The sequence below is a fragment of the Dictyobacter formicarum genome (genome assembly GCF_016587435.1).
Window position 1 is genome coordinate 115,343 of the sequence record NZ_BNJJ01000017.1, and the last position, 57,671, is coordinate 173,013.

At 51.5% G+C, this 57,671-nt stretch carries 46 protein-coding genes and 1 pseudogene (1 of these 47 cut by a window edge); 22 read left to right on the plus strand and 25 right to left on the minus strand.

The annotated features are described in order from the left end of the window. Both JMI88_RS26760 and JMI88_RS26765 read left to right on the plus strand, forming a co-directional pair. Nucleotides 1-25: the end of a YqhA family protein gene (locus JMI88_RS26760; protein ID WP_201365022.1), read on the plus strand. The gene continues 503 nt to the left of window position 1, outside the view; the window shows 25 of its 528 coding nt (coding positions 504-528); the start codon falls outside the window, past its left edge; the stop codon is at nt 23-25. Between the two features lie 553 nt (nt 26-578). Continuing rightward, nucleotides 579-2,462, plus strand: coding sequence for a serine/threonine-protein kinase (locus JMI88_RS26765; RefSeq protein WP_201365023.1), 1,884 nt, complete (start codon nt 579-581; stop codon nt 2,460-2,462). A gap of 195 nt (nt 2,463-2,657) precedes the next feature. On the opposite strand, the gene JMI88_RS26770 is transcribed toward JMI88_RS26765, so the two are convergent. The 7 genes from JMI88_RS26770 to JMI88_RS26800 form a co-directional block, all read right to left on the minus strand. Continuing rightward, nucleotides 2,658-3,149, minus strand: coding sequence for a methylglyoxal synthase (locus JMI88_RS26770; protein ID WP_236023078.1), 492 nt, complete (start codon nt 3,147-3,149; stop codon nt 2,658-2,660). Nucleotides 3,150-3,692: 543 nt separating this feature from the next. Further along, on the minus strand, nt 3,693-4,145 hold the full coding sequence (locus JMI88_RS26775; protein WP_201365024.1) for an FAS1-like dehydratase domain-containing protein: 453 nt from the start codon (nt 4,143-4,145) through the stop codon (nt 3,693-3,695). Between the two features lie 21 nt (nt 4,146-4,166). Beyond that, a complete protein-coding gene (locus tag JMI88_RS26780; protein ID WP_201365025.1) occupies nt 4,167-4,925 on the minus strand; it encodes an SDR family NAD(P)-dependent oxidoreductase in 759 nt (252 codons plus the stop codon). A gap of 94 nt (nt 4,926-5,019) precedes the next feature. Beyond that, nucleotides 5,020-7,161, minus strand: a complete 2,142-nt coding sequence (locus JMI88_RS26785; protein WP_201365026.1) for an acetate--CoA ligase family protein — start codon at nt 7,159-7,161, stop codon at nt 5,020-5,022. A gap of 47 nt (nt 7,162-7,208) precedes the next feature. Continuing rightward, complete coding sequence (locus JMI88_RS26790) at nt 7,209-7,619, minus strand: Zn-ribbon domain-containing OB-fold protein (protein ID WP_201365027.1); 411 nt, start codon at nt 7,617-7,619, stop codon at nt 7,209-7,211. A 9-nt stretch (nt 7,620-7,628) separates the two neighbouring features. Then, nucleotides 7,629-8,777, minus strand: coding sequence for an acetyl-CoA acetyltransferase (locus tag JMI88_RS26795; RefSeq protein ID WP_201365028.1), 1,149 nt, complete (start codon nt 8,775-8,777; stop codon nt 7,629-7,631). Continuing rightward, on the minus strand, nt 8,777-9,943 hold the full coding sequence (locus tag JMI88_RS26800) for an acyl-CoA dehydrogenase family protein (RefSeq protein WP_201365029.1): 1,167 nt from the start codon (nt 9,941-9,943) through the stop codon (nt 8,777-8,779). Before JMI88_RS26800 ends, JMI88_RS26795 begins: the two co-directional genes overlap by 1 nt. A gap of 440 nt (nt 9,944-10,383) precedes the next feature. Between JMI88_RS26800 and JMI88_RS26805 the strand changes: the two genes are divergently transcribed. Beyond that, the gene (locus tag JMI88_RS26805) at nt 10,384-11,265 is read left to right on the plus strand and encodes a R2-like ligand-binding oxidase (protein WP_201365030.1); all 882 of its coding nucleotides are present in this window, start codon (nt 10,384-10,386) and stop codon (nt 11,263-11,265) included. 87 nt (nt 11,266-11,352) lie between these two features. Beyond that, nucleotides 11,353-12,492, plus strand: coding sequence for a zinc-binding dehydrogenase (locus JMI88_RS26810; protein WP_201365031.1), 1,140 nt, complete (start codon nt 11,353-11,355; stop codon nt 12,490-12,492). Between the two features lie 97 nt (nt 12,493-12,589). Here the strand turns inward: JMI88_RS26810 and JMI88_RS26815 are convergent, their stop codons facing one another. Both JMI88_RS26815 and JMI88_RS26820 read right to left on the minus strand, forming a co-directional pair. Beyond that, nucleotides 12,590-13,750: a GntR family transcriptional regulator gene (locus JMI88_RS26815; protein WP_201365032.1), complete on the minus strand. Its 1,161-nt coding sequence runs from the start codon at nt 13,748-13,750 to the stop codon at nt 12,590-12,592. A 249-nt stretch (nt 13,751-13,999) separates the two neighbouring features. Then, nucleotides 14,000-15,331, minus strand: coding sequence for a WD40 repeat domain-containing protein (locus tag JMI88_RS26820; RefSeq protein WP_201365033.1), 1,332 nt, complete (start codon nt 15,329-15,331; stop codon nt 14,000-14,002). 752 nt (nt 15,332-16,083) lie between these two features. On the opposite strand from JMI88_RS26820, the gene JMI88_RS26825 reads away from it, so the two are divergent. The 5 genes from JMI88_RS26825 to JMI88_RS26845 all read left to right on the plus strand — a co-directional run bounded on the left by JMI88_RS26825 (nt 16,084) and on the right by JMI88_RS26845 (nt 21,959). Further along, entirely contained in the window at nt 16,084-17,883 is a 1,800-nt protein-coding gene (locus tag JMI88_RS26825) for an ABC transporter substrate-binding protein (protein WP_201365034.1), read from the plus strand. Between the two features lie 103 nt (nt 17,884-17,986). Beyond that, nucleotides 17,987-19,069, plus strand: a complete 1,083-nt coding sequence (locus JMI88_RS26830; RefSeq protein WP_201365035.1) for an ABC transporter permease — start codon at nt 17,987-17,989, stop codon at nt 19,067-19,069. A gap of 19 nt (nt 19,070-19,088) precedes the next feature. Further along, the gene (locus tag JMI88_RS26835; protein ID WP_201365036.1) at nt 19,089-19,967 is read left to right on the plus strand and encodes an ABC transporter permease; all 879 of its coding nucleotides are present in this window, start codon (nt 19,089-19,091) and stop codon (nt 19,965-19,967) included. Between the two features lie 17 nt (nt 19,968-19,984). Then, entirely contained in the window at nt 19,985-21,076 is a 1,092-nt protein-coding gene (locus JMI88_RS26840; RefSeq protein WP_201365037.1) for an ABC transporter ATP-binding protein, read from the plus strand. Beyond that, nucleotides 21,066-21,959: an ABC transporter ATP-binding protein gene (locus JMI88_RS26845; protein ID WP_201365038.1), complete on the plus strand. Its 894-nt coding sequence runs from the start codon at nt 21,066-21,068 to the stop codon at nt 21,957-21,959. The genes JMI88_RS26840 and JMI88_RS26845 overlap by 11 nt, the downstream gene beginning before the upstream one ends. A gap of 99 nt (nt 21,960-22,058) precedes the next feature. On the opposite strand, the gene JMI88_RS26850 is transcribed toward JMI88_RS26845, so the two are convergent. From JMI88_RS26850 to JMI88_RS40250, 3 genes are all read right to left on the minus strand, one after another. Further along, nucleotides 22,059-22,805, minus strand: a complete 747-nt coding sequence (locus JMI88_RS26850; protein ID WP_201365039.1) for a class I SAM-dependent methyltransferase — start codon at nt 22,803-22,805, stop codon at nt 22,059-22,061. Nucleotides 22,806-23,115: 310 nt separating this feature from the next. Then, nucleotides 23,116-24,324, minus strand: a complete 1,209-nt coding sequence (locus tag JMI88_RS26855; RefSeq protein WP_201365040.1) for a DUF2330 domain-containing protein — start codon at nt 24,322-24,324, stop codon at nt 23,116-23,118. A gap of 25 nt (nt 24,325-24,349) precedes the next feature. Next, nucleotides 24,350-24,475 carry a hypothetical protein gene (locus JMI88_RS40250; RefSeq protein ID WP_268906027.1) on the minus strand — a complete coding sequence of 42 codons (126 nt, stop codon included), beginning with the start codon at nt 24,473-24,475 and terminating at the stop codon, nt 24,350-24,352. Between the two features lie 185 nt (nt 24,476-24,660). Between JMI88_RS40250 and mshB the strand changes: the two genes are divergently transcribed. Both mshB and JMI88_RS26865 read left to right on the plus strand, forming a co-directional pair. After that, nucleotides 24,661-25,548: an N-acetyl-1-D-myo-inositol-2-amino-2-deoxy-alpha-D-glucopyranoside deacetylase gene (mshB, locus tag JMI88_RS26860; RefSeq protein WP_201365041.1), complete on the plus strand. Its 888-nt coding sequence runs from the start codon at nt 24,661-24,663 to the stop codon at nt 25,546-25,548. Nucleotides 25,549-25,671: 123 nt separating this feature from the next. Further along, the gene (locus tag JMI88_RS26865; RefSeq protein WP_201365042.1) at nt 25,672-26,382 is read left to right on the plus strand and encodes a cyanophycinase; all 711 of its coding nucleotides are present in this window, start codon (nt 25,672-25,674) and stop codon (nt 26,380-26,382) included. On the opposite strand, the gene JMI88_RS26870 is transcribed toward JMI88_RS26865, so the two are convergent. Continuing rightward, nucleotides 26,379-27,752 carry a cytochrome P450 gene (locus JMI88_RS26870; RefSeq protein WP_201365043.1) on the minus strand — a complete coding sequence of 458 codons (1,374 nt, stop codon included), beginning with the start codon at nt 27,750-27,752 and terminating at the stop codon, nt 26,379-26,381. The two genes, JMI88_RS26865 and JMI88_RS26870, sit on opposite strands and share 4 nt — an antisense overlap. A gap of 527 nt (nt 27,753-28,279) precedes the next feature. On the opposite strand from JMI88_RS26870, the gene JMI88_RS26875 reads away from it, so the two are divergent. Continuing rightward, nucleotides 28,280-28,495 carry a hypothetical protein gene (locus tag JMI88_RS26875; RefSeq protein ID WP_236023079.1) on the plus strand — a complete coding sequence of 72 codons (216 nt, stop codon included), beginning with the start codon at nt 28,280-28,282 and terminating at the stop codon, nt 28,493-28,495. A gap of 64 nt (nt 28,496-28,559) precedes the next feature. Beyond that, a complete protein-coding gene (locus tag JMI88_RS26880; protein ID WP_201365044.1) occupies nt 28,560-30,179 on the plus strand; it encodes an alpha/beta hydrolase in 1,620 nt (539 codons plus the stop codon). 16 nt (nt 30,180-30,195) lie between these two features. Here JMI88_RS26880 and JMI88_RS26885 read toward each other — a convergent pair whose 3' ends face one another. After that, nucleotides 30,196-33,483, minus strand: a complete 3,288-nt coding sequence (locus JMI88_RS26885) for an ATP-binding protein (protein ID WP_201365045.1) — start codon at nt 33,481-33,483, stop codon at nt 30,196-30,198. A 366-nt stretch (nt 33,484-33,849) separates the two neighbouring features. Here JMI88_RS26885 and JMI88_RS26890 point away from each other — a divergent pair, with 366 nt between their 5' ends. Further along, on the plus strand, nt 33,850-35,307 hold the full coding sequence (locus tag JMI88_RS26890; protein WP_236023080.1) for an MFS transporter: 1,458 nt from the start codon (nt 33,850-33,852) through the stop codon (nt 35,305-35,307). 174 nt (nt 35,308-35,481) lie between these two features. Here the strand turns inward: JMI88_RS26890 and JMI88_RS26895 are convergent, their stop codons facing one another. Genes JMI88_RS26895 through hppD form a run of 3 tightly spaced genes read right to left on the minus strand, consistent with a single transcriptional unit; the run spans nt 35,482 to nt 38,687 of the window. Next, nucleotides 35,482-36,648 carry a homogentisate 1,2-dioxygenase gene (locus JMI88_RS26895; RefSeq protein ID WP_201365046.1) on the minus strand — a complete coding sequence of 389 codons (1,167 nt, stop codon included), beginning with the start codon at nt 36,646-36,648 and terminating at the stop codon, nt 35,482-35,484. 41 nt (nt 36,649-36,689) lie between these two features. Then, complete coding sequence (locus JMI88_RS26900; RefSeq protein WP_201365047.1) at nt 36,690-37,583, minus strand: fumarylacetoacetate hydrolase family protein; 894 nt, start codon at nt 37,581-37,583, stop codon at nt 36,690-36,692. Beyond that, on the minus strand, nt 37,584-38,687 hold the full coding sequence (gene hppD, locus JMI88_RS26905) for a 4-hydroxyphenylpyruvate dioxygenase (protein ID WP_201365048.1): 1,104 nt from the start codon (nt 38,685-38,687) through the stop codon (nt 37,584-37,586). It abuts the gene before it with no gap. Nucleotides 38,688-38,941: 254 nt separating this feature from the next. Here hppD and JMI88_RS26910 point away from each other — a divergent pair, with 254 nt between their 5' ends. After that, on the plus strand, nt 38,942-39,646 hold the full coding sequence (locus JMI88_RS26910; RefSeq protein ID WP_201365049.1) for an IclR family transcriptional regulator: 705 nt from the start codon (nt 38,942-38,944) through the stop codon (nt 39,644-39,646). A 133-nt stretch (nt 39,647-39,779) separates the two neighbouring features. Here JMI88_RS26910 and JMI88_RS26915 read toward each other — a convergent pair whose 3' ends face one another. After that, a complete protein-coding gene (locus JMI88_RS26915; RefSeq protein WP_201365050.1) occupies nt 39,780-40,112 on the minus strand; it encodes a mersacidin/lichenicidin family type 2 lantibiotic in 333 nt (110 codons plus the stop codon). 646 nt (nt 40,113-40,758) lie between these two features. Between JMI88_RS26915 and JMI88_RS26920 the strand changes: the two genes are divergently transcribed. Next, on the plus strand, nt 40,759-42,282 hold the full coding sequence (locus JMI88_RS26920) for an amino acid permease (RefSeq protein ID WP_201365051.1): 1,524 nt from the start codon (nt 40,759-40,761) through the stop codon (nt 42,280-42,282). Nucleotides 42,283-42,401: 119 nt separating this feature from the next. Here JMI88_RS26920 and JMI88_RS26925 read toward each other — a convergent pair whose 3' ends face one another. Then, on the minus strand, nt 42,402-42,740 hold the full coding sequence (locus JMI88_RS26925; RefSeq protein ID WP_201365052.1) for a mersacidin/lichenicidin family type 2 lantibiotic: 339 nt from the start codon (nt 42,738-42,740) through the stop codon (nt 42,402-42,404). A 1,091-nt stretch (nt 42,741-43,831) separates the two neighbouring features. Between JMI88_RS26925 and JMI88_RS26930 the strand changes: the two genes are divergently transcribed. Beyond that, complete coding sequence (locus tag JMI88_RS26930; RefSeq protein WP_201365053.1) at nt 43,832-44,110, plus strand: GNAT family N-acetyltransferase; 279 nt, start codon at nt 43,832-43,834, stop codon at nt 44,108-44,110. A gap of 44 nt (nt 44,111-44,154) precedes the next feature. Here the strand turns inward: JMI88_RS26930 and JMI88_RS26935 are convergent, their stop codons facing one another. The 5 genes from JMI88_RS26935 to JMI88_RS26950 form a co-directional block, all read right to left on the minus strand. After that, nucleotides 44,155-45,570 (minus strand): zinc ribbon domain-containing protein, encoded by a 1,416-nt coding sequence (locus JMI88_RS26935; RefSeq protein WP_201365054.1) that lies wholly within the window; start codon nt 45,568-45,570, stop codon nt 44,155-44,157. Further along, nucleotides 45,536-46,147 (minus strand): IS607 family transposase, encoded by a 612-nt coding sequence (locus tag JMI88_RS26940; protein WP_201365055.1) that lies wholly within the window; start codon nt 46,145-46,147, stop codon nt 45,536-45,538. The genes JMI88_RS26935 and JMI88_RS26940 overlap by 35 nt, the downstream gene beginning before the upstream one ends. Before the next feature lie 104 nt (nt 46,148-46,251). Further along, a complete protein-coding gene (locus JMI88_RS26945) occupies nt 46,252-47,199 on the minus strand; it encodes an MBL fold metallo-hydrolase (RefSeq protein ID WP_201365056.1) in 948 nt (315 codons plus the stop codon). A 181-nt stretch (nt 47,200-47,380) separates the two neighbouring features. Beyond that, nucleotides 47,381-47,719: an aromatic-ring hydroxylase C-terminal domain-containing protein gene (locus JMI88_RS40895; protein WP_373323983.1), complete on the minus strand. Its 339-nt coding sequence runs from the start codon at nt 47,717-47,719 to the stop codon at nt 47,381-47,383. Nucleotides 47,720-47,755: 36 nt separating this feature from the next. Beyond that, nucleotides 47,756-50,767 carry a winged helix-turn-helix domain-containing protein gene (locus JMI88_RS26950; RefSeq protein WP_201365057.1) on the minus strand — a complete coding sequence of 1,004 codons (3,012 nt, stop codon included), beginning with the start codon at nt 50,765-50,767 and terminating at the stop codon, nt 47,756-47,758. A gap of 623 nt (nt 50,768-51,390) precedes the next feature. Here JMI88_RS26950 and JMI88_RS26955 point away from each other — a divergent pair. The 3 genes from JMI88_RS26955 to JMI88_RS26965 all read left to right on the plus strand — a co-directional run bounded on the left by JMI88_RS26955 (nt 51,391) and on the right by JMI88_RS26965 (nt 54,494). Then, nucleotides 51,391-52,695 carry an MFS transporter gene (locus tag JMI88_RS26955; protein ID WP_201365058.1) on the plus strand — a complete coding sequence of 435 codons (1,305 nt, stop codon included), beginning with the start codon at nt 51,391-51,393 and terminating at the stop codon, nt 52,693-52,695. A gap of 245 nt (nt 52,696-52,940) precedes the next feature. Further along, nucleotides 52,941-53,192 carry a hypothetical protein gene (locus JMI88_RS26960; protein WP_201365059.1) on the plus strand — a complete coding sequence of 84 codons (252 nt, stop codon included), beginning with the start codon at nt 52,941-52,943 and terminating at the stop codon, nt 53,190-53,192. Between the two features lie 390 nt (nt 53,193-53,582). Then, the gene (locus tag JMI88_RS26965) at nt 53,583-54,494 is read left to right on the plus strand and encodes an aminoglycoside phosphotransferase family protein (protein ID WP_201365060.1); all 912 of its coding nucleotides are present in this window, start codon (nt 53,583-53,585) and stop codon (nt 54,492-54,494) included. A 76-nt stretch (nt 54,495-54,570) separates the two neighbouring features. Here JMI88_RS26965 and JMI88_RS26970 read toward each other — a convergent pair whose 3' ends face one another. Continuing rightward, entirely contained in the window at nt 54,571-55,680 is a 1,110-nt protein-coding gene (locus JMI88_RS26970) for a hypothetical protein (RefSeq protein WP_201365061.1), read from the minus strand. A gap of 436 nt (nt 55,681-56,116) precedes the next feature. On the opposite strand from JMI88_RS26970, the pseudogene JMI88_RS26975 reads away from it, so the two are divergent. Both JMI88_RS26975 and JMI88_RS26980 read left to right on the plus strand, forming a co-directional pair. Continuing rightward, nucleotides 56,117-56,386: pseudogene (locus JMI88_RS26975) on the plus strand (cysteine hydrolase family protein); the annotation flags it as partial. A 283-nt stretch (nt 56,387-56,669) separates the two neighbouring features. Then, the gene (locus JMI88_RS26980; RefSeq protein WP_201365063.1) at nt 56,670-57,458 is read left to right on the plus strand and encodes an aminoglycoside adenylyltransferase domain-containing protein; all 789 of its coding nucleotides are present in this window, start codon (nt 56,670-56,672) and stop codon (nt 57,456-57,458) included. Nucleotides 57,459-57,671 lie beyond the last annotated feature (213 nt).

Genomic DNA, 57,671 nt, shown 5'->3' on the forward strand with positions numbered 1-57,671 from the left:
TGAGCCAATAAGGGTCCCTGAGTAGCACGCTACAAGCGTAGCTGCTGAATGGAAAAGCTGGACCCGAGACCTGCACTGATCCCCCTTCCGTAGTTAACGCTAAAGCTGGATAAACAGTATTATCGCGTTTGATTAATGCTGTAACCAGGCCTATATCCTGGGTGCATCAGGGCTCAATTCCAAACTAGCGGAACTGATAGTGTCAGCATTGGTCCTGCTGAACACAACGACATGCTGATTCATTTTGATTATGCGGGATAATACATCTTGCAAGAGCATATAGATGAGAATGTACCATCCAGTGTTCCTAATATTGGATGAGAATTTGACCACTATTACTGCTAAGTAATGCTATAATTATAGATATGCTTTCAGGCAATCATTGCGTTTATGCTGTTAGCAGACCTGCAATGGTTGCTTTTTTGTGCGAGCGTGCAGAAACGGATATAAAAAATTCAGCATAAGCAAGCGGCAAACACTATATTTTACAAGCTAAATAAAATAGTTGACGTTATCATATTATTTACGTAAAATAGGTGATCGGAAAACCTATTACTATACTTTTGGAGGCCCTCTGTATGGTAGATCAATCACTTATTATTGGGCGACAATTAGGCAATTATCGTGTGGAAGGCCTTATTGGACAAAATAGTATTAGTGAAGTATATCGAGGAACACACGTACAACTGCGCAGGCAGGCGACGATCAAAATCTGGCATTTGCAGCTAAACGATAGCGAGTGGCAAATGTTTTGGCGTGAGGTGCAAGCACTTTCCCAACTCGACCATGAACATATTTTACGGATCCGGGATGTCGGCAGGGAGCATGGTGTGCCATTGTTGGTGATGGAAGATATCGCTAATAGTACACTGAGACAGCGCTTAAGAGATGGGCAGCACTTACCTCTCTCCATTGTTATTACTTATATCAAACAGCTTGCTGAGGCCCTCCAATACATTCACGACCATCGCCTGGCCCATTTGAACATCAAGCCAGAAAATATTTTGCTGGACGGCCAGAACAACGTGATCTTAAGTGACATCCGTATTGGCACCATCGTGCGCCACCTGGCTGCCAAAAATAATCCTATGCCCTTGAGCAACATCCAGTATATGGCACCTGAGCAGGTAATGAATCAACCCCATATTACCAGCGACCAGTATGCATTGGCTGCTGTGGCCTATGAGTGGTTGTGTGGACGTCCACCATTTCAAGGATCATATAGTGCAATCATCGAAAAACACCGCACGCTACCCCCACCATCTTTGCTTGATCAGTTGCAGGCACTGCCAGAAGAAGTAGAGCGCACTTTGTTTAGGGCTCTGGCCAAAGATCCTGCTCAGCGCTTCCCGCGCATCACAGATTTTGCTAATGCCCTGGAGCAAGCCAGTTATCAGAAGCCAAAAGCGCGTAACACCGCATATATGACCAACGAAATAAGTCCGATGGCCGATCAAGCGCAGCGAACAGCGCCCCCTCATCCACAATTTGTGCGTTCCTTTCCATCTTCGTTGCGTCCAAAAATGAATCTTACCTCATCGGCACTGAGCACCGGACCCTTCTGTACGCTACGCGAGCCCGTATTGAGCCTGGACTGGTCCGCGGATGGCAAGCACATAGTCACCGCAGCCGATGGTAGAAATATTTCTATCTGGGATATCGCAACCAGGAAAGTCGTCAAAACCTATCAGAGGCATCGAGGCAAAGTGCAGATGGTCGCCTGGGGACCGCAAGAGATGCGCCCCATGGTCGCCTCGGCCAGTAGCGAAGGGAACATCCAGGTCTGGAATGTCAACTCAGGTATGCAACAGGCATCCTGGCTCGAAGATGCACCTATCCGCTATTTTGCCTGGTCACCGGATGGTCAATTTATTGTCTCGATCAACATGGCGGGCAACAACATCAAGATCTGGGATGTCAAAACCGGACGACTCGTGATCCAGTACAAAAGTAAAATCCAGCAACTTCAGGCCCTGGATTGGTCGACGGATGGAGCCTACATAGTCGCCGCCAGTAAAGAAGGCTCGATGCAAATGTGGTTTGTCGGAACCGGAATGGATGGAGATCGAGACTCACTGAAGCGCGAGCAAACTCGCGTATACCAGAGAACGGCGGTCAGCAATATTAACGCCCTCGATTGGTCACCAAACAAAAAACTGCTAGCCTATGGGGGTGGCAACAACAGCGTCGACATCTGGAACCCGATTACTGGTATCTCGCCAGTTCATTACGGTCAGCACAAAGGACCTATTCACGCTATCCAGTGGTCGCCCGACGGCTCGATTATTGCCTCCGCCAGTGCCGACAAATCGGTACAGGTCTGGGATGCCAACAACGGCAAAACGATTTATAGCTATCAGCATCATTCTGACGCAGTCAATGCCGTCAAGTGGTCGCCGGACGGCAAACTGCTCGCCTCTGGCAGCAGTGATAGGACCATTCATATCTGGAGTCCCAGCTAACGCAACGAGGACCAGGCAAGCCATCGAACGCAACAAGAAACACGAACTCGTGGGTGCGCCCTTTGCGGGCGCTTTTTAACCTTCAATCTCGAGAAATAAACAATAATAACGTTATGCGTCGAGTCAAACCGCTCCCGATCGTTTTTCAGGAGCGGTTTCGAGCGAGAAGCAAGGAAGCGCCCGCAAGGGGCGCACCTACGAAGCTGTCCCTAATGGGAACGGTAGTTTTGTTTTCACCTCGATAGCCTGTTCCTGGAAGTTGTGTTCCAGGTAATGCTGGTAGTCAGGGAGGTATGGCTGGTACTCATTGTACATGAGAGTAGACGAAATCAAGAAATCAGCTGACGCACGGTTACAGGCAACAGGAATATTCCAGACGACCGCGATGCGCAGGAGAGCCTTTACATCTGGATCATGTGGTTGCTGCTCAAGGGGGTCCCAAAAGAAGATCAGTACATCAATCTCCTGCATCGAAATCTTCGCTCCGATTTGCTGGTCCCCACCGAGCGGTCCACTTTGCAATTTGTGAATAGGATAACCAAGTTCTTGCTCTAACAATTTGCCTGTTGTACCAGTGGCATACAACTCATGCTGGGCCAGAAAATGTCGGTTAAATCTAGCCCAATCCAGGATATCGCGTTTCTTATTGTTATGCGCGATGATAGCAATGCGTTTAGTCTGTTGCAATGGAAATCTCCTTTATGCATACCAGAAGGTGTGCCTCTTTATTCATCTCCGACCGACGTCCCCGCATAATTCGACCAGAAAAACAGTCAATACAGACATGATCTAGCGAAGGGAACATGTAACAGTCATGTGTACGTCGGCACGTTGAATTGGGCACATATAAGCTATTTGCTATCTTGCTGCCGTGCAAGTATCAAAGAGAACAGAATCAAGGAGGTATCGTTACCAGGAAGGAGCGTTCCAGCGAAAGGTAGTAATCTCGCTACAATACAAGACGCGAGAATATGAATACCTGCTGCGTTAGCCATTTTAGCTATTGAAAAACCAACTATGGTTATTCACATTCAATTTGTATCATATAGGCCGGGTATTTGTCAAGCAAGCACAGCCGTAGGTTGTTCTCTTTTCGTGGTGTGTTCTCTTCGTGTTGTCATCTCTAAATGAAATGCATTGCCCCTTACTGTCACTTTTAACCTTAAAGATCGAAAAATATTTTAGAAGTATTATCGAGTGGGAAGCAAGTGAGCGCCCGTAAGGGCGCATCTATTCGCGTACCACGAGGGTTGTTCTGGTATTCAGCACTGGTTGGTTATGTTGGTTGACATAACGCGTCTCTAGCGTCAGGATATCCAGCGAATGGCCGCCACTGCCTGGGCGGGTCTTGCCATCAACCAGGGTAGTAGTGCCGGTCAGTACATCGTTGGGATAGATCGGGGCCAGGTATTCATACTCCTCTTCGCCATGCAGGATACGAGCCACATTTATGCCCAGTTCCGCCATGCTGGTTCCGCGCTGCTGATTGCCCCAGAAGCTAAACATGGTCGGCGTCGTCGGCGAAATGGGAACATCGGGATAGCCCGCAGCCTGCGCGGCTTCATGGCTATGGTAGATAGGATTCATATCGCCGATCGCCGTGGTCAATTCATGAATTTTGTTCGGTTGCACTTCATAGGTGAAGGGAGCGAACCTATAGCCAATCTTTCTGGTATCAAACATATCGGGCTCCTTTGCGCGAACTTAGCGCGGACCACCGGCGACGTAGATGATCTGACCGCTGACATAGCCTGACTCTTCGGACGCCAGGAAGTTAATGACATTAGCGACATCGCGTGGCTGGCCCACACGGCGCACAGGAATCGCCTTGGAGGCCGCATCAATGCGTTCCTGAGGATCAAAACCCATGCGGCGCGCCGTCGCACGCGTCATCTCGGTATCGATAAAGCCCGGAGCAACCGCGTTCGCCGTAATCCCGAAAGGTCCCAGTTCGATGGCCAGCGTGCGCGTCAGCCCCTGGAGTCCAGCTTTGGCGGCGGAATAATTGCTCTGACCACGATTGCCCAGGGCGGACGTGGACGACAGCGAGATGATGCGCCCATACTTTTGTTTGACCATGTGTACCTGGGCCGCGCGGCTACAAAGGAACGCTCCACGCAGATGCACATTCATGACCGTTTCCCAGTCATCATCGGTCATTTTAAAGAGCAAATTGTCGCGCGTCACCCCGGCATTATTGACCAGGATATCCAGGCGCCCGAAGCGCTCGACCGCTTGCTGGATGGCCGACTCTACCGCGTCTTTCTCGGTCACGTTACAAGGGACTGCCAGCGCCTGTGCGCCAATCTTCTCTATTTCAGCCACCACTTGCTGGCAGCTATCGGTATCGATATCGGCCACCACGACCTGCGCATCATCCTCAGCCAGGCGCAGAGCGGTGGCCGCTCCAATACCTCTACCAGCACCGGTGACAAAAGCTACTCGTCCATCAAGTTTACCCATGATTACATGTCCTTTCCTATCTATCGGCATAGAAATAATGAGATTGTTATTATGCCTGCCTGTTGTTACATAGAGCAAGCCAGCGGGTAGGATGTTACTCTTGCCAGCTGATCAGCACATCCAGGGCCTCAATCAAGCCAGCCTGAACCAGCAGAGGATTGATTTCCAGCGCGCTCAAATGAGGTCCTAAGGCCAGCGCGAGCGTGCAGATGCGATGGATGACCTGGCCAAGTTGCGGCAGGTCGACAGCCTCCTGGCCACGTGCGCCACGCAGCAGAGCCGCGCCGCGCAGTTCATCCAGCATGGTGAGGATCTCAGAAGGTTGAACCGGCAGCACACGGACCGCCGTATCGTTGAGCACCTCCGTCCAGACGCCTCCCAGGCCGAGCGTGAGCACAAGGCCCCAGATAGGGTCGCGCACAATGCCGACCAACAGCTCAAGGCCGCGTGGACGCATCGGCGTGACTAGAATGCCCTCAATCTCTACCTCTGGAGCCTGGTCCTGAACACGTTTCAGCATAGCGCCAAAGGCTGTAGAGACCTCTTCTTCCGTCCGCAAATTAAGCGCGACACCTCCAATATCGCTTTTATGAGGCAGCACCGGCGATTGTATCTTGAGCGCGACAGGTAGACCCAGCGTACGAGCAGCCGAAACCGCCGCCTCGACCGTCGTAGCCAGTTGTCCCGGCACCAGTGGAATGGAGGCCTGCTGCAGGAGCGAGCGAGCACGCGCTTCCGACCACGTTCCGCTGGTAGGCTCGAAGGTCAGAGATGGCAGCGGCGTCCTCACCTGCGCTGCATTCTCCTGGGGAGCCTGAAATTGTTCAGACCACCAGAGGAATCTACCCAGGGCGCGCACACCATGTTCCAATCCGGCGATAAAGTGCAGGCCAGTACGCTCGACCACCACGCGTGTCGTTGCCGGCAGATCCATGCAGGTATTGGTGGTAAGAATGACCGGGCACGGCGCCGCGCGGATAATGCGGGTCAGATTATCATAGAGCGGCAGCGTCGTGGCCAGCGTCTCGGGCGTAGGCTCGCGACCCCCCTCAACGGTCGTGAGATTCAGCACGAAATCGATGTTAGGATCATTAACTACCACCTCAAGCGCACGCTGCTGTAGCGTCGCATCCACCACCACATAGCCGGTCACATCCAGCGGATTATGGCTGGTGGAGAACGGGGGCAGCACCGACTGCAGCTGTTCTATGGTCGTGGAAGCGAATTCTGGCACCTGTAATCCCACCTCTTCTGCCAGGTCCGAAATAATGTCGCAAGCACCGCCGGATGGAGTGACGACTCCCATGCGGCGTCCCGGGAGTGGCTGGCTATAGCCTGCCAGGGCAGCGGTCGTCAACAGATCTTCAAGAGAGGAGACGCGGATAATGCCGAGCTGGCGAAAGGCTGCCGCATTGATGGCATCATTCCCGACCAGCGCGCCAGTATGGGCCAGGGCGCTGCGTGAACTGGCCTCGCTCCTGCCGATCTTGAGCGCCACAATGGCCTTGCCGAGCGCGCGAGCCTTCTCAGCTACGCGCCGCAACTCAGAGGGATGGCGCACGGACTCCAGGAAAAGCGCGATGGAGCGCGTAGACTCATCGTCGAGCAGATAGTCCACCACATCGGTCACGGAGATCATGCTTTCGTTGCCCATGGCGACCAGCAAGCTCAGGCCAATGGCATGTCCCTGGGCGAAGGCCAGTACCGCACTGGTGAGCGCGCCACTTTGCAGGACCACCCCGACCGGACCGGCCTTGAGCGGCGGTGTAATGGGCAGACCATAGGGCGTAATCTGATCGGTGATATTAATGAAGCCATTGCCATTTGGACCCAGGATGGTCAGAGAATGAGCCCGAGCATAATCAAGCAAATCCTGCTCAAGCTGAGCGCCAGTATCGCCCGTCTCGCTAAAGCCGGAGGTCAACACGACGAAGCGCGTTGTACCCAGCTCAGCTGCCTCCTGCACAATAGGGAGCACGCGAGCCGTCGACACCATCACAAACGCCAGGCCCACCACCTCGGGCACATCGCGCAACGAGCGAAAGGCACGCTGACCATGCACAATCTCCCGATTGGGATTAATCAGGTAAACGGGACCTGAAAAGCCGAAATTCCTCAGATTATCAAAGGTATAAATTGACCAGCGTGAACTATCGGTAGCTCCAATCAGCGCGATATTGCGTGGCCGAAAGAAGCGGTACAACTGCTCCGTTGTTATATGTCGGGATGGTAACATCTTTATTACCTCGCACGCGGTGCCCACAAAGGGCACAAGCTCCGAATCTATGGGATGATTCGAAAATAGGGGAGCGTGAGGTTTTCGTCGACGTTTTGGAAGACGACCTGCACTGGTGCTCCAATTTGAATGCGTTCATGGGGAGGGTCGACCAGGCGCGACATCAGGCGCACGCCCTCTTCCAGCTCGATGAGCGCGACAACAAATGGGGTAGCCGTGGCGAACGCTCCATATGCCTGGTGGACAACGGTGTAAGAATAGATGCTGCCCCTGCCGGTGGCGACAATCCAGTTCAAGGTCGCGGCATGGCAGTGCGGGCAGAGCGAGCGCGGATAGAATACCGCCTTTGAGCAGCTGGCGCAACGCTGGATACGCAGTTCACCCTGCGCCAGACCATCCCAGTAGGGACGCGAATCGCTATCCTGCTGAAGCAGCGAGGCCGGCACTTGTTCAGGCATAATGTTCAATTAATCCTTTCCCAGAATAACCGTCGCGGCCGACGAGAGCACTCCTCCGGTTCCGTGGGCCAGCGCGACGCGCGCGCCCTCGACCTGGCGTGAGCCACATTCACCACGCAACTGCCGCGCCGCCTCAATTAGTAAGAAGATACCATACATGCCAGGATGGCAGTAAGAGAGTCCACCGCCATTGGTGTTCATTGGGAAGGGGCCGCCGGGAGCCGTCCGCTGTCCACTGACAAAGGCTCCGCCCTCGCCCGGGCCACAAAAGCCCAGCGCCTCCAGGGTCAGCAGCACCGTAATCGTGAACGAATCATAGATTTCAGCCACATCGATGTCGTTCGGCGTCATCCCGGCTCTGGCGAAGGCCGCTTTACCAGAAGCAATAGCCGCTTGATGGGTAGCCAGATCAGGCATGTTCGCGATAGTATTATGGGTATGCGACTCGCCGTGGCCGAGGATCCAGACCGGCGGCTTACGCGTGGAGCGAGCCCTGTCGGCTGAAGCGACAACGACCGCGCCCCCGCCATCCGTTACCAGGCAGCAATCCAGCAAGTGTAGCGGCTCAGCCACCCAGCGAGAATTCAGCACATCGGCAATACTGATCGGCTCGCGCATCATGGCCTTCTCGTTCATTGTAGCCCATTTTCTCGTGGCCACCGCCACCTCGGCCAGCTGCTCACTGGTCGTACCATATTCATGCATATGGCGCATCGCCGCCAGAGCGTAAGCTCCCACGGGAGTCGGCAGACCAAAGAGCGGCTCGAATTGTTCTGTCAGCTTAAAGGAGGCAGGACTGCGCTGACGCGAGCGATCGGAGCGTTGCGTGCTGCCATACGTAATCAAGGCCACATCGAAGAGTCCCGCCTCAATGCCAGCCAGCGCATGCCCGATATGGGTTTCAAAGGAAGAGCCACCAATGTTCGTTGAATCGGTATACTCAGGCTGGATGCCCAGATATTCGGCCAGCATCAGATTGGGGGACCAGGCCCAGTTGCCAGCGCCGAACAGCGCCTCAACATCATCGAAGGTCAGCCCTGCATCATCCAGCGCGGCCCGAGCCGCTTGCGCTTGCAGTTGGAGCACCGTTTTATCCGGGGTGCGACCGAGATCTGACTCGGCCACTCCGACAATGGCTGCTCCACGTGAGGGGCCCATTAAAGTGCCTCCCCAACTTTGACATGGCCGCGCAAGAGGTTACGCGAAATAATGAAGCGCTGAATCTCATCGGTACCCTCAAAGATACGCCAGAGGCGCACTTCGCGGTACCAGCGTTCCACCGGCAACTCTTTGGTATAGCCCATCCCACCATGAATTTGCAGCACACGATCGATAACGTGATTGACCATATTGGAGCCATGTAACTTGGCGATCGAAGAGGCATGGCGATTATCCTGTTTCTGTTCCGCCAGCCAGGCTGCATAGAGCGCCAGCCAGCGCGTCGCCTCAATCTCAACATGCGAATCCGCGATCATCCACTGAATAGCCTGGCGATCAGCAATCGGCTTGCCAAAGGTCACGCGTGTATGCGAATAATCGATCGCCATCTGCAAGGCACGCTCGGCCACGCCCACTGCGCGGCAAGCGATCACCCAGCGGCCCGCCCCGATCCACTGCATGCCCAGGTTAAATCCTCCGTTGAGCTTGCCAAGGATATTTTTGGACGGCACGCGCACATTCTCAAAATACAACGAGGCCGGTCCCCATTCACCCATGGTATGGATATAGGTAGAGCGCCATCCCATATCGCGATCGACCAGAAAACAGGTCACGCCGCCATGTGCCCCCTTCTCAGCGTCTGTGACCGCAAAGACCATCGCAAAGTCCGCCTCATTACCATTAGTAATGAAGACCTTCTCACCATTCAGAATCCAATCATCGCCATCCTGGATGGCCCGCATCTGAATATTGGCGGCATCAGAGCCAGCGCCGGGCTCGGTCAGCGCGAAGCAAGAGCGGCGCTCGCCATTGATGGTTGGGATCAAATAGCGCTGTTTCTGTTCTTCATTGCAGTAATAGAGGATATTGTCGGCGTTACCGCCAAAGGCAAACGGCACAAAGGTACGCGCCAGTTCCATGCTCACGACCGCCGTCATCAGCGGGCCGAGATTCGCCCCACCATACTCCTCGGGTGTATTAATGCCCCAGAAGCCCATCTCCCTGGCCTTACGTTGCAATTCTCGGATCTTCGCGGGTTCAATGCCGGGTCGCCCCTCGCGCTCATTGCGCAGCACATCGCCTTCCAGGGGAAACAACTCTCTCTTCACAAAATCACGAACGGTCTGCTGAACCATCTTCTGTTCATCGGTCAGGCTAAAATCCATCACTGGCTCCTTTGCACTGTCGGTAGAGGCGTGACCTCGCAGATATTAGAGAAGACCACCCTGGTCTTCGGCCCATAACGGGATCATAAAAAAGATAGGCAGACATTCACGCATCCTGGTGAATGTCTGCTGGTGGTAGCATGCTTCTCGTTCCTTTTGCTTGTCGCTATCCGCTGAAGGTAGAGGATTGTTGATAATGTAGATCTTGTGCACAAGCGTAGCATATTTTAGGTGAATATTCAATGGAGGCGATTTTGCCGGGTGTCCGTTATATGTTTGCCCGTAGGTGCCGGGCTTGCCCCGGCTTGGAGCCCGCGCCAGCCCGGCACCTACTTGACTTTCATTTGTTGAGAAAATACACTGATGTGTATCGAATGCCTATCTACGCAAGCTCACTTAAATGAATGCTATACATTCACATCCGGTTAAGGAGGGCTCCTATGACAGCAGTTCCCAAACGGACCTATACGACACTGAGTAGCAGCGGTCTCCGCCAGGACATCCTGCCAATGCGCCTCTATCATAAAGCCAAGAAGTTAGGCATCTGGGACCCACGCGCTATCGATCTCACGCACGATCGCCAGGATTGGCTGAGCTTACCTGATGAGAAGCGAGAAGCCGTCCGCCGCAGCGTGATCGCCTTCCAGGCGGGAGAAGAGGCGGTCACCCTCGATCTGCTACCCCTGATTATGACCATTGCCCGCGAAGGTCGGCTGGAAGAGGAAATGTTCTTGACCACTTTCTTGTGGGAAGAGGCCAAGCACACAGAGTTTTTCCGCCGCGTGCTGGACGAAGTATTGCAAGAGCACAACGACTTGCATGAGGGACGCTCAGCCAGTGGCGGGCGAGATATATTTGCCGACGAACTGCCACGGACCATGAATCTCCTGCTGGCCGATCCATCTCCTATCAATCAGGCGCGTGCCTCAGTCCTCTATAATATGATCGTCGAAGGGGTGCTGGCGGAGACCGGGTATTTTAGCTTCTCGCGCATGCTGGACGAAGGCAACATCATGCCCGGCTTCAGGCAAGGCATCGCCCTGATCAAGCGCGACGAATCCCGCCACATTGCCTATGGGGTCTTTTTAATCTCTCGCCTGGTCGCCGAGGATCCGGCCCTCTGGCCGCTGGTTGAGGTGCGCATGAACGAATTGTACGCCGCCATCGTGCGCCACCAGGAGCAGGACGGAACGCCAGATGTCATTCGCGACTACGCCCGCCAACAATTTGAGAAGCGGCTCAAGCGAATTAGCCGTGCTCGCAACCAGAGCCTTGAACAGGTCTATCAGGCACCCGAGAGCGAAGAAGCCGAAGCAGTATAACATGATTTTAAACGTTGTATGTAAATAAAAATTCGGGCGATGAGGTAGAAATCGGGCGCAAGGCCCGAACCTACGAAGGAGGCGAGAATGCAGGTAAAGGCTGCTGTATTGTATGAGGTAGGCAAGGCTGCCCCTTATGCGGATTCGAATCCGTTAAGTGTTGAAAAGGTTGAACTGGCTGCGCCGGGTCCAGGGGAGGTGCTGGTGGAGGTGGTGAGCGCGGGTCTGTGCCATTCGGATCTCTCGGTGATCAATGGCTCCATGTATCCGCAGCTTCCCAATCCTATGATTCTGGGGCATGAGGCCAGCGGCATTGTGCGGGAAGTGGGTCCAGGGGTTGCGGATCTTAAGGTCGATGACCATGTGGTTTTTTCATTCGTGCCAATGTGTGGTCACTGCGACAACTGCGCTGTGGGGCGTCCCGTCCTCTGTAAGAATGGCAGTATCGCCAGCGCGCGCGGCACCCTGCTTAGCGGCGCGCGGCGGTTCAGTACAGCCAGTGGTCAACCGATTAGCTATTTTACAGCCACCTCGGCCTTCTCACAATTTACTGTGGTGTCGCAGGAATCGCTGGTGGTCATAGATCGTGATGTGCCGCTGGATAAAGCGGCCCTGCTGGGATGCGCCCTGATCACGGGGGTAGGAGCGATCGTCAACACGGCCAGAGTCGCGGCCGGTGAGTCGGTAGTCGTCTTTGGCCTGGGCGGAGTTGGCTTAAGCGCGATCATGGGGGCGAAGTTGGCAGGGGCCTCACCCATCATCGCCGTTGACATGCTGCCCTCCAAATTTGAACTGGCCAGGCGCCTGGGAGCCGACCATACCATTGAAGCTGGCAAAGATGATCCAGTGGCCGCGATCAGGGAACTGACAAAGGGAGGAGCCGCCTACGCCTTCGATATCGTTGGCAACACCGACGTGCTGGCCCAGGCCTTCAAGGCCATTCGTCCAGGTGGAAAAGCCATTGCCGTAGGCATTCCACCCAGTGACAAATTTCTCTCAGTGCATGCCGCCGCCATGGTTGTACAGGAAAAAGTGATTCAAGGCTGCTTCATGGGATCGGCGGTCCCGCGCCGGGATATAGCGCGCCTGGCTCATCTGTATATGAGCGGTAAACTACCGCTGGATGAACTGCTGAGTCCCTCGATCACCCTGGAAGAGATCAACACAGGTTTTGACCGCCTGGCCCAGGGAACAGCTATCCGACAGCTGATTCGCTTCAAGGAATAGACCTTTTCTTCGTGCAGATAAGGTAAAAATCGTCCGTAAGGGGCGCAAAATATGTGTTACGGGCTCAGGATCAATTGTCGGGTTGCGGCGACATGGATTAACAAGGTTTATCATCGGGTGAGCTGAGCACCTGCAGGCGTGCGCCGCACGACTGGCGCACAATCAACTGGGTTGGTAACACAATATGTTTAGCCTCGCCGAGAACATGTTTCTCAATGCGATTGATCAGCAGGGTACCAGCCTGCATTCCCATCGCAATACCCTGCTGCGCAACGGTCGTGAGCGGCACGCTTAAATGCTCAGCATAGCTCAAATCATCGAAACCAACGATGGCCAGATCTTCAGGAATGCGCACACCCGTGCGGGCGGCGGCCTTAATAAATTCCAGCGCCACCCAGTCATTCACCGTAAAAATAGCGCCAGGGCGATCTGGCCGCCGCACGGTGGCATCGAAGAGAGCGGCATCAGGTTCCGCATCAGTAGGCAGATCGGTCAAGAGCAAGGAATCATCGAAAGGGCGCTGGTATTCGTTTAGCGCCTTGCGATAGCCTTCCCAGCGATCGCGCACCGACGTTGTCTGCATGTCACCCGCACGAGAATAGGCAAAGCCAATCCGTGTATGTCCCAGAATCGCCAGATGTTCAGTCGCCCGATAGCCCCCACCCATGTTATCTGACACCACATAGTCGCTATCCAGATCAGCCAGATAGCGATCAACCAGCACAAAGGGAAAACCAATCTGCTTCAAACGAGTGATAGCGCTATCGGTCGATCTATTGCTGAGTGGGAAAAGTATCAGGCCAGCAGTAGTAAGTTGCAAGCGCGCAATATCGCGAGCCAGCAGCTGATCATTCTCTTCACTATAGGCGAAAATCACCTGGTAGCCACGTGATTTAACCGCCTGTTCAATGCCTCGGAGCAACTTCATATTCAGCTCATCGGTAGCCTGGCTCAAAATGACCCCGATATTTTTCTGTGCTGGAAGCGTCGCCTCCGTTTCATGCGCAGGTGCAGATGAGCGCACGAACGTACCACTGCCTTGAATGCGTTCCAGCAATCCCTCACGAGTCAACTCACTCAGAGCCTGGCGTACAGTTCCCCGGCTCACATGATAGTGTTGAGCGATCTCGAACTCAGTTGAAATGCGGCTCCCTTGAGTTAACTCACCAGACAGAATACGCGCCCGCAGCTCGCTGACAATTTGCGTATACATGGCCTTCATAGTCTTCGCATGTGACTCTTTTTCAGGTTTTTGCACAGTACGAAATTCCTTCACTGGATGAATGGACAGATAGTAGTAAATATAGCGAATCAATTGTATCATCTCACACCGCAAGGAAGAAAGCACCTATCTGGCCTCTTCATGTACAAATTTGTGTATACAAATTTGTACATGTGTTTAAGGCTGCTGCCCGGCGTAAAATGCACAATATAAGCATAGCAATCAATTGTGGGATTCAATATAATACAATCTATCTATTCCCGCAACCGATATGGCCTATAGTCTTCAAGGAACTTGAAAGACCTGCAACGCATAGTCATCATATCCATAGCGGCACATAGAGAGACATGTCTTATTAGATAGAATGCCATAGGCTTTCGGAGTAATTGTAGCGAGATATTGGCTATCTGGCGACCAGGATAATTGACCCGGGTTCTTAGGTGCAGAATACGAGAACAACGTTTTCCCAGTATGCGCATCCCAGAATTGTATCACCGAGCGATTGCCGTTATCTCCCTGTACCAACTCACTGCCGCCCACCAGATAATTGCCGGCAGCCAGGTAGTTGCCATTGGGCGACCAGGTTGCATAGACAGGCTGGCCAGATACAGGTTGGCAGGAGAAGAGGCGCTGGCCTGTCTGACTGGAGCAAACGACCATCGTCGAGCTATGCTGACCGATAATAGTAAAGGTCATACGCTGGCTATCGGGCGACCAGGAAATACTTCTATCTTTACTGTTGGGTGCATTGGGACTGATCATCGCCGCGATGTGGAAACGCGCATGACCACTCCGAGCATCTCGAACCTCCAATGCCCCCTGTCCCTGTACTCCAGGAGTAGAAAAAGCCAGCGCAGAACTATCCGGTGACCAGCTTAACAGGGTGAGAGGACTCGTAGCACTCTGAGCCTCATAGCGCCAGAGAAGATGACCGTCAGAGCCTTGATATACCTGCGCAGAGCCATCCTGACCATTGACGGCCAGCAGCGTACTGTCGGGTGACCAGACAAGCATACTTTTCTTGGACGATACCTGATATTGCGCGAGCAAGCGCTGGATATGGACATCCCACACCTGTAGAGTAGCCGGACCAGAGGCACCAGACTGTGGCTGAGTAAAGGCGACGCGTGTGCCGTCGGCTGAGAACGCGATGGACCGCGTTGTCGAGGGTAGCATAGCATGGGTCCACAGATTCTCGCCGCTGAGCGTATTTTGTACCAGGAACGCTTTATCAGTCACATAGAGCAGGCGCGTCCCATCGGCCGACCAGGCTACCGTATGGGCATCGGCATAGTGATACCCGGGCCAGTTTTTTTGTTTCCACTGTTGCTGTTGATGCAGAACATCGATTACAGATAGCCCCTGATTACTGGCGCAGGCAATATGTTTATTATCTGGTAGCCAGGCAAAGTCTACCCCTTGCCAGGGCACATCACATACCAGTTGATCGACAGATTTTTTCACGGCGGTAGTATCTACTCGTGCCGGCAGATCAAGAGCGCAGCCGCCGCTCAAAAGCGCTCCACCCAGGAGTACACCACTACGTAAAATAGCACGGCGCGAACATGTTTTCCAGGCAAAATAAGGACTATGATGCTGTTTTGTATAGTTGTCCATATGGGGTGACCTCCTTGTCAATACAGCATGGAATTAGTATACCTAATAGATAGACAAATTACGAGTTCAAAAAGACAAATTTTGTAAATTTGTTTCCAACTATTGACAAAGTGATCTATATTTTATTAATATAACTTGTGTAGATAATTTGCAAGAAGTCATTATTGATTTTTAAAGACTTCTAGTGTATGTTTCTTGCCACCTGCCACGGTGTAGGAGGATGAGAAGAAGCAGGAGATGCTCTTAAAGCCCTGGAAAAGAGCTTTCCACTTTGATGATCCACCTATTAAGCTAGCAAAGAGACCTTTGAATCATACTTATGATGAGCGAAAGGGGCCTTTGAACTCTACTTAATAGGGCAAACACGGCAAGAAAAAGCCTTTTAGCCAGCTAAAGAGAGCGCGTAATGGTACAGGATGCCATATGTCTTTCTATTGTGCCAGTATGGCACAACTATGTTTGAGCTTGCACAAGTGAAAACAGCGGTATCAAGGAGGATGCCTATGGAATGTGTAGACAGCTTTACCCCAGGTTTTTCTCAGCTTCCAATCTCTGGCTACAATCATAGTATTGCCTCCAGTTACCACGACCCTTACATTACCCAGCTGGTAAACATGACAACGATGTGTCCATGTAGGTAGTACTGGCTTATGCGCGCTTTGTACGCTCAGGGAGCCGCTACAGACGCAGTCATATGCCAGCCAAACACAACCGCCAATCTTCGCAGATTGATACGGGAAAGGGGTATTTTCATGTCTGAGCAACCGTACGTTGAGCAGTCCAATGAAACCGCAGAGCAACTATCCATGTCACGCCGGCAAGCGCTGCAGCTAATGCTTTTAACAGGAGGGAGCCTGGCCTTAGGCAATGTGCTGGCTGCATGTAGCGATAGTTCTCCGCAGAAACAGCAATCGCAATCTCTTTCACCTACGCCGCGCAACCAGACCGTTATTGTTGATCAAAGTCCACAGTTCGCTGTCTTCGACAGTTTTAATCCCTTCATTCCAAACGGGCAGGAATACGAGACAGGTTTTGGTCAGATCTGTAAAGAATTCCTCTTTTACTACAACATGATCAGCGGTGAAATCAAGCCCTGGCTGGCAACGGGCTGGAAATACAACAACGATCATACCCAGATGACCTTAAGCCTGAATCCCAAAGCACACTGGAATGATGGAAACCCCTTTACCTCCAAGGATGTGGTGTTTACCATTCAAATGTTACTGGGGAACTCCGCGCTGATCGGCGCATCCAGCTATACGCCTTACGTCAAGTCCGTAACAGCGCCAGATGAGCACACCGTGCTCTTTGACCTAAAAACCGCTAATCCCCGTTTCCACTACAACTTTATTTGTTCCATCGTCGGCTCTCAGGAGATTGTCCCGGAGCATATCTGGTCCAAGCAGAATCCCATGACCTTCAAAGCCAATCCACCGGTCTGGACCGGACCATACAAGATCGACCGCACCATTCCATCGCAGTTTATGTATATCTGGAAGAAAGACCCCAACTACTGGAACAAAGACGAGCTAGACCCCAAGCCAGAGTATGTGGTCTATCGTACCGCGCCCAGTATGGACTCAGAGGTAGAACAATTTAAGCGGGCCCAGGTGGATGTGCCAGCTTTTGACTACCAGCACGGTGTGGCCTTGAAAAATAGCTACAGCAACATCATCATCGAGAGCAAGTTCCGCGACCCCTGTCCACGCGCCATTGGTATCAATAGTGATCCCTCCAAAGGCTTGCTTGCTGATCCGCGCATGCACTGGGCCATCTCATATTTGATTGATCGCAAGACCCTGGGATCGACCGTCTGGCCTTTGCCGACTCCGCCGGCGCAGTATCCCTGGGCAGATTATCCTGCCAACGACAAATGGTCCGATCCGGCTGTCGCCTCAAAGTATGCCTTGACCTACGATCCGCAAAAGGCAAAAGACCTGCTCGACCAGATGGGAGCCAAAGCGGATAGCAGCGGAAAGCGCAGCTACAAAGGACAGCCATTGCAATACGAGATCATGACTTCGTCCAAAGTCGGAGATCCCGAATATATCAATGGACAGAAACTGGCGGAAGAATTGAACAAGGTCGGTGTTGGAGCAACCGTCCGCTTCTACGAGAACTCGGTGTGGACCAACAAGCTCAATAATGGGCAGTTTGACATCACCACCTGGTGGTTGTGCGGCGACGTCTTTGATCCGGGGCAGTTGTACACTGGTTTTGAGATCAGCAGAAGCAAGCCTATCAATCAGGATGCCAGCGCCGGTGGTAATGTTTTGCGGGCCCAGTATAAAGACCTGAGCGATATCGCGACCAAACTGGATAGCACCGACCCTTCTAGCAGCGCCAGCAAGCAGTTGTTCAGCCAGGGATTAGAGGCCTACTACAAAGACATGCCACTGATACCGCTCTACCAGACAACCTATCCAACCATCTTTAATAACAGCTACTGGACCAACTGGCCCACCGATGACAACCTCTACCAGGTTCCCTCCAACTGGTGGGGACAATTCCTGTTTGTGATCGGCAGCCTTAAGCCGACTGGAAAAGCGTAGCGCGAACACCCAATCATAAAGCATCCCGATAACCATTTCATGCTGGTCAAAGCATTCACAATGATGCCTGACCAGCATGGATCTCGCATAAAGGAGTTCCGAGATGATCAAAAGTGAGCCACAAGGAATCGCTGCGGGCAAAACGACACCCTTCTCCGCCGTGCGCTCATGGCTGGTAGCCCATCCCTTAATAGCCTACGCATTGCGACGCTTTGGAGCCTATCTTCTCACGCTCTGGGGTTCATTGACCGTCACCTTCTTCTTCTTCCGTCTCATCCCCGGTAATCCGATTGCCTCATTCGTGCAGAGCCTGCAATCGCGCCAGGTATACAACGTGCAGGCCAGCCAGGACGTCGTCCAATACTATAATAAAATATTTGGCCTGGATGGTAACCTGTTTCAACAATATCTGCACTACATGTATCAGCTGATTGTATTACATGACCTGGGGCCATCCCTGATTAGCTTCCCCAACCCATCGCAGGTGTTGATTGCCCGCTCTCTCCCATGGACCATTGGTTTATTAGGACTCTCGACCGTGATATCCTGGGTGCTCGGCCTTTTACTAGGAGTGCTGATCGGTTGGAAGCGCGAAAAAAAGGTCTCGGAATGGATGACCAACCTGTGTATTGCCCTTTCTCATATCCCTTTCTACTTCATTGCTTTAATCCTCATCTTCTTTATCGCCTACCGGCTCGATTGGTTTCCCCCAACGTCAGCCTATGATCCCGCCCTCGACCCGGGCTTCAACATAGATTTTATCCTCAGCGTGATCAACCACGGCACCCTGCCAGCCCTATCGATTGTTTTGATTGGCGTATGTAGCTGGATGCTCTCCACGCGCATGTTGATGATTACCATTGTTGGCGAAGACTACCTGACCTTTGCGGAAGCCAAAGGACTCAAGCCGCGCAGTATTGTAACCCGCTACGCCCTGCGCAATTGCTACCTGCCGCAGATTACCGGCCTGGGCATCACATTAGGATCAATCTTTAACGGCAACGTACTGGTCGAGCAACTCTTTGCCTATCCCGGGGTTGGAAATCTATTTGTCACAGCCATTCAACAACTGGACTTCAACACGATCCAGGGTATCGTCGCATTGGCCATCTTTGGTGTGCTCACCGCGAACCTGATTCTTGATCTATTGCTACCCGCCTTTGATCCACGGGTCAAATACAATTAGGGGAAGGAGAGATATTCCAATGCAAAGATTCCTGCACGCGCTCTGGAAGCTATGGACCTCCAGCATCAAAGTCCAGGCTGGCTTCTTGATCCTGGCATTTTTTATTGTGCTGGCCCTGTTACATCCAGTGATTGATGGCATCATCGGCCACGGCAGCGATCCGCTGGCCATCTCGATCAATTCTCCCTGGCAATTGCCGAATGGACAACACTGGTTGGGAACCGATCGCTATGGCCGCGACATCCTGGCCATGACGGTGACCGCATTGTCCGCCTCGCTTGAGGTCGGAGCAATCGCGGGCGTACTCTCGACCGTGATCGGAGTCGTCATCGCCTTCATCGCAGGCTACAAAGGGGGAAAAGTAGACAGCGTGCTCTCTACCATCACCGACGTATTTCTTGTAGTTCCAAGTTTTCCACTCCTGATCACCCTCTCCGCCTATTCAAAGGGGGTCAGCCTCTTTTCCGTAGCAGTGATTCTGGCCGTATTTAGCTGGCCATTTGCCGCGCGCACGATTCGCTCACAGGTACTCAGCCTGCGCAGCCGCCCCTATGTAGAGCTGGCCAAAGTAACCAAGCTAAACGATTTTGAAATCATCTTCGAAGAACTGCTCCCCAACCTGCTCCCATTCATCGGCGTTGGCTTTGCCTCAGCCTCACTGGGATCGATCTTTGCCCTGGTGGGTCTGGAGGTCATCGGCCTGGGGCCCAGCAGCACACTGGATCTAGGTCTAATGCTAAACTGGTCGCAGAGCTGGGGAGCCTTGAGCCTGGGAGCATGGCCTATTTTTGTCGCCCCCGTGGTTGTGCTGGCTTTGCTCTTCTTCTCAGTTAATCTGGTCAACATTGGACTTGAAGAGGTATACAATCCACGCCTGCGCAAGACGGCTGGCGCATAAGCAGGAGACAGATAAAAATGGCAAACAGCACATTGCAGAGCGCGGACATGAAGTCCCTGATCGGCTCCCCATTGCTAGAGATCGAAGATTTGCGCGTCTACTACGACACGGTCAGCGGCGTCTCAAAAGCGATTGACAGCGTTACTTTGAACATCAAGCGAGGCGAGATCCTGGGTATTGCCGGAGAATCGGGCTGTGGGAAAAGTACCCTGACTACCGCCCTGCTGCGCCTGATTCAACGGCCCGGCTATATCGCCGGAGGCGAGGTCCACTTTTATCCCGCCAATCAGCAGCCGATCAACCTGCTAGAGTTGAGCGGCGAACAACTGCGTACCATACGCTGGAAGCATCTCTCCTACCTGCCACAAGGATCGATGAACTCGCTCAATCCGGTGCTACGCGTCGCCGACCAATTCGCTGACGTCATGATAGAGCACAGCGCAATTAGCAGACGCGAAGCCTTAAAAAAGATTCCCCACCTATTGCAACAGGTTGGACTGGATGAGCATGTCGTCAGAATGTTTCCCCATGAACTCTCAGGCGGCATGAAGCAACGTGTCACCATCGCCATGGCAATCGCGCTTAATTCTGACCTGGTGATCGCCGACGAGCCAACGACCGCTCTCGACGTACATAATCAGCGCATCATCATTCAAATGTTGGGAGAATTGCGCGACCGACTGGGGATGACCATCATCCTGGTCACCCATGATATGGCGGTCCATGCTGAACTGGCGGACCGTGTCGCTGTCATGTATGCAGGATCATTTGTCGAGGTTGGTGATGTACGACAGATATTCAAGGCTCCCCGGCATCCCTATACGCAAGGGCTCATCAACTCCATTCCCAGCGTTGGTGGACCCCGCGTGCGGCTGGCAGGCATCAAAGGCAATACACCCAGTCCCCGCAACTGGCCAACTGGATGCCGCTTTCACACACGCTGCCCACAGGTCATGCCGCGCTGCTCACAGGAGGTTCCACCATTGATACCGCTCTCCAATCAAGCAACCGCCGGTTTAACAGAGGCGCAGATAGAGCAGCAAAAACAGACCCTGGTGGCCTGTCACCTGTATACACAACCTGAAACGGAGAGTGCTCATGGCAACTAGTTCCAGTGACATCGTCCTGAATGGCATTACCCAGATTTTTCGTGGCGCAGCGATGCGCAGCACAGGCGGCGAATTTAAAGCCGTAGACGATGTATCATTCACCCTCTCGGCCGATCCCCCGAGCATCGTCAGCCTGGTGGGACAGAGCGGCAGTGGCAAAAGTACGATTGCCCGCATCATCCTGGGACTGCAAAAGCCAACCCAGGGGAGCGTAACATATCGAGGAAAAGATATATATAAGCTCTCGGCGCGCGAATATGACGCCTACCGCCAGGAAATACAGCCGGTTTTTCAAGATCCCTATGGTATCTTCAATCCCTTCTACCGCGTCGACCGCATCTTCTGGACCGCGATCAAAAAGTTCAAGCTGGCCAGTAACAGGCAGCAGGCACTGAGTAAAATCGAAGAATCGCTACACGCGGTAGACCTGCGACCAGAAGATATCCTCAACCGTTATCCGCACCAATTGAGTGGAGGACAGCGCCAGCGCGTCATGCTCGCACGCGTCCACCTGCTGCAACCCAAATTTATCATCGCTGACGAACCCATCTCCATGCTCGATGCAGCGGTGCGCGTCCTCTTCCTCAACATCCTGATCGACTTTCAGCAAAAATACGGCATGACCACACTCTTTATCACGCACGACCTATCAACCGCCTATTACGTCGGAGGAGAAATCCTGGTAATGTCGAAAGGACAGATCGTCGAACGAGGCGATATCGACAACGTGCTGGTGCACCCCACGCATCCATACACCAAAATGCTGCTCTCATCCATTCCCATTCCCGATCCAGATGCGCGCTGGCAAGACAAAACCAGCCTGGTAGATATCGAAGGAGCAACACCCAGTGTAGAACTGCCGGACATGGAAGTCCCAAGATGATGAAGCATCGCTTCATAGTTTGTGGTGTGTGATGGAGAGGCGGCCGCAGCCGCCTCTCCATCACACGCGGGAAGTATTGAAGAACGGTGGTAGATGGAGTTATTTTACCAATACCATCAGGCGCCAGCCGCCGAAAAAGCGCACGGCCAGATCGGGATCGATGGCGTAGCAGAGCTGACCGGGCAATCTAAACAGCCCTCTCTTTGTCATGCGCAACAGCTTGATCAGATCCTGTTTTGGATTTTGTCCCTGGGACCACGGTGCGGTATCGAGAGGCTGTAGACTATAAAAATAATCTATTACTTCATAGCCAGCGTCGCGCAAAATCTCCAGCGCAATATCTTTCGTAAAGAAATGCAGGTGTCCCGTAGCGTGACGATAATCTATTAATTGATTGCGCGCGATTGAATTCACCGAGAGATCCAGCGGCAACTGAAGAATTTTATATGTACTTTTTGGCTTGAGCTCGCGCAGGATCTCGAAACAATTTTCAAAGTGCTCCAGAACATCCACCAGCAGGATCAAATCAAATGTTGTTAGTGGAGTCTCCTGGAAAAAATCGGCCAGATGAAAATGGAGGTGTGAATTCTCACGCTGCTTAGCCAGAGCGATGGCTTGAGGGGCAATATCGTAGCCATCAAATGTACTCTCCTCTGGCAGATGCCGTTGCAGGATGCGCAGGATTTCACCAGCCCCGCAGCCAATGTCACAGACGGTATGGGGAGAAAGTGTGTTGCGCCTGATCATCTGGAGCACACTGTCTGCTTTCCATTGAGCTGCATCAATATGCCAACCAGGATTTTTTTGAAGATACTCACCATTTGTGTAAAAATCTGCGACTACCATCTCGTGTTCTCCTTCATTGTTGCAGAGCCGTGTAAACGCATCGACAAGTATATAGAATATTTTATAATCATAAGATGAATATTAGCTGAAAAATTTGCGTCATATTCATCACTTATTATATCTTAAAGTTGATACACTTGACTATGACGCGTTCACAAGAAACATAAAATCTACAAGGATTAACTTTTCTAATGTCTAATTTAATCTAATGAGTTTGTAGCTGTTAAAGCTTTTACTGGGTTTGTAAATAAATGATAATGCTCAAAGATTAATCTGTCATGAATGCCCGGTATAAAATCGTGCCATTTGGCTATTCATTTTTTTTACGGACTTTACGCCTTCTCCAGAACCAGATGCCGCCGGCCAGCAGCACCATGCACGGAATAATCGGGAACGCGGTCAGACAGGCGGCATCTTCTAGATAGACAGCTGTGCAATCGGGCGGTCCAGACATATCCTTAAGCTTAATTGTCGTATTTACATTGGGCAGATCTGGTCGCGGAACGAAGACAGGGTCCCGTTGCATAAGTTGAGGTGTATAGCTAGTATAGAAACGCGTAATATAGGAGTTGGGAGCGGGTTGATCTGACAGATAGCGCCCCAGAGCATAGGGGCTGATAGATTGCGCATATTCTGTAACAACACCATAGCCTCCCACTTGTTGAATCGCGCTATCAACTAATTGATGATATTTCATAACAGGATCGGGATCAAGGTTGCTAATATTATCGGGGTGAACCTCCACTTCACGATAATTTTGCGGTCCAAAGCGTTGTTGAGCCAGGATAGAGACCTCCATCCTCATCTGCTGCTTGATATCGGTAGCTGCCAGGCGAATTGGAATCGTCACCTGTTTCATCACCGTGGGAAAAGTAATTTGCACTGGAGCAATATTGGCCACGGTTCCCTGCGTCCGCAAGCGCATCGCCAGAAAATACATATAGTTCTGCACATAAGGACGAATCAAATCCTGCGTATTGATAGGAACCGTGTACTGGTGTGACTGCAGCCAGGACGTAAGCGCCTGCGCATCTCCCGAGCGAATGACCTGATACGTAAATGGTCCTACCGATCCTCCCGCATAAATGTCTACCCTTGAACCACCAGTTGTCACAGGAGCATTAGCAGATGTCCCATTGCTGAACAGAGATTTCATAATATCAGCAGAATCACAGTTATGGATCTCCGGCTGTATAAATCGAGGAGCGGTATACGTTTCAAGTTCATTAAAAAGCGCTGGAGAAGCGGTATTGACCGTGGGGACCGTTGCTACCGGGAGCACCCAGGCAAAATCATGAGCATTGCCCTGATAGCGTATCTGTTCATAAAGAGTTGTCTTCTGCGTACCAATTGAAATAAGTAAACGCTCAGTATCCTGACTAATTTTCGCCTGATTAGTAGACGTGAACAGGCCGCCGCAAGCCTGGGCGGATGCTGGCAGGAACATAATGAAGCAAATGGAGAGCAATAAAGCTTTAAAGAAGAAAAATTTGCGCAGAAATAAGGGCTGAAAGATCATATAAATGGGCATCCTTTCTGTACATCTACAGAAAAGACGCTGCCAGGGGCCAAAATTCATCACTAAATAAAAGGAAAATACGGTTTTTACGAACAAAACACATTTTCACACGCTTTTTAGGTTTATCTGGCACCGGCATAGCCAGCATCATCCAGCACTTCCTCGATTTTCTGCAGAGAAACCTGTCCAGCGACTCGGTTGTATGTAGTTGTAAACCCATACTCAGGAGACAGACATATATGGATGATACTCACCAGGAGTAACAAATGTAAATCCAGGTGCTATAATGTTGGGGTATTGCAGGAGTTTACATATTGAGAACGAAAGAAAAAGCATATGTCGCAAACTGAAAATGAGCCATTAACCTTTATGGCCGTCCATGCTCATCCTGACGACGAAGTATTTGGTACCGGTGGAACCTTTGCGCACTACGCCGCACAGGGAGTACGCACCGTATTAGTGACAGCCACTCTTGGTGAAGAGGGGGAGATCGTCGATCCGACGCTGGACGAACAGGCAAAAGAAGCCATGTTTCCACGCCTGGCCGAAGTACGTCGCCAGGAGCTACGGGCGGCAATCGAAGCACTACATATCCAGGAATCGCGCCTGCTCGGTTTCCGCGACTCAGGCATGGCAGGGACGGCCTCCAACAACCATCCTGAATCTTTCCACCGTGCCATCTTTGATGAAGCTGTCAAACGCCTGGTCGCCCTGATTCGTGAGCTCAAGCCGCAGGTACTCGTCACGTATGACGCCTTTGGCGGCTATGGTCACCCAGACCACATTCAAGCCAACCGCATCACCAACGCCGCATTTGACGCCGCAGGAGAGTCTCGTTGTTTTCCCGATCTGGGCCTGCCAGCCTGGCAACCATCCCGGCTCTACTACACAGCAATGCCACGCTCAATGATGGTTGAAACCATGAAAGAGATGCAGAAATCCGGCGTACCAGGGCCATGGAATAATCCGGCCATGAATACCGCCATCATGGGCACGGCGGACGAACTCATCACAACTCGAATCGACGTAAGGAAATACATCGATCAAAAGATGAAGGCTTTCGCCGCCCACAAAACGCAGATCGCGCCCGACAACTTCATCTTCACCATTCCAGATGCACAGAGAGAGCAAGCCTTAGGCTATGAACACTTTGTGCTGGCACGCAGCGCCCTGGAACCGTTGACCGGAGCACTACAACAGGACCTGCTGGCTGGCCTGAAATAGCAGCCATACCTGGATATTCTTATGGCCTTGATATGGCGTCTGACGTGCCCTGCTTTAGATGGTAGGATATATCATAAGGCTACACGGTTGACAACGAAGTTACCACATGTAGGGAAGGATACAATGATGAGCGGATATATTGTCTTAGAGGGGGGCGACGAGTTTGGTGGCAAAATGGCCGAGCCGGACCGCCGGGCTGTCGAGCTTGCTGGTGGAGTGGATGCCAGCATAAGCATCATTCCGACGGCCGCGGCCCCCGATCACAACCATCGACGAGCAGGCATGAACGGGGTCAACTGGTTTCAACACCTGGGCGCGACGAATGTCAAATCGCTGCCACTGATCGACAAAGCATCTGCTAATGCGGAAGAGATCATCGCCGCGCTCAACCAGTCCAACCTGATTTATTTGCTGGGTGGATTTCCACATTATCTAGGGCAAACGCTACTCAGGAGCAGAAGCTGGGACGCTATGCGGCAGGCCTACGAGCGCGGAGCAGTATTGGCGGGAAGCAGTGCAGGCGCCATGGTTTTATGCCAGTACTACTTTGATCCACAGAGCAAGAAAGTCATCGAAGGCCTGGGACTCATACCACAGGCCTGCGTCCTACCTCATCACAATGTCTTTGGCAAAAACTGGGCCACGCAGCTAACATCCCTCCTCTCCCAGGCTATCCTATTGGGAATAGATGAGCAGACAGGCATGATCAACGACGTGGTCGCCGGACAAAAAAACATCTGGCGCGTATATGGTAAGGGAGGCGTCACCATTTATCGCGCAGGCAGCACCAGCGTCTACAAAACAGGCGAGTCTTTTGAAGTTTCTCTCCGCTAAATGGATCGGCCCCGGCGTTTGATTTGCATGTGTAAGCCATATTTGGGTCGGATGGTAATCGTTTTGTCAGTATCGGGGATAATCTGCTGACCGGGAAGCAGCGTGAACGAGACACGCTGCGCCAGGGTTGCCAGCAATAGATGGCCCTCCATCAAAGCAAAATGATTGCCGATACAAATACGGGGTCCGGCGCCAAACGGGAGATAGGCGAAGCGCGGCAACCCGGCTTCGTTCTCAGCCTGAAAGTGATCAGGATCAAACTGCTCAGGATTGGGAAAGTAGTCAGGACGGCGCTGGATCGTGTAGGGTACAATCATAATCGTCTGACCTTTGCGCAGATGATAGGGTCCCAGTTTAACCGGGCGTAGCGCTACCCTGATTAGCGCAATCGAAGGTGGATAGAGGCGCATACTCTCTTTTAAAACCTGCAACGTATAGGGAAGTTGTGAGAGATCAGCATAGGTGGGCGACCGACCCTGCAGAACCGTATCCACCTCGTGCTGCAAACGCTGATAGATGTCGGGATGTTGTGCCAGCAAGAACCAGGTCCAGGTCAACGCCGCCGCCGTCGTTTCATGTCCGGCCACAAACAGCGTCAGGGCCTCATCCTTGATTTGCTGATCACTCATACGAGCCCCATCCTCATCCCGCGCCCGCAACAGGATAGACAGAAAATCATCACCATTTTCACCACTGGCCCGGCGCTCATCGATCATCTTCTGCATGCGTCGATTGAGCAGATCCAGCGCCTGTCGTGTCTGTTTATTGCGCTCCGTAGGCCAGTTGAGAGGAAGAGGAAAAAAAGACGAAAGGATATAATTGATATAGGCCAGCGAGAGGCTCAGTGCGCCCCCAAGCTCATCAGTTTCCGCCAACACATCGGTTTGAAAAAGCACATTCCCAACGATACTCATGGTCACCGCCATCATCTCGCGGCTCACATCCAGGGTCGCACCGTCCCGCCATGTCTGCTGTGCGCGCTCGCTATATTCCACCATCGTCTGCGCATAATTGACAATGTGCCGTGGCTGGAAGGCTGGCGCCATAATCTTGCGCTGCCGACGATGCAGCTCGCCCTCACTGCTAAACAGACCCTCGCCCAGCACTGGCCGAAAGGCGCGACGCATAATAAAGCCCTTATCGAAATCATTGGCGTGCTCCACCAGGGCCGCATGCACCAGCTCGGAAGAATTAAGCAGCAGCATCGGGACTGGTCCCACCCTGAAGGAGCCAATATCGCCTGTCTGGCGTGCCACCGCCAGTAAAAATGCCAGCCGATCCTCGCGGATCGCTGCCAGGCTGCCCAGCAACGAACGCTCATTAAACGCAGGAATCCGCGGCCCCGACAATGTTTCAGCACCAGTTTTCATCAGTACCTCTTCCCGATATATAAGGCTATATATAACGCAGGCTTCATATCTGAATTGCGCCAGATATGTACACAATATTATACGCCGCAGAATTTTATAGCGTTGTGCAAGCAAGCGAAAGCAACAAGAAACACGATTTGTAGATGCGCCCCTTGCAGGCGCTTACTCGCTTTCTGCACGGAGATGTACCAAAAGAGGCGATATAGAGCGATTTAGCCAGATGACTCTCCCGTTATTATTGTTTCTTTTTCGAGCATGAAGGATAAAAGCGCCCGCAAGGGGCGCATCTACGCGAAGCGCGCCTGCTCTCCTGACTGTGCAGAGATATATAGAATGTTTCATTGATAGAAGAAATCCAAAAGCTGAGCGCAACATATTTTCGTTACATCCAAACATCCATCAAAGAACGCTCACTAGAACGCTTTAAGAACGGTCCATATTCTACATTCTCCTCAAGATGAGCAACACCATCAACAGACTTGCAAAACACAGAATCATTCTACGGGAAAGATACGAGGAGGAAGTATATGAGTATGGAGAAACCGAATAAATATCCTCATTCTCACCTGTTTACGGTTAAAGTATGGGAAGAAGAAATAGGCATCAATCAGACCGAGTGGCGCGGCAAAGTCCAATTGTTCACCAATGGTGAGGTGCGTTACTTCCGTGGATGGACACGGTTACAGCCCCTTCTTCTCGCAATGCTAGCGGAATTGGACTGCGAAGCGGAGACAAACCAGTAACGTTTTGCTTCTCTTCTTTGAGAAAGCAATTAAGGCGCTTTTTACAGGAAAGGAACATAGAGCTATGAATATAGATATAGTACAAACGAAGGTGGCAGCGACAAGCGAAACAGCAATATGGATAAACCAGCTTACCGCATATCGCATCAAACGCGGCGCACTTCTCTACTGGTCATCTCTCTTCACTATGAGCGCAGCCATCATCCGCTTCATTGGCGTACTGAAACAACCTCCTCCGTCCTGGCTTCTCGTCATTTTCCTGCTTGCCTTCACTATTATACAGGCTGTCGTAGCAGTTTCTGTCCTGGCAGTTCCCGCGCGTCGTCTCCTCCTCGCTGCTGGAGTGATCGAAGCAGTTGGATTACTGGTATGGTATATTGCACATGCTATCGGCCTCCCCAGTGGCTTCAGTCTATGGCGACCGGAGACACTGGGTGTACCGGACCTTTACATTCCTGTTATGGAAGGTGCATCGACCGTCTTTTTCCTATGCCTCGGTGGACGCACCTGGCGTACAGCCCCCAGCGTGTGGCGCATTACATTCAAACTGCTACCTTCTCTGTTTATACTCGGCCTCATAGTATGGCTGGCGTTGAAATCAATAGCACTCGCTGCCGTCTTCCTGGTTCCTGGAGTGTTCGCAAACGTTCAATACTTCTTCCTTCCTATCGTTGGACTGATGGCTGTATTTCTGCTACTGCGTCTGGTTTTTCAACCTCTGCGGATGAGAACGCCAGGTGCATGGCGAACGATATTCATCTTGCTTCCAGCGCTCCTGGCATTCGGCTTTCTGACATGGGGTGGGAGCGTGAGCGCAATCGATACAGCATGGCTCTCTCCAGCATCACCCGTGCACGTTCCTGCTGGTCAGACAGCGACTCTGGCGTATTGTAATTCCAATGGGAATCCCCTTGCCATGGACATCTCAGAACCTACGGCTCAAGCACCTCGTCCCGCGCCAACTGTCATCTACATTCACGGGGGTGAGATGCTAGTGGGCACTCGCATTCTGGAAGATGGAAGTGCGGATGGTCCGTACTTCGCGCAACTTCGCAGCGAACTGCTGGGTCGCGGATTTATTGTCGGCTCGATCGACTATGGCCTTGTCCCGCTCTATCGCTCATCAGACCAGATAAAGGCTGCCAAGTGTGCCATCCGATTCTTACGCGCCCACGCGAACGAGCTAGGCATCGATCCGCAACATATCGGCGTGTATGGTCCAAGCCAGGGTGGGTACATCAGCTCAATGTTAGGTACAGTTGGACCTGAAGCGGGTTATGATGTGGGGCAATACCTGAATCAGTCGAGCAGAGTCCAGGCTGTCGTCGATATGTGGGGCCTGACTGACCTATCGAACTTCAGTGGTTCGCCCTGGTGGTTTTCCCTCCTTGCGGGAAATGGCACAAGAGCACAGTTTTTATCCGTAAGCCCTGTCGGCCATGTCGCACCCGGCGATCCACCTTTCCTGATTATGCATGGAACAGATGATTGGATGATCGCTCCCCATCACTCTCAGGAACTGGCAAAATCGCTGCACACAGTTGGCGTTCCCGTAACGCTGGTGATGATACAACACGATGGTCACGGTTTGGATATGCCTACAGTAGGGAAGACCGAGCAGCCTGGCCCCGCTACGGTCATCCAGATGATTGCCGATTTCTTCACCAGAACGCTAAAACATTGACAGCTTTCGCGGCTCACTACAGATAGCCAATTTGTTTTGCGAGAGGCACAACTTGTTTCAACAAGACATGTGCCTCTTTTTGCTGCCCCGCATCCCATGCTTGTAATGCGGCTTTGAGGAGTGCATCCACTGGTTCACGAGGAGGTTGCTGAGTTGGATCGAAGAGTAGACGTACCTCGTCGATAGCAGCAGATAGGTGTTCCTGGGCCAGAGCCACGCCGATGAGCGGCCATCTTCCCGCCCAGAGGAACGGATGGGGTCGTATCTGCCGTGATTGCTCCTCTTCTACCGACTCGCGCCCATAGGCCTCAGCCAGGACCAAATTGTCCTCACGCCAGGCCACCCAGGCTCGATGCCCGCAGAGAATGTGTTTGTTCAGGGCTATGCCAAGCGACTGCGCTTGAGCGAGGAGACGACGCAGCTCCTCCACCTGCCCCCGGTGTCTGAGAACAAACGGTAAAAACGTCAGACAATTGTATTGGACCCAGGCGTTTCCAGTGCGTTCTCCCAGGCGTAACGCATTACGTAGCAGTTCCTCAGCCTCGTCAAATTGAGCAGCGCATAAAAGACCAATGCCGAGCAAGGTGAGGTCAATTCCTCTCTGCGCCTCGTCTCCTGACGACTCCAGGCCCGCAATGCTTGCACGCCAGGCCGCTACTCTTTGCGCCGGGATTATATAACGATCACGAATGGCATTGTGCATTCCTATCGCCTCTGCGAGGAGCTTACGTTGTTCCTGAGTCCCGTATTGCTCAGCGATAGGTCTGGCTCTTTCAATTGCCGCCGCGATGTCATCCGCAGAAGCCTTTCCACGCCATATTTGAGCAAATTGAAGCGCAAGCCATTCGTCTCGCCACTCTGAACTCGATGCGTCTACCACCTGTGTTAAGATGCGTTCCGCCTCCTCAAACTCCTGGCGACCATTGATACGGCAGGGGTCTTGACTCGTGGTGGAGGCAGACATCCACGTTGTTGCAATCTTCCAATGCAGGCGTGCCAGCCAGAAGTGTGACTCAACAGGAATACAGGCCATTGCGCGATAATACGCCTGTCGCGCATCCTCCCAAGAACCGATTTCCGCACGAATATCTCCAAGCGAGACGTACACCTGAGCCGCTACTTCCCATGACATACTTCTCGCACTCTGTCCCGACAAAAGTGCTTCGAGGAGTGCAGCTGCCCGCTCGAGCGCACGAAGTGCCTCCGCATGGGCGTAGATACGGCTTGCAACTTTTCCGGCCTCTTGATAAAAAGGAATAGCTTGAGCGAGAAGTCCAGCCTGCTCATAGTGTGTGGCTATCTGTCCATAGACGGCATCCAGATTTTCCACATGGACAGCTTTGAGTGCCTCCGCGACACGCTGATGCAGGAGACGACGCTGTACAGGACTCAAAGAAGCATACACATGCTCACGAATTTTGTCATGGCTAAAGTCGTAGCCATTCGCTGTTCTATCGTTGTGTTCACGCACCATACGTCGTTGCCACAATTCATCCAACCCCTGTAGCAACTTCTCTTCATGCTCACCGCTTACACGTACAAGCACAGGAAACGAAAACTCGCGCCCAATGACGGCAGCCACGTTTGCCAAATTGCGCGCCGCCGGCGAGAGTTGCGCGAGCCGTCTGGCAAGCACAGCCTGTACCGACGGTGGCAATGATGATGTCGTGAGGATTAAGGATGAAGGTGGTTTCTCCGCATTTAGATGTACGCGTTCATCTTTTTCCACCACAGCAGTCCGTGCCATTTCTACTGCGAAGAGCGGATTGCCTTCTGTCTCAGCATAAAATGCGTCACCCTGAAATGGGTCAAGCAAGTGACCCACAATATGTTCAGCCAGTGATGTTGTCTCCGCTCGCGAAAGAGGACCAAGCGGAATTTCTGTCAGTAAACCATCTCGTTGCAACATGTGTAATAAAGCGGTCAAAGGATGCTCAAGCGATGTGGTTGATATCTCGCCAGCATGTAGTGTTCCAATCAGCAACAAACGTGCCTTTGGGGAGAAACGCAGCAGATAGTGTAGCCATTCCAGGGTCTCGGTGTCGCACCATTGCAGATCATCGAGCAGAAGCAGCAGAGGTTGACGAACATTCAATATGGCGCGTGCCAGTGCTGCGAAGAAAAACTGGCGTTGCCACCCATCTGTCATAGCAGTAGGAGAGGACAGTTGTGGATGTGAGGCGAGCACCTCGGGTACAAGCCGTGCTATCTCTTTGAGCGAGGTCGGATCGAGGGTTGAGAAGCCTGTTTGTAGCATGTCAGTGCGTAACCAGGTGGTGAGAGGAGCATACGCGAGCGTTTCGGAAGCAGGATAACAGTACGCACTCGCTGTCATGATACCTTGCCGACTTGCCCATATCTTCATCTCCTCGGTTAACCGCGTCTTGCCTATCCCCGCATCGCCAGTAAGAATAACGACATGCGGTTGTCCAGCGGTCGCTGTGTGCCATGCTTGCTGAAGTTGTCGCCACTCCGCTTTTCGGCCCAGCAGAGGTGGTATCGTTCCACCTACCTTCCCCGATTTCGCGAATATTTGAGGTGTTTGAGATGTTGACGATAGAAGAGATTCATACAATGCCTTTGTAGCCTCACCCGGCTCGGTTCCCAACTCTCGCTCCATCACCGTGATACAGGTATGATAGGCACGCAAGGCTGAGGCGTGTTCGCCTTGTAAGGATGATAGGCGCATCAACTGTCGATAGCTCGCCTCATGCAGAGGATCGTGATGCAGAAGTTGCCGCGCGACACTGAGGGCGGCGTCATAATCATGCTCTTCTTCCAGAAGCGTTGCCAGGCGTTCGGCGGCTTGCAGAAATAGCTGACGGATGCGGTCGCGTTCGGGAATGATCCACTCATCGTAGCAATCCGGCAGCAAGTCACCACGATAAGCATGCACGACTTGCTCAAAAGCCTGTCGTGTCGTGGATATATCCTTATCATGTTGCGCTTGCTGTGCTTGCTTGAATGCCTGTTCAACTTGCAGAACATCAAGTGTCCAGGGGGCATCAGCCCGTGATGGCAACCATTGCACGCTCTGTTTATTGATCGAGAGAAATTGTTCGGCTTGTGGGAGGGATTGCCGCAAGTGATACAACAGTTGACGCAGGTTGGTATGAGCTTGCGCATCGGTTGAATCAGGCCAGAGGAGAAAAGCCAAACGAGATCGGTTCTGAGGTGCGTCACTGTGCAATACAAGGTAGGAAAGCAAAGATTGAAGTCGGGAACTATTGATTGTTATGATGGGAGCATCGTCCGACTGCAGCAGGAAGTCACCCAGAAGCTGAATATGCAGGGGTGAAATCACCAGAGATTCCCTTCCTAAGAAATTGATACTCGACATTCCACAAGCTGTTTCGTGATGCCACATGGTCATCACAATCACTATAGCATAGGTAGGGATTAAAATCCATCAATGACAGTATTTGAATCAGCGAGCTGAACAGACACTGAACGACTTATATAAAGTCAATAGTTGTGTTTTCATTTCAGCGTTTTATAAATAGTATAATTGTTCCTGCAACACCCTTTTGCTGGACCTGAATTTCTCATTTTAATTGTAGCATATTCGTCAATAGCTCGACATCGTGCTTTTGGACGATGTTTTTTGGTCTTGCTCTCGATATACTTTTCATCTGTTCTGTTTTAAGGAGTGGAAAGGAAAAGATATCCGATGGCGGATGAAGATACATCTCAATCGGTTGATCCAGCTTCTTCCCAGATGCCTGCGCCAGAGGGGGAGGAGAGAGGAGTTGGGGGCACAGCTCCCAATCCCCCAGTCAAGGGGCTCGCCGCCCCTTGCATCCCCGCTTTCTTGCCGAGAAGCAAAAAACCTATACTTGAAAGGGCTCTGGAGGGGGAGGCATTGACGAGCATTACGTCTAATCCTCCGAAAAAAAGTTTGTTGCGGGCGTTTACCTCATTGCGTCATCGTAATTATCGTCTATATTGGTCGGGTCAGATAATTTCGTTGCTGGGCAGTTATATGCAAAGCATCGGGCAAGTCTGGCTAGTGCTGGAACTAACCCATAGCGCCTGGCAGCTTGGCCTGGTGGGTGCGCTACAGGCTGTGCCGGTGCTGTTCTTTTCACTTTTTGGAGGTGTCTTCGCCGATCGCTGGCCTAAGCGGAATGTGTTACTCTGTACCCAATTGTCGGCTATGATACAGGCCCTTCTCCTCTGGGTCTTGATCGCTACTGACACCATCCAGCTCTGGCATCTGTATATCCTGGCGCTGCTGTTGGGGCTCACTAACAGTCTGGGTAGGCCGACCGGCCAGGCGTTTGTCATCGAGATGGTGGGGCGAGAGGATCTTCCTAACGCCGTTGCCTTAAACTCTATGCTTTCCCAGATGATGCGCATTGTGGGACCCGGGCTTGGAGGCATCATCATCGCTGCCAGCGGTGTCCCCATCCTCTTTTTGCTCAATGGAGTCAGCTTTCTTGCAGTGATAGTGGGCCTGCTGTTGATCAAGAGCCACGAACTACACGCGCAGGCCCCTCAAGTTGGAAGTAAGAGTGAGCGCAAGAACACCTGGCAGAGTCTACGCGAGGGTGTGGACTACGTATGGAACACCCCGGCGGTATTGCTGCTGATCCTGGTCGTTGGCCTGGTGCTGCTCTTCGGCTCAAACTTCAATGTGCTACTGCCGCTCTTTGCCACTGATGTGCTGCATATAGGAGCAACCGGTTTTGGTTTTCTCTCTGCTGCAACTGGAGTTGGCGCATTACTTGCCGCGCTATGGCTGGCCTGGAACAACCGGCAACCAACTATCCGCCGCGTGCTGGTCAGCACGCTTATCTTAGGAGCGTTAGAGGTACTTTTTGCGGTTTCAGGTCTCTATTTGCTGTCAATAGTGCTTATTGCGAGCGTGGGTTTTATGGAGACTGACTTTGCAGCTCAGGCCATGACAGCGCTCCAGACGGCCGCCCCGGACCATCTGCGCGGGCGCGTTATGAGCGTGCAGATCCTCTTCTTCGATGGGAGTCTCCCGCTGGGGTATTTACTGATGGGATGGTTGTCAGGTCTCTTTGGGCCTGCGCGTGCCATGCTCATTGGAGCCCTCCTCTGCCTGTTGATCACAGCAGCCGGCTGGATATGGCACAAAGCAAAGGGGATGCGCTTCCCATAATCATGGGAAGCGCATCGTTTTTTTGCGGACGTGCGCTACGCGCCCGAGCCAATTTTTTATTGGTGATTTGCCAAACATGTGCCGCAGCACATGTTTAGCAAATCACAGAGAGAATTATGTTTGCTTGTTTTGCTCCTCAACAGGGATCTTTTTAAGCCCTGGGGAAGATGGTTGTTAGTGATCCGTTAACCAGCTGTAGGGGTAGGCGGGATCGTCCACAGTGCGGGCGATGGTAGTAAACTTCAATGGGTTGAAGGTGTCGATCATCACGGCCAGTTCATCGGTGCGCTCGGCGCCCAGGCTTTTTTCGACGGCACCCGGATGTGGTCCGTGCGGTATGCCGCGTGGATGCAGAGTCATCGAAGAACGCTCAATGCCTCTACGACTACCAAAGTTGCCATTGACATAATAAAGTAACTCATCGCTATCAATATTGCTGTGGTTATATGGCACAGGGATTGAGCGCGGATGGTAGTCGAGTTTGCGTGGCACGAACGAGCAAACGACAAAGTTGGGTCCCTGGAAGGTTTGATGGACCGGTGGTGGCTGATGGATGCGCCCCGTGATCGGCTCAAAATCGGCGATGTTGAAGATCCAGGGATACTCACAGCCATCCCAGCCGACGGTATTGACGGGATGGAAATCATACCAGTAGCTGGTAATGACATTACCCACCTTTACCCGTACCTCAAATTCTCCGCGCTCGGTGTGGGTCACCAATTCTTCGGGACGGCGAATATCGCGCTCGCAATATGGTGCATGTTCGAGCAACTGGCCATTGGGGCTGAGATAGCGGCGTGGCGGCTCAATCGAGCCATGGGCCTCGACAACCAGGAAGCGCGCCTGCGGACTATCTTGCGCAATCATAAAGCGGAACGTGGTACCACGCGGAATGATAATGTAATCTCCTTCGTGGTAAGGGAGCAGGCCAAAATTTGTTTCCAGGACCCCATGACCATCGTGGACGAAGTACATCTGGTCCGCCTCACCATTGCGATAGAAGTAGGTCATATCCTGGGTTGGCAGAGCAATACCAATCGTCAGATCCTTATTAAACATCAGGACCATATTGCCCAGCACTGCATCGCTACCGGGTTTAAAGGCAGCCGTCTTCAAATGATGGTGGCGATGAACGTCCTCGTTCCATTCCTCAAATTGCTGCTTGCTGAACGGCTCAATCTTCTTCACGCGGGTCGGAGGATAATGGTAGTAAATGTTGGAATAATTATTTGAGAAGCCCTCAATACCAAACAACTCCTCAGAGTAGAGCGTACCATCCGGCTTCTGAAACTGTGTATGGCGTTTGGGCGGAATCTCACCCAGGCGATGATAAGGTGGCATCGGCTGTACCTCCTCTATGAGAACACGATTTAAACGTATTTTTACACAATCCTATTCCGCAATGTACCGATTCCCGTGATCTCCAGTTCAACTGTCTCACCACGTTGCAACCACGGATGAACCTGGGTACCAACCTCCAGTATGCATCCTGTACCAACGGTACCCGAGCCAAGGATATCGCCAGGACGCAGACGAGCGTTGCGTGAGGCATAAGCGATCAACTGAGGAAAGCTATAATAGATCTGGTTGAAATTGCCGCGTGAAATCTCCTGCCCATCCACACGGGCCAGCATAGTCAAGTCATAGCGCTCACTGCTACCGCTACCGGTGCGATAGTCGGCCAGTTCATTGGGGGTAACCAGCCAGGGGCCCAGCGAAGTCGCAAAATCTTTTCCCTTTCCAGGTCCCAGGTTCAGCTTCATATCCTGACGTTGGAAATCGCGAGCACTCCAATCGTTCATAATTGTATAGCCCGCAATATAATTGGCTGCTTCATCAACCGGAATATCTTTGCCTTCACGCCCGATCACGCAGGCGATCTCTAGCTCAATATCCAGTTCCCGGCTGCCAGCAGGATAAGGGACACGTTCATCATGTCCATAAATCTCACTGGTATTAGAGAAGTAGAAGGTAGGAAACTCATACCACTCAGGGATCATATCCAGGCCACGCCGAGCGCGTCCAGCCTTGACGTGCTGCTCAAAAGCATAGAAATCGCGCAGCGTTGGTGGATTGGGCACGGGCGTCATCAGGGTAAGCGTGCGCAGAGGTAATCCCGGCTTATTACTTTCCAGCAGCTGGCGTGCTTGCTGCATGCCAGCTGGATCCTGCAACAGTCTAAGCAGGTTTGGATAGTGCAACAAAAGTATCTCTTCACCGCGTACTACGCCTGCGTACGTAATATCATGGGCGGTTCTGACCGTGACCAGTTTCATCTAGAGGTTCCCTCGCAGCTCCTGCTCCTTTTCCAGAGCTTGAAAGAGCGCTTTAAAATTGCCTTCGCCAAAGCCACGGGCACCTTTGCGCTGAATGACCTCAAAGAACACGGTTGGCCGTGACACGACTGGTTTCGAAAAAACCTGTAGCAGATATCCCTCATCATCATGATCGACCAGGATACTCAATTCGGCCAGCTGCTTGAGGTCCTCATCGATATGGCCAACCCGGTCGAGGACATCATCATAATAATTCATCGGCGTGCGCAGAAACTCCACGCCACGCTCGGTCAGATCGCGGACCGTAGCTACGATATCATCGGTAATCAAGGCCAGATGTTGTACGCCGGGAGAATGATAAAAATCGAGGTACTCCTCAATTTGCGACTTCTTGCGGCCTGGTGCCGGCTCATTGATCGGCAATTTAATGCGACCACTGCCATTCTGCATCACTTTAGACATCAACGCGGAATACTCAGTACTGATCTGGCGATCATCGAAATGGATCATCTGCGAGAAGCCCATCACTTTCTCGTAGAAGCCCACCCACTCATTCATCTTACCCAGCTCAACATTGCCCACCACATGGTCAATGCCAGCCAGGCCAGCGGGACGTGAACGGCGGGGGAGGGAAGAATCCAGGGCACGGAAACCAGGCAAAAAGGCACCCTTATAATCCTGGCGCTCCACAAAGGTATGGATGGTCTCACCATAGGTAGCGATCGAAGCGAGCGTCACCGAACCGAACTGATCGCGTAGCACCGTAGGTTCCTGCACACCACGTGCTCCCCGGCTGGTTGCTTCCTGGTAGGCCCGCTCCGCATTCTCCACACGGAACGCCACATCTTTTACTCCATCTCCATGTGTATATGTATGTTTGGCGATTGGACTGTCAGGAGTCAAAGCAGAGGTGATCAACAGGCGGATATTGCCCTGTTCCAACACATAACTGGTATGATCGCGCGAGCCTGTTTCCAGGCCAGCATAGGCCACAGGTACAAAGCCCCAGGCATGGGTAAAATAATACGCAGTATGTTTGGCATCACCAACATACATCTCAATATAATCAAAATTCTGGATAGGCATGAAATCCTGGTGCGTCATTGAACTCTCCCTTTCCATGCAGAATGCGTCATTGCTTTCATTAGGTTTGTGCGATAATCGGACAAAATATTCGTTAATCGGACTACCTGCTTTAGTTATAGCAGGGAACCTATTGGATGTCAAGGAAAAAGAAGATACAGGTCTTTCTGTATGAATAGGTGAGGCGGTATGGACAAGAGAACTGTGATATTGTATAGTCGTCGAAATAGCATTTGATCAATGGGAATAACAAAATAAGCGAGGAAAATGAGGCCATGGCACAACCGCGTCCAAATGAACGGCCCCTGCAGGGTGAGACGGCCCAAACGCTGGATCGAGGGTTGCGTGTGCTGGATGTACTGGCCAGTTATCCCGCAGGTCTGAGCGTACCCGACATTGCGCAGGAATTAAATGTACATCGCACCATCGCCTATCGTCTCCTCAACACGCTGGCCGCTCATCGGCTGGTGCGTCGTACGGAAGATAGCCGTTATTGTCTGGGGATAGGACTGATTGAGCTGGCCCGCCATGTCGTCCCACGTTTGCAGGCGGCCGCTTATCCTGCTATGAGGCAACTGGCTGAAGAACTGCGTGCCACCGCCTGCCTGACGATCATGGATGGAGATGAAGGCGTTGTGCTGACTACGCTTGAGCCACGGACGACACCTATGCATATCGCTTATCGACCTGGCTACCGGCATGAGCTCGACAGAGGGGCATCGGGACTAGCCATTCTAGCCGGGCGGTTACGGCAACCGGGAGAACGTAGAGAAATCACGCTCGCCCGTAACCGCGGCTACGCCACCAGCTATGATGAAATTCAGCATGGAGCAAGCGGTATAGCTGCTCCCATTCAACTCAATGGTCAACTGGCCGAAGCCAGTATCGGCGTCGTCCTGCTTGGTAGAATCGACGAAGCAACCTTTGCACCGCACATCATCACTGCGGCCCACACTATCGCCGATGCTCTCCTTGAATAGATGAAATGAAGCAAATTGAATTTATTGAATTTAAAGAGGGCTCCTTCATTTGTTGAAGGAGCCCTCTTTATGCACATGTGTAAGTCATTGATCCGCTGGCCTGGAAAGCTGCCAGGTAAACGGAAGCGCTGGCTTATTGATGGCAGTTGCCATGGTGGCCACCGAACCAGTTGCTACCACCGCTTGAATGCTGATGACCACCGAACCAATTGCCGCCATGGTGATAGCGATAGTGGTGAGGTTGCTGATGACCGCTATACTGATGGCCACTATTAAACTGATAACCATGATAGAAGTTCTGATGGAACTGACTACTTGATCCACAGGCACCGCTAACAGCCGAAAGTGCTGCATCGGTTAATTCAATTGCACCGATGGGATTCTGAGGAAGCTGCGCAAGTTCTTCGCTGGTCAGGGTTTCACGATACTGGGCATCTTTCCAGGCTTTTGTAATATCGAAGTTCATAACGGGCGCCTTTCTTTTTGTACTAAACAATAACTTTACTTTTGTGGTACCGTACGATTACGCGCTACAGAAGTGGCTATAGAGACAATTATTGGAAATACCACTCTGGTATTTTTTATTGCATTGTTCTATGTCCTATCTTGTAGTGAATGTCTGCGTGCTTCAATAAATTTCGATACCTAAATCTATTATAAAAATGCCCAAAACAAGCAGGCGCTTAAAACGCAGCAATAAATGTAATAAAATTCATCTAGCGGCGACGACATGCCGTTATTTGTGCAACTTTATGAATATTGAATTCATTTTTGTGTGATTGGTCGAGAAACGAGCAGCATAATTTTGTCGCAAATTCATGCTGTTTTATGCATATTTGCTCTTTATGAGGACCAATTTTCAAAGAGCTAGAAAATGAATAGAAATTTAACAAATTGGCTGATTTTTAAAGCTCAATTACCAGAGTCGTAATAGCTATGTTTCATTTCATATAGTACAAAAGTGGGGTTGTATGGATGAGCTTGTGTCACAATTCGATTATTGCCACGTGTAAAAAGAGCCAGTCACAGCCACTCCCTGAATATACAAGAGTACCGCTAACTGTGCCTGTCTGAGTCATCATTTGTTTAATATGTAAGGACGTATTCATAGTATGAACATCCTTCGCACCAAGTCGGTTGAGCAATCGATCAAAGACACAGAAGATGGTGAGCATAAATTAAAGAGAGATCTAAGGGCGATTGACCTGCTGGTATTTGGTATCGGTATGATTATCGGTACTGGTATCTTTGTGCTGACTGGAATCGCGGCCGCCACCAAAGCTGGGCCAGCTATTGTACTCTCGTTTGTCGTTTCCGGCATTACCTGTGCATTTGCCGCCTTATGTTACGCAGAATTCGCCAGTGCTGTGCCTGTTGCCGGTAGCACCTACACCTTTGCTTATGCCTCCCTGGGCGAAGTGGTGGCCTGGGTGATTGGATGGGACCTATTATTAGAAGTAATTGTGGGAGCTTCAGCAGTCTCTGTCAGCTGGGCCAAATACTTTAACACCATTCTGCACTACATGGGGATTCAATTACCAGCCTCGATAACGGGAAGTCAGACGATCATTGCCGGTCTGCACATCAACCTGCTGGCCACCTTTATCGCTCTTCTTCTGACGGTGATTGTAACCATAGGTATTCGCGAAAGCGCCCGCTTCAATCTGGCCGTCACATCGATCAAGCTAGCAGTAGTGCTCTTTTTTATCATCTTCGGCATCTTTTTCATCAAGACAGCCAACTGGATACCCTTCATCCCACCATCGGGACCCGCACCGCACCCGGTCAATGCCGGAGCCAGCGCTGGATTTCTGGATCAGCCACTGATCGGCCTGGTCTTAGGGCAGCAATCCGCTTTTGGCTTCCAGGGCATCATCACCGGAGCTGCCGTTGTCTTTTTTGCCTATATTGGTTTTGAAATAGTTTCAACCACAGCCGAAGAGACCCGCAATCCACAACGCGACATGCCGATTGGTATTCTGGGATCATTGTTTGTATGTACAGTCCTGTATATCGCCGTTTCATTTGTTCTCACCGGCATGGTCTCCTACAAGCAACTGAACACCGAAGCCCCGATGGCCACAGCTTTCACGCTGGTCGGACAAGGCTGGGCGGCGGTCTTCGTCTCAATTGGAGCGGTATGTGGACTGACCTCAGTCATCATGGTCCAGCTACTTGGCGCCAGCCGTGTCTTATTCGCCATGAGCCGCGACCACCTGTTGTCAGTGTGGTTTGCCCGCACCCATCCCCGTTTTCGCACACCCTATCGCATCAACATCATTATTGGCTGCCTGGTAGCTATTATCGCCACCATCACACCGATCCAGGAACTGGCCGATCTTGTCAACTACGGAACGCTGCTGGCCTTCGTCCTGGTCTCAATAGCTGTCATTGTACTGCGCAAAACAAACCCGAACCTACCCCGATCCTTCCGCGTACCCTGGGTACCATTGGTGCCGATCCTCTCAGCTCTTTGTTGCCTATATCTCATGATCAGCCTGCCAATCGTCACCTGGATACGCTTTATCGTCTGGTTAGCTATCGGCTTTGTCGTCTACTTCCTGTATAGCATGCGCCATAGTCGCGTAAGCGCACAGGCAGATGCGAGCGAAACGGTCACTACAAAAACGTCGTAGCGCTCAAGTCTGATGCACCCTATATCATAGGCAAGACAAAAATAGCGAGCAACAAACTTTTTTGTTTGTTGCTCGCTATCAGGTGACTTTGTGTGACTACTAATAATCTTTACTACGAATTAGCAACCGCCGCAGCCGCCCTCATAGCCGCCGTACCAGGAACCACCTTCATAGCCGCATTCGCCGCCACCGAAAAATCCATAGCCACCGGAGCGACGGAAGCCACCACGGTACCATGGGCCACCAGAGCGGCGGAAGCCGGGAATAGGATCAACCGGAAGGAGTCCACAGGTTAGGAATGGATCCCGGCCGCAGAAAGCGCCATTAACCGTCGCGAGAGCGTCATCGGCCAACTCAATTGAACCGATAGGACTCTGTGGCAGCTGTGCGCGCTCCTCGCTGCTGAGGCTCTCTGAATACTGTGCATCTTTCCATGCTCGTGCAATATCAATGCTCATAATGTGTTTTACCTTTCGTTAACTAAAAATGTTTTTTTAAGGTATCACCAATAACGATAAGTTGATGGAATTGCCTATGTTCATGTATTTATGGATGGACCAGAACCCATAAGCGACATAAACAATATAAACAACTCGGATACTTATTTCGTTTTTTTCTTTGCGAATTTGGATACCTAAATGCATTATAAAAAGGACCAAAACAAGCGACGGGTAAAAAATAGGATTTATATTGTCTATTTTTTCAGACAGCACACGAAAATATTACTTATGTTTAGTACATATGAATAAAGCGTCAGAGTGAGGAGATAGATGAGCAAAGTCAAAGATGCCGATTTGGGAGGAAGTTTGTGCTCATCAGGGATCGTCGATCAATATCTTTGCACCAATTTTTGATTTGTGAAAAAAATGAATAAGATGTTAGGGAATTGGCCAATTTTTTGGAGGATTACGCTATCCAAATGGCAAAAAAGATGCCAGAAAACGCAACTGATGCTAAGTAGTGCCGGGTAGAGATACTGTAAGAGAAATTGCAGACCTCGGCCAGTAAAGGTTGCGGGCTGACGACAGTTTTTTCAGGGCTCATATAAATAAACCCTACACACTGCTCATACGTATACGTATACGTAGCGTTCAACGTACAAGCGGATTTGTCAAAGTTGATAGAAGAAGCAAGCATGTGTAGCTGTGTGAAAGGACTTGCTCGATGGACCAAAAGAAGCCGCCAGTTGGCAAAACGCTGGTCTGGATGTATGGGGTTGTTGCCTCTTTTGTAACCGTATATGTGGTAGGAGGTATCCTGCTCGAAAAGATATGGCACAAGTAGCAAGCGGCCCATAGATTATATGTAGAATCGAGGGAGGAGCGTGTTGCGGATTAGCCGATGTGGGTAATTCGTGGCACGCTCCTTTCTTTTCATAGGGATGTTGAAACAACTTGCAGGAGGCAATGATGAAGCGACCACTTGATGATCTTTCGGCGCAATCCTTGATTGAGATGATAGAGGCAAATACGAGCGAGTTCTTGCTGGCCCTGGGACGCCTGGGTGGTGGTGAGGAACGCAATGAGGCAAACTGGGTTGGCGCCATGCCATGTATCGCAAGATTGGTTTTGACGAGGATGGGTTATGGCATCACTATCTGGGCTGGTGGAACGGTGATCCGGTGGCCACGACATCGCTATTTCTGGGAGCCGGTGTGGCAGGCATCTACTTTGTCTTTACCCTTCCGGCAGCGCGCTGTCAGGGCATCGGGGCCGCCATTACATTGGCTGCATTGCAGGACGCCAGCAGGCGCGGCTACCGGGTGGGCGTATTAGGGTCATCCTCAATGGGCTATTCGGTCTACCAGCGCCTGGGCTTTCAGGAATAGTTGCTAACTTTATGGACACGTATTCCATGCCCACATCGCCAGCCTTAACCTACGTCCGTTGACATCTCTGAGCACGCCCAAAGATCCAACTGGACGGGAGGTTCCACTACGAGGAACCTGAATTTCTGCTTCCACTGCTCATGTCTGCTCAAGAGCAGGGCTTTGATTTCCTTTTGGTTCTGGCACGCGCGTAATTGCTGATCGCCGAGCCGCGACGCAATATTCTGTGAGGCGTTGGTGTCCGCGTGGGCCGTGTGACCGCACACCCGACAGCAGAACGTCTGCTGATTCGGTCTGTTTTTGCGGTCCGCGTAATGGCACACGTGGCACTCTTGCGAAGAATAGGCGCTCTTGACCTTCGTTGCGGCGACCCCGCGTTTGGTGGCATTCCACTCGATTTGCGCGGGAATATGCGCAAGATTCGATGCGCGCATGTAGGCATTCATAGCGCGGGCTTTGAAGCGCATGGAAGCCACGGAAAGCTGTTCGTAGGCAAATTGGCAGCCCTCATGCTCGCTAAAGCAGAGGTTGACGGCTCGGTTGATCTCTTGTCGCACATGACGAATGAGCCGCTGCCCCGTCGCGCTCGACGTTGATGGGCGCTTTTCCTTCGCCATGCCCTTCTTTTCTAGGCACTTCCTGAGCTTGGCCTTCCGGCGGCGTTTCTCCCGGTCCCGCTTCTGGCGCTCCCTCAGACGCCCATTGAATGATCCGTACTGCTTCCCATCTGAGGTGGTGATGAAGTTGGCGATCCCCACATCCACGCCGATCACAGGTGCATCAGCATCGATCTGGGCCGCGACCGTCTCATCGTACGACAGCGTTAACCACCACGTCCCGTTTCGTTTGTTCAGCGTCACGCTGCTGTTGATCGTGCGACGCTTGCCCGTTTCGGGAGCAGTGAACTGCTCTTTGTGGTAGCCAGCGAGCTTCACCGGAATGAGCAGCGGATTGCCTTTGTCGAGAGTTGAAACCTTGAGCCAGTAGTCGAAGGCGGTATCGGTGGCCTCTTCGAGTTTGACAACATTGCCATTCGCTTGAATGCACACCTCCCGCAAGACTGGAACATTCCACTCCCGCCACTCGGGTTCTTTGGCGTTTTCTTCAAGCGTGCCGTCTGCTTTTTGTTCCTGGTAATCCGCAAGCGCGTCGAGGGAGTCTTGATAGGCATTGGCCCGATTGCTCCGCCATGATTTGGCGACACCTGCCGCCTGTTGGATCGCATTGCGGTGCCACCGCTCGGAGAGACATGTGAGAAAGCAGGGAGCCCGAAAGCCATTGGGAAGTTCATCGGTGCAAAACAGCGTCGTGTACTGCTGAGTCAACTCAAGATACACCTCGGCAAGCTGATCCAGGGCGATGAGCTTGCCTGGATTGGCTGCTTCCAGCCCGATATGCGTGACCGCTTTCGTAATGGTTTGCGGTTCACCCTTCTTCGCACGTTTCTTGCGTTTCTTCATGGCTTCCCTGCTTCAATACCTGAACAATCTGTTCCGTTTTGCGTTTCGCTCGGCGCTGCCCATACAACCTGGCGCAGCATGAGTAGATCATGCTGGTCAGATCAGCGAGCAAGTCTTCGGTCCCATTCTCTGCTTGATTGACGACTTCAATCTCTCGCCCGTAGGTCTTGAGCAACGTTTCGATGTAGCGAAAACCAAAGCGCGTCCCACGATCCTTGTGTTCAATCACAATACGCCCAATGCTCGGATCAGCGAGCAGCGCGAGAAACTTGGGTCGATTGTCATTGACTCCCGATCCGATTTCTTTGACAACTTTACTCACCTGATAGCCACGCACAGTACAGTAGGCAACCAATCGCTCAGCCTGGCTGTCCAGGTTTGCTTTGTTCTCTGCGGACGACACTCGCGTGTAGACGGCAACGTTGGACATGGAAGGCGCTTCTTTCACGGGGACCGGTTCTGTGATCAGAATAGTCCCCGTATCCATTTGGTGTCCAGAGATCTTGCCTGCCTTGTACCACCTCCAGGCGGTGCGGTAGCTAATGCCCTGTTGTTTCGCATAATCGATCAATTTCATAGCGTAATTATAGCATACATGGCAGCTTTTGTCTATAGCTGTCTATTAATCGAGCGAACGTTTTCAATACTGCCGGATCGAAATGTATGAGTGGACTCCTAAGGTTAGCTCATCAGCCACTGCATAATGTAGCGGACGTTGGCGTTATGGGCTCCGCTATAGAATGAGCGGTCGAGGGGATCAGGAATTTCGATCATGCGAGATGCGTCAGTAACCACCTCATCGAGCGAGTAGTCAATAAGGGTAGAGGCCCGCTCTAAGTCTGCCTCTGTTGGAATCTGGCGTGTCAGCACGGTGCGGCAGCGCCGTTCTATCTCTCGAAAATAGGTTAGATTCGCGTTGATGATGCCCGGGCTGGTTGTTCCACCGTGCGAGCAGAGGACGTGTTGGGGTTGGAAGCTTGCGAAACGCTCCAGGGTTGTGAACATGCTCTGCACGCCAGCAACGTTTTCTATCAACGGCACAGGCGTCTCAACGGCGTCGAACGCGAGCAACAATCGCAGTTCAGGGATCCAGGCGGCAATATGATCCTGGCAATGTCCCGGCGCACTAAATAGCTCAACCGTCAGATCGCCACCATACAGCGAGAGCCTGTCATGAAAGGTTATTGTCGGAGGAGTGAGGGCGACCGAATGGAAATGGTTGGGATAGCTGCTCTGAAAGTTGGCCAGAAACGTCTGCTCTTTCTCTGACTGCAGGCGTGTTCGACAATGCTCGTGCGCGATAATTGGCATGGTCCGCTCTCCTGTAAAGTAGCTGTTCCCCCAGGCATGATCCCAGTCCGCGTGGCTATTCATGACCAGCAATGGTCGTTTGACGGGATCAGCTGATATATCCTCGAAGACCGTGGACATATCCTCAGGGCGAATCAACGTATCACAAAGCAGACGAAATCGATCCGTTACCAGAAGATAACAATCGACCTCCATCCCATCGAACTCTTCTGGCCCTGAGAAGTTGTTGGGGCAGACACGTAGACGGCTACCGCGATAGACGCGCACCCGATTATCCTGGCTCATCTCGGGCACAGCAAAGATATCTGACATTGGCATTGGTTCGGCTCCAATCTATTGAGGTATGTTGTTGATCGACGATTTATGCTTCTCATCTTAACCTTTCCTCGCCAGTTCTGTCCATCTGATGAAACATGTTTCTAACTGCCGATATAATGCTCATATTACTGCAACACCGTTTTCGATAGTTGCAGTAATATGAAATCCGAGGCGGCCTTGCTTATTCAAATGCAAGGCATAGTATTTTTCTCAGAACCTGCTCCAGAGTCTGGGTGGGATCTGATGGTAATATATGGATGCGCCAGGCAATGAATCCGTCGGGGCGCACCAGTACGGCCCCAGTAGTGGTGATGCCATAGGCTGATTGGAATTGATGCTCTGGATCGGCGTATGCTTGATGATCTCCAATACCGTAGACGGTGAGTGGAATATTTAGTTTGTTGGATGCATTGGTAATGGGTTCGGACCAGGCGCTGCTGTCGGCGGTTTTGCTCCAATCTGTGATAAAAAATGATAGAAGGAAGGCATAGATGAGCAGTATAAAGTGGAGGAGGGTGATGCCGCATCACCCTCGCTGGTGAAATTTGAGCACCGCTTAGAAAAGACGACGACGTTGAATAGTGGTCTGCAACTCGCGGCGAGTATGCACGCCGAGCTTGCGATAGATACTGCGCACCTGAGTCTTTACAGTATTAATCGAGACGACCAACTCGCGTGCGATCTGGGGATAAGAAAGGTCCGCCAGCAACAGGCGTAGCACATGCTGCTCCTGACGCGATAGCGGCTCAGGCGTAGCCATAAAGGGTGTGCTGGTTGGTCCAAAGGCCTGGAGCAGAGATTGCAGATAACGGGCTAGTGCGGGTTCATATATCTGCCGCTGCAACGAGCGCAGCAGAACCGCAGTCTCTTCCCCCTGATCCAGAAACAGGCGGTGGTAGCCCTCAGTATGGGTACGTATAAGGATCGTCTGCAGTGTTTGACGCACTTGAAGGGTACGACGCTGGTCATATTGTATTCTAGCCACCAGCAGCTGCATCTCCAGCCATGCACGTTCACGCCCGGCAGCCTGCGCGGCTTCTTGTAGTCGAGAGAGCAAGCTAGCAGCCGTTGAGAAATCCTTCTGGAGTACCAGCAGGTGGGCCTGCAGCACATCAAACTGCTCCTGGAGTGGCTCTGGTATTCCCGTTGCCTGGGGAATGATCGTAGAGAGTTGATGCTGAACGGTGGCGGTATCACCCTCCAGCAGCAGGAAATGGAGCTGACAGAGTTTGACCTCGTAGGCAAGTGGCTGATGATCTGGCAGACGAGTTAGCAGAGCAGACAGACGCTGCTGAGCCTGGCCTTTTTGTCCACGCGCATAAGCGATACGCGCCAGTACCAGAGCGGCCTGCGTCTGTAACGTCTGGCTCTGTAGTTGCTCACCCAGGGCAATCGCTTCTTGCGCAGCGCGCTCTGCCGCGTCCAGATCATTCCACTCATAGAATAAACGCGCCTGGCCAATCAAGGCCAGCGATAGATCTTCTACATCTCCTAATTCTCTGGCTTCTTGCAGGACAGACTGATAGCAAGAGGCCGCCAGTCGTAACGCTCCCTGTTCAAGGTATACGAGTCCCAGGGCCAATGTGCAGCTACGAGCCCCATGCAGATGATGCAGGGACGCCCAGATAGCCTGTGCCTCCTGTAGCGTTTCCTTCGCTCGTAAGAGCTGACCGGCAAAAAGCTCGCCCGAGCCAAGGATATTCAGGCTCATGCCTCGCCAATGCCTGGCCTCAGCAGGCAGCAACTCCAGGGCCTGGCGAGCGTAGTTTGCGGCCCGCTCAACGTCGCCGTGCCAGATAGCATGTTGGGCCCGGAACGCAAAGACTTCTCCTAGACGGACCGTATTATCTTGCGCGCGCCAGCACTCCTCGGCGTGGAGCAACAGAGCATCGATTTGAGCCAGGGCAGCACTGGACGGCGGTGAGGGAGCAAAGCTTAAAGAGAGCACCCTGGCATAGCTCAAGCAGAGCAAAGGATGGAGGTAGAGTTCTTGTTCTGGTAATTGTTCCAACCAACGACGCAGAGTATGAAACTCTTGCAGGTCATCGAAACCCTGTAGTGAGAGTATCTGCACCATAATATCGGCGGCTAATGACCTCTCCTCGGCCCACAGGGCGGCCTCGATAGCCTCGGTCAGCATATGGTGCTGCTGATACCAGATGCTGGCCTGGCGCGCCGCCTGTAGTATTTTCTCCCTCTCAATGCGATGTCTGGCCTCGGCACGCAGTGCTTCAGCAAAGAGTGGATGGTAGCGATACCAGGGGCCCGGACCTTCCAACTGCTCCAGGAACAGACCGCGCTGTGCCAGGGATTGCAGGAGCGACGCACTATTCCGTTTATTGGTTACCGCATCACAGAGGGAAGGCGTCAGGCGATTAAGCATGCTGGTGTGCAACAGAAATGCTTGCAGACTTGCTGGTAGTGTATTCAGAACCTCGTCAATAAAATATTCGTGCAAAGGTAGTGGCTGGCGAACAAAGCTCGCCAGTTGCTGTTCAAGCGTCTGAGGGGCCTGAGCTTTTTGCAGCGAGAGCGCAAACAGACGCAGACCAGCTGCCCAACCTTCCAGCCGGGTGTCGATCTGCTGGAGTACCTGGGGAGTCAAAGGGTGGGGAAAAAGAGGCTGCAAAAATGCCGCTAATTCTCCAGGCGTAAAGCGCAACTCGGCCGTCCCGATTTCACATAGTTCACCCCGAATACGCAACTGCGTCAGTGGCAGGGCCGGCGTGCTACGGGTAATAATAATCAGGTGCATGGTGTGGGGCAGGTGATCAAGGAAGAATGCTAGCGTTTGATGGATAGTGGGAGAGGTAATCAAATGATAATCTTCCAGCACCAGGATGCCCGGCTCAGTAATGTGGGCCAGAGCATTCAAGAAGTAGGTGAGGATGGTATCCAGGAAATTTCTCTCATGGAGATGCTGTGAGATCAAGGCCAGTTGCTCAAGAGCAGGCTGTCCTGGATCGGGCTGGAAAACCTGGCAAGCCGTCATCACATAACGCCAGAAGCGCACTGGATCATTATCATTGGCATCCAGAGATAGCCAGGCCAGGGTGGGAAGACGCTGCTGCGCCCTGCGCGTGGCCTGCCATTGACTGATCAGCGTAGTCTTGCCACTGCCTGCAGGCGCCGTGAGCAGAGTTAAACGACGCTCCAGTCCCGAGTCAAGTAACGTAAACAGGCGTTCGCGGGGCACCAGAGACGAAGCAACATGTGGCAGCTGAAACTTTGGTTCAAGCAGAGGAGCTGGCAGCGTACCCTGCAACTCTAAGCCCACCTCCTCCAGACGAGAACTAGTTATATCAATGCTCTTGCCCACATAGCGCTTAACAATACGCTTGCCCTGGCGTTGATAAGCATACCAGTAGCCCTCATCAGTATGTTTGCGCGTCTCTTTGAGCATATTGAAACTCTGCTGCTCGCCTTGAAACGAAAAGGACTTATGGGTATTCAACCAATCGAGCCAGGCAGGTCCTACAGCAGCTAATAGAAAACGGTCGTGCTCGTATAGCTCGTAACGACAAAGTATGCTCGACCACTTTAACGTAAAGAGCGCAGACTTTGGCATAGTAGCCTCTCTCTCATCTCATATTTTGTTCCCCAAAAATTCTCTAACAAAGAGTATAAAAGGTCGTGGCAAGCTATACAAGTCAGCATTAGCATTGTCTTGCAAGCCAGTGGATGATTTTTGGGAAACATAAGTGGGTGAAAACTGAATAATTCTAGCCGCAATATTCCCGCTATCGCATTGCAATTCAATGTGATGAGATGTAAGATTTTAGTGCGGGTCGAGGGGGGAGGATAGAAATTACATCTTATCCCACATAGATGCCATGAAAATATTGCAGTATTAGTAGAACAAACTACAGCACTGTGATAGCACGAAATGGTGGTACGATTGATGGTGTCGCACTAGCGTCAGTGAACACCTGAACCTTCATATCAGATAGATCTGATACAACCCTATCGAAGATAAATTGCATATCCGTGTGCGATATGCCCACTCTTATTAACTCCAGAGTAGATAGCGCAATCTTTATCCAAAAAATGGGACGAATTGAAGTCTAACGTCATGTGACGTGAATATATAAATAGTGTACCACCATACGTTGATTAAGTAGAATTATAAGCAAACCAATGCAATTTTTTTGATGTCCCATTTGCAACTACATATGAAGGTTGTAGTTTTTCATGTCATACGGAACCATACGAACGAATCAGACGCTACTTTTTATTGCTTGTTGTTTTACATTTATTGCAAATGGACTACTAGGGGTCTTACCAGCAGCAAGTTTAGTTGTTTTAGCACAGAACACTCACATAGCCACCAGTACAGCGGGGCTCATTTTTACAGTCAGTTCATTAGGAACAATCATCGCAGTTGTCATAAGTAATGCACTGATGAAACGAGTTGGAGCAAAAGCGGTCGTGATAGCTGGCCTGGCAGGCTTGATTATCTCCAGCATCATAATTCCACTGGCCCGGCAATTCAATATCTGGTTGACAGCGGAAATGCTACAGGGAATGAGCATCGGACTGATAAATATTGGCATCATCATGACTTTGACGCTGAATTTCGGCGACACGTTGAGCGAAAAATTGAACATGCTGCATGGTTCTGTTGGCATCGGTTCACTACTCGCGCCGATTTTCCTATCATATGCACTGTCGTTCACTAGAAGTGCGCTACCGGCATTCATCGGTACAGCGTTTGCAGGATTGGTGTGCTTGCTGACATTTTATGTCTTACGCTTTCAAACCAGGGCTGCTCTGCTGACCACCAGCGCCGAGCCATATGTAGAGCCGTCATCGCTGATGCCAGACCAGCCCAGGCAAGCATTCAAGCAAACATTGCTGTGGCTGATTGCCTTGCAGATTTGTCTGTATGTAGGAGCTGAAGCAGGTTTTAGCAACTGGGTAGTCACTGCTATCAGCCAGGCCGCAAGCATCAGCATCCAGCTGGCAACGCCAGCGGCAACACTATTCTGGATCGGCATAACCGCCGGGCGCATGGCGGTAGCACGCCTAATGAAACAAGGCTACCTCACCGACGCCCAGATGCTCTACATCAGCATGCTTGGTGGAGGAGCTTGCGGCGTATTATTAATCGTCTGCATGCAGGCACCAAGCATCTGTTTTATCGCCAGCTTTGGAGTAGGACTCTTTCTAGGGCCCATTTTTCCAACCTTGCAAGCCATCGCCACCCGACGTTTCGACCGCGTACCGGCCCTGGTTTCCAGCGTCGTTATGGTGAGCTCAGGCTTTGCCGGAATGACCATTCCACTATCAATCGGAATGCTCATCTCACTCGTAGGGGCACGCGAAGTCATGATGGTACCTGCATTACTCTGTTTGCTCGTAGCCTTTCCATACTACCTGGCCAACAGGAAAGAACAGAAGATCGTTGCCTACCGGCAGCAGCAAATGGAGCAGGTTGAGCTACCCGTTTACGATCTCCCCACAATTCAATTGCCGGTAGTGGAAAGCGTAGCATAAGCAACACTGTTAGCCGATGAATTAACCCTGGCTGTTGAATGAAGGCTAACATCCTGATAATTGAACTATTGCAATCGATCATGAATAGCCAAATAAAAAGAAGCGTTGTCGTACAACTTCCGTACTGCGACGCTTCTTTTTGTGCGCGCAGGCTGATACACTAAATTTGTAAAACGCTAGCCACCTTTCAGCGTAGTAATAAGCGATAGCCGTAATGAGTGTATCCTCAAGAAAGGGAACTTCTCATGTTTCGATTTTTACACAGAAGCTGGCGAGCGGCGCCGATTCCAGAGGTGAGCCTGAGGCCAGATATATATGAGGAAGAGCGAAAGGCTCGGCTGGAAGAAGAAAGGAAGCGCCAGAGTGCCCGGCAAGAAGCACTGCAAGAGGCGCGACAAAAAAATGGTCCACTAAAATTGGGAGATGCTGAAGCACAGCTGAAGCGTATCTCCGAAGAAGTTACCCTTGAGGCTGCTGAAAGGAAAAAGAGGGGATAAAGTTGCGCTCGAAGCGCCCAGGTACCTCTTGCATATTTTAGCAGGAGCACGTTATACTTTTTAGTATTCATAAGATAGCCAATTAAAAGGAAACGTGTAATGTTCGCTCATTATTGACGCTGACCTGCTTCACAACAAACACATCTCCGATCGCAACTCAGTAGCTTAGTTGTTACTGAGAAGAACTTCTATTGCATATTACTGTTTCCGTGGATGCGCCGATCTCACCGCTGTGCGCGTCTATCTATCTCCATTCGAGCTCCTCCTCGTTTTTTCGAGTCAAAGCGGAGGCAAGCTCCGCACTATGTACGGAAAATCCAGGTCAAAAGCGGAGGCAAGCTCCGCACCTATGTACGGAAAATCGATACCAGATATGAGGAGAAACTCGTTTTGTTTATTATCCCAGACAAATTTGCGCAATTTATGATCAAACAATTTGGAGAAGAGGGACGTAGCTGGCTGGAGCAACTGCCGGCTACGCTTGCTTCCTACGAGGAACGCTGGAATATAACTATTGGCGCGCCAGTACAAAATCTTTCATTCAACTATGTAGCGCCCGCCGTGGGTGCGGATGGTAGAGAGATGATGCTGAAAACGGGACTGACCGACGAATTCCCCATTCAGCCAGAGGCGCTGCAGCATTTTGGTGGACATGGAGCAGTCAAATTACTGGCCTATGATGAAGCCAATATGGTAATGTTAATGGAGCGTTTAACCCCCGGCACATCCTTGCGCGTAGTAGAGAACGACGAAGCGGTGATAACGGCCGCGACAGGAGTGATGCGCAAGCTATGGCGTCCGCTGCCTGAGCACCATTATGCCTTCCCATCTATCCTCGATTGGGGAAAGGCTTTTGCTGAGCTACGCCAGCAATATGACGGCGGAACTGGTCCAATTCCAGCCGCCATATTCGACAAAGCAGAGAAGCTCTATGCCGAACTGAGTGCCTCAATGGGTGAGCACGTATTGCTGCATGGTGATCTCCACCATGACAACATCCTGGTGGACGAGTATGAAGGCTGGCTGGCGGTTGACCCTAAAGGAGTAATCGGCGAGCCAGCATACGAGACAGGAGCGCTGCTACGTAATTTCTGGCCTGATATTCTGTCTAACCCCAATCCCAAAGCATTGACGGTTCGGCGTATAGATCAACTAGCCGCAGAATTGAGCTTTGATAGGGAGCGCATTTATAGCTGGGCGTTATCCCAGGCGGTGCTGTCGGTGATATGGAGCGTAGAAGATAGCGGGCAGCTAGAATATGAAGGGCTCTACTTTGTCGATTTGTTGAACTCGATCAAGTAATTGTTCGAATAAATGACAGATCAGAGCCGGGCATCCATGGCCCGGCTCTGATCTAGTTAGATTGATACTTTTAAATCTAATTGCCATAGGTCACAATCAGCGGCGCTGGCTGCATCGCGAGTACTTCCGCGGGCGTCATGACGCCCGTTTTAGCCTCGATATTATAGAACAACTTGAAGCCACCATAGTCGAAGTTGTGATAAGCCTGTAAGTCGTCATGCACCCACTGATGATACTGGCGTACCTTATCACCGTGATCACCGGGATAGCCCCCAACGCTATCGACGTGGATAACAGTATCTACCCGAGGATCAAGGGTCAGATTGCGTTTATCCGCGATCTCCGCATGACCAGCATCATTTGGTGTTGCTGTCCCATCACCGCTGGGGCGATATTGATGAATAATGAGAATCTTACGCGGGACATGATACTTCATCGGGATGGCCGCCACTGCCTTAATGATCGGATTTAGATCAGCGGCATGCACATTACTCAGATTAACGCCAGGAATGCCATTATGCAGGGGGAACATCCACTCGGGATCGATGGCCATATGGACAAACGTATATTTTTCCAGGTAAGGCAAGAAAAAATTGACCTCGGACATAACTGGAGCCCAGCCAAAATTGAGGTCGAGGAAAAGAAGTAAATGGTTACGTTGACAGAAATCAATATACTGCTGAAGCGTAGCAGGATCAAGGTGATGGCTGTAGGTATGGGCGGGTCCAGGGGAGCCATCGGGAATACTCACAACCAGATCGATGCCTAGTTGTACGGGATGAGCTGGATCAATCTGCTGGTAGGCAGCTCCCTGAGCCTTCAAATGTGCCAGCATAGCATCACTCAACTGGTAGGCAGGGCCGGTTGCATAGGCACCAGGTACCGCATAGAATGCGACAATGCGATGTGTAGGCAAAATCGCATTAAGATTTGGATTAAAGGCTGGTGTGGGCGTCGGTGGTAGAGTCGGTTTAGGAGCCATTGTAAATGTCCCTTCCGACTGATTATTTGTTGCCTGGCTAGACGAGAAAAAATACGCCATGATGACGCTCGCGGCAACAATCACCAGTAACACAGACAACGCAAATAAAAGAAGCGTTTTCCCAGGTTTCCAACTCCGGTTATGCAGGTTGAGCAACCCTTTCTGCTGAGATATTTTTTGTGGTAATGATAATCTACTACGCATTGATTGGCTGTTTTCCTTCAAAATACTGGCGGGTTCTCTGCAGCTCTGCAGACCCATGTCTAAATAAGAAGGCTAACGAGAGCTCGAAAAAATAGAACAAGTAGGATTTAGGTGCCCTTTTAATGGGAGCGTTTTCAACAAATGAATACACAGATATGAATCTGTCCCGTTATTTTCTCTATATAAAATACAACATATTTAATATTATCTATGTGAGGTGTTTCACAATCAGAAGGACATCCGGCAGAGAAAGCCGCTTTCACTCTTTATACTCCACTGCATCATAACAGTTTTTCAAATATTATGCACCAAAAAGGACTAACGGGAGATACTAAGGGGGGACTTTAGTATGGTAGATAATACCACGCTACGAAGTACTTTGATGGGCTTGGTAAGACGAACGGACGATCAAAACAGCCAACGGATATTGTTGTCAACGAAATGTCGTGTCAGTGCGTTTAGCGGGAGTGATTTAGAAATGGTGTTGAGAGCACAGGACATCACGCACCTGGTGCTCTGTGGCATAGCGACCAGTGGGGTCGTCTTATCAACACTGCGGGAAGCGGCTGATAAGGATTATCAGTTGACCGTCTTAGCTGATTGCTGTATTGATAGTGACGAAGAAGTCCAGCGCGTCCTGCTGTCCAAAGTCTTTCCACGGCAGGTTGACGTCCTCCAGGCAGAAATCTGGAGAACGACACTGTAAGCACCGACTCCAAGATCCTACAGAAGAACGACGCAACATAAAATTTGACAGTGGGCATGCAGCAAGTGTATATTCAAGCCTCGAATATGTGAAGATGGTGGCTATTAAGGCCTTCGGTCTTTGTGGCCAGAGCACTGACATAGCCCGGCTAGGGCCACACACTCAACCAGAGTGCGGTGTACTGCAAGAGGACCAAAACAGCGTAGAAGTCAAGCAGGCTTCCTGTCCGGCCCAAATGCAGCAACTAAGTATGTTTTAACACATTTTAGAAAGCAGGTGATACGTGACAGGTAAGCCAGACACACGCATGCAAAATTTGCCGCCGGAAATACAATTTTATGCTTCACAGGTGGCTCAGTTGCTGCATACCTATTTGCAAGAAGACTTATCAGGAGTGTATCTAGTTGGATCGGCCGCATTAGGAGGGTTTATTCCTGGTAGGAGCGATATTGATATCCAGGGGGTATGCGCGCGACAACTGCAGCGAGAAGAGAAGGAACAGATAACGGCCTTGCTGGCCCATCCCGCATTGCCGTGTCCAACGCGAGGGTGTGAATTTGTACTTTATAGGAAAGAAGCGGTAACGACATCCGCACCTGATGCTGGATTTGAAATAAATCTCAACTCAGGCCCACAGATGCCCTTGCATGTCACCTACGATCCGAAGGAAGAATCTCCCCACTGGTTCCTTTTCGATCGAGCGATTGCACACGAACATGGCATCAGCATTTTTGGTCCCCCGTCCCATGAACTGTTCGGAGCCATTCCCCGGGCATGGTTAATCGATGCTGTGCTGGCATCGTTACGCTGGCATACAGACTATGATGAGTCCGGTTACTCAAGCATCCTCAACGCATGTCGGGGTTGGTGCTTTGCCGAAGAGAATCAGCTGTACTCAAAAGCAGAGGCAGTTGAGTGGGCCAGGGTGCGTGTTGGCGAGCATGACCTGTTGCAGCAAGCCCTGGATTTACGCGCCGGCACTACAGTCGAAAAGCTAGATCCAAAAAAGGTCAGGCAATTTCTGAACAAGGTCAGAGAGCGTATAGAGCAAGCACAACAAGGCGAGCAGTAGGAAGCGGGCGAGTGCTTATATCACGCTGGTTTTGATGAAAATGGTTGTGTCCTGATTGTGGTTATGGGCCTGCCTCTGGTCTGGGCCTCTATGTGACAGAGGTTAAAAGCGCGACAAGGGAGGTCTATAGAATTGGTACCGGAGCGATGCAATAGCCAGTTATGCAACAAAGATAATATTTTCCGCTTTTTTGTTTGCCAAACAGAATAGAGT

Excerpts from the sequence above, each read along its gene's own strand:
- JMI88_RS26765 (WP_201365023.1), top strand. The coding sequence starts at position 579 with ATGGTAGATCAATCACTTATTATTGGGCGACAATTAGGCAATTATCGT.
- JMI88_RS26775 (WP_201365024.1), bottom strand. The coding sequence starts at position 4,145 with ATGTTTGATACCAGAAAGATTGGCTATAGGTTCGCTCCCTTCACCTAT.
- JMI88_RS26780 (WP_201365025.1), bottom strand. The coding sequence starts at position 4,925 with ATGGGTAAACTTGATGGACGAGTAGCTTTTGTCACCGGTGCTGGTAGA.
- JMI88_RS26785 (WP_201365026.1), bottom strand. The coding sequence starts at position 7,161 with ATGTTACCATCCCGACATATAACAACGGAGCAGTTGTACCGCTTCTTT.
- JMI88_RS26790 (WP_201365027.1), bottom strand. The coding sequence starts at position 7,619 with ATGCCTGAACAAGTGCCGGCCTCGCTGCTTCAGCAGGATAGCGATTCG.
- JMI88_RS26795 (WP_201365028.1), bottom strand. The coding sequence starts at position 8,777 with ATGGGCCCCTCACGTGGAGCAGCCATTGTCGGAGTGGCCGAGTCAGAT.
- JMI88_RS26800 (WP_201365029.1), bottom strand. The coding sequence starts at position 9,943 with ATGGATTTTAGCCTGACCGATGAACAGAAGATGGTTCAGCAGACCGTT.
- JMI88_RS26805 (WP_201365030.1), top strand. The coding sequence starts at position 10,384 with ATGACAGCAGTTCCCAAACGGACCTATACGACACTGAGTAGCAGCGGT.
- JMI88_RS26810 (WP_201365031.1), top strand. The coding sequence starts at position 11,353 with ATGCAGGTAAAGGCTGCTGTATTGTATGAGGTAGGCAAGGCTGCCCCT.
- JMI88_RS26820 (WP_201365033.1), bottom strand. The coding sequence starts at position 15,331 with ATGGACAACTATACAAAACAGCATCATAGTCCTTATTTTGCCTGGAAA.
- JMI88_RS26825 (WP_201365034.1), top strand. The coding sequence starts at position 16,084 with ATGTCTGAGCAACCGTACGTTGAGCAGTCCAATGAAACCGCAGAGCAA.
- JMI88_RS26830 (WP_201365035.1), top strand. The coding sequence starts at position 17,987 with ATGATCAAAAGTGAGCCACAAGGAATCGCTGCGGGCAAAACGACACCC.
- JMI88_RS26835 (WP_201365036.1), top strand. The coding sequence starts at position 19,089 with ATGCAAAGATTCCTGCACGCGCTCTGGAAGCTATGGACCTCCAGCATC.
- JMI88_RS26840 (WP_201365037.1), top strand. The coding sequence starts at position 19,985 with ATGGCAAACAGCACATTGCAGAGCGCGGACATGAAGTCCCTGATCGGC.
- JMI88_RS26845 (WP_201365038.1), top strand. The coding sequence starts at position 21,066 with ATGGCAACTAGTTCCAGTGACATCGTCCTGAATGGCATTACCCAGATT.
- JMI88_RS26850 (WP_201365039.1), bottom strand. The coding sequence starts at position 22,805 with ATGGTAGTCGCAGATTTTTACACAAATGGTGAGTATCTTCAAAAAAAT.
- JMI88_RS26855 (WP_201365040.1), bottom strand. The coding sequence starts at position 24,324 with ATGATCTTTCAGCCCTTATTTCTGCGCAAATTTTTCTTCTTTAAAGCT.
- JMI88_RS40250 (WP_268906027.1), bottom strand. The coding sequence starts at position 24,475 with ATGATGCTGGCTATGCCGGTGCCAGATAAACCTAAAAAGCGTGTGAAA.
- mshB (WP_201365041.1), top strand. The coding sequence starts at position 24,661 with ATGTCGCAAACTGAAAATGAGCCATTAACCTTTATGGCCGTCCATGCT.
- JMI88_RS26865 (WP_201365042.1), top strand. The coding sequence starts at position 25,672 with ATGATGAGCGGATATATTGTCTTAGAGGGGGGCGACGAGTTTGGTGGC.
- JMI88_RS26870 (WP_201365043.1), bottom strand. The coding sequence starts at position 27,752 with ATGAAAACTGGTGCTGAAACATTGTCGGGGCCGCGGATTCCTGCGTTT.
- JMI88_RS26875 (WP_236023079.1), top strand. The coding sequence starts at position 28,280 with ATGAGTATGGAGAAACCGAATAAATATCCTCATTCTCACCTGTTTACG.
- JMI88_RS26880 (WP_201365044.1), top strand. The coding sequence starts at position 28,560 with ATGAATATAGATATAGTACAAACGAAGGTGGCAGCGACAAGCGAAACA.
- JMI88_RS26890 (WP_236023080.1), top strand. The coding sequence starts at position 33,850 with ATGGCGGATGAAGATACATCTCAATCGGTTGATCCAGCTTCTTCCCAG.
- JMI88_RS26895 (WP_201365046.1), bottom strand. The coding sequence starts at position 36,648 with ATGCCACCTTATCATCGCCTGGGTGAGATTCCGCCCAAACGCCATACA.
- JMI88_RS26900 (WP_201365047.1), bottom strand. The coding sequence starts at position 37,583 with ATGAAACTGGTCACGGTCAGAACCGCCCATGATATTACGTACGCAGGC.
- hppD (WP_201365048.1), bottom strand. The coding sequence starts at position 38,687 with ATGACGCACCAGGATTTCATGCCTATCCAGAATTTTGATTATATTGAG.
- JMI88_RS26910 (WP_201365049.1), top strand. The coding sequence starts at position 38,942 with ATGGCACAACCGCGTCCAAATGAACGGCCCCTGCAGGGTGAGACGGCC.
- JMI88_RS26915 (WP_201365050.1), bottom strand. The coding sequence starts at position 40,112 with ATGAACTTCGATATTACAAAAGCCTGGAAAGATGCCCAGTATCGTGAA.
- JMI88_RS26920 (WP_201365051.1), top strand. The coding sequence starts at position 40,759 with ATGAACATCCTTCGCACCAAGTCGGTTGAGCAATCGATCAAAGACACA.
- JMI88_RS26925 (WP_201365052.1), bottom strand. The coding sequence starts at position 42,740 with ATGAGCATTGATATTGCACGAGCATGGAAAGATGCACAGTATTCAGAG.
- JMI88_RS26930 (WP_201365053.1), top strand. The coding sequence starts at position 43,832 with ATGTATCGCAAGATTGGTTTTGACGAGGATGGGTTATGGCATCACTAT.
- JMI88_RS26935 (WP_201365054.1), bottom strand. The coding sequence starts at position 45,570 with ATGAAGAAACGCAAGAAACGTGCGAAGAAGGGTGAACCGCAAACCATT.
- JMI88_RS26940 (WP_201365055.1), bottom strand. The coding sequence starts at position 46,147 with ATGAAATTGATCGATTATGCGAAACAACAGGGCATTAGCTACCGCACC.
- JMI88_RS26945 (WP_201365056.1), bottom strand. The coding sequence starts at position 47,199 with ATGCCAATGTCAGATATCTTTGCTGTGCCCGAGATGAGCCAGGATAAT.
- JMI88_RS26950 (WP_201365057.1), bottom strand. The coding sequence starts at position 50,767 with ATGCCAAAGTCTGCGCTCTTTACGTTAAAGTGGTCGAGCATACTTTGT.
- JMI88_RS26955 (WP_201365058.1), top strand. The coding sequence starts at position 51,391 with ATGTCATACGGAACCATACGAACGAATCAGACGCTACTTTTTATTGCT.
- JMI88_RS26960 (WP_201365059.1), top strand. The coding sequence starts at position 52,941 with ATGTTTCGATTTTTACACAGAAGCTGGCGAGCGGCGCCGATTCCAGAG.
- JMI88_RS26970 (WP_201365061.1), bottom strand. The coding sequence starts at position 55,680 with ATGCGTAGTAGATTATCATTACCACAAAAAATATCTCAGCAGAAAGGG.